Genomic DNA, 57671 nt, shown 5'->3' with positions numbered 1-57671 from the left:
TTTGTTGTGAGGAGATAAAAGTATGGAGAGTAAACAAAGTAGAAATGAGTACTTAAGACGCATTTATAAGGTACAAGATTATATAGAATCAAACATAAATGATTCAATTTCAATTGAAGAGCTAGCGGATGTAGCAGGATTTTCAAAGTTTCATTTTCATCGGATTTTTAAGGGGATCGTAGACGAGCCATTATCACGGTATGTAAACCGATTGAAGTTAGAAAGGGCAACGAATCTACTTACATATCGCACAGATATGACGATTACGGATATCGCTTACCATTTTGGTTTTACAGATTCAGCAGTTTTCTCCCGCACATTTAAAAATTATTACGGAGTAAGTCCGTCTCAATATCGAAACCACAATAGCAAGAATTGCAAAGACGTAAGCGGAACTTCTCAATACAATGAGTGTAAGAAGGTTCGAGGAAATGTTGAAATTGTATCAGCAGACGATATAAACGTCGCATACATAAGGCATATCGGTACATATGAAGAGTTAACGATTGCTTTTCCAAAAATGATAGAGAAACTATTTTATTACGCATCGAAGCAAAACTACCATGTATTCGAGGATACGAAAGTATTAACCATTTATCATGATCATCATGAATTTACAGAAGACAATCATTTAAGAACGAGTCTTTGTATAACAATTCCGAATGAATCCGCAGTAGAAACGAGTGACATTGGAATAATGGTAATACCTTCAGGCAAGTATGCGATAGGCCATTTTGAAATATTCCAAAACGAATATAAAGGAGCATGGGATTTCTTATACGGCGAGTGGCTACCAAATAGCGGATATAAACCGAGAAATTCGTATCCTTTTGAAATGTATAAAAATGACCCAAAGCAGCACCCGGAAAATAAACATATAGTTGATATATATGTACCTATCGAACCTTTTTAATCATTGATTAAGGGGGAAGAACAATGCAAACTGCTGAAAAGTTAGATCAGATTATAAAAGAAGAATATGAAAATATGAATGGTATGTTAGTAGTACAAAAAGGTGATGTTATTTTTGAAAAATATTATAATGGTCACGGTCCAGATGATGCATTTCATATAGCGTCAGTCACAAAAACGATTATTTCTGCGTTAATTGGACTATGTGTAGATAAAGGCTATATAAAAAGCGTTGATCAAAGAGTAATAGAATTTTTTCCGGAATATAACGTTAATTCATCTGAAATAACAGTACGACATCTTCTTATGATGAAAGCTCCACATCCTTTCGTAGACTGGCAGGAACCGTTAGAAGAACTATGTACACAAGAGGATTGGATACAGTATACACTTAATAGAATGGGGAATGGCGGAGAAATCGGATCTTTTAAATACTCATCTGCAGGAGCTCATATACTATCAGCGATTATAACGAACGTAACAGGAAAAAGTGCGCGTGAATTTGCGAATGAGTACTTATTTCAACCACTCGGCATGAGAAAAATCCCAAACTACAATATGAAAGCATTTGGATTCGATGACTTATTCGGAAAAGATGTAAAAGGATGGGTTCATGATCCAAATGGTATTTCGACAGGCGGCTGGGGACTAACGTTAACAGTTAAAGATATGGCTAAGTTTGGACAGATGTTTTTGAATGAAGGTATTCATAATGGAAAACAAATACTATCAAAATCATGGATAAAAGAATCGACAGAAATGAACCAAAATCAATATGGTTACTTATGGTGGTTACGAGAAGAGGCTGGAATCTTTTCATACTGTGCAATGGGCGATGGTGGGAATTTGATTTGTTGTATTCCGAAGAAGGATTTGGTTGTAGTAATTGCTTCTGAAGTTATGCCGAATGTACGGGATAGATGGGAATTGATTGTGAAATATATTCGTCCTTATACAGGATCAAATAAATAACGGAAGCAAAAAGATGGTGTGAATGGGAGTTTCATACCATCTTTTTCTTTTATGACGGAAAGTTCAGAGCAATGTAAGGGTTGTGTGGAAAATGTAAAAATTAGGATTTTTTAATATGAGATTATTTTTTTTATGTATAATGAGGACAAGGCCTGAAAATACTTAAATATTTAAGTGAATATTTTAAACAAGGGAGATTGAGTTTATATGAAAAACTTACTTCAAAAAACTCTAGCTACTACAGGGCTAACTGCTTGTTTATTAGGTATGGTTTCTTCCGTTTCATTTGCTTCGATTAGTTGGGATTCTTATGGGAAATGGGAAGGGAGCGGAGGAAAGGCTACCGGACACGCCTACACTGCGCAAACAAATGAACCTCACTTTTACAAGATGACTGTAAGGGCTAGCTTTGATGATGGGTCTTCTAAAGAGGTAGAAAAGAATAATGCTAAAATTACAGATCGTGTGAACGTTAAAGTTTCATCCAGAGGGCCAATTACCACTGGTTATTCGGGTCATGAATGGGTAATGAAAGGGGATAGTGCCTACACCTCTAAGGAAATGGTAATTAGATAACAATCAACAAAAACCGTGAAAAAGGATAAATACCTTTTTCGCGGTTTTTAAAATGAGGAGGATATATGAATTTAGTATTAAAAGAAATAGTGGTAAACAAAGCAATATTCATTATGTTATTTATTGCGTTTGTATTGACAATATGGCCGATACTTATAGCAATGTCGACGAAAGATTATTATGATGAGAAATTTTATGATAGAAAAAATGGTTATTTTAATTATTACTATTCCGTTCAACTTACTAATATAGGGGAATTAAATTTCAAACAATTCCAGACGTTAGTAGAGACTGATTTTAAAAATGCTAGTGTTATTACAAATGATATTCGTATTACTATTCCGGGTATCGGCCGAGCAACAATGAATGGTCTCCTTAATAAAAATTGGTCTCCACCTTTGCTAAAAGGTTCTCAGATGGAACAAAATGAAGAAAATAGTGTAATAGTCGGGAAGAAGATTTATAAGGATACGGAAACAATAAAACTATTTAATAAGGAATATACAGTTAAAGGTGTAGCTGGAGCAAATACTGGATATGAGTATAATATTAAAATTTACGTCGCTTTATATGATATGCCAGATGAAGTGAAAAAAATGATCCAAAATGAAAATACATTCCAAATGATCGTTCGTTCTAACGAAAACCCTATAAAGGAAATAAACACTTTCATACAGCATATAAACCAGAACAATAAAGATATAAATGCCAAAGTGATAAGTGAAAAAGAGAATTTTGAGAAAGAAAAAAACTCAAGTAAAGCTGTGAAAGAGTTATTAAGTTTTCCATTTAGGCTTTTTTGTATAGCTTTAATTACCAGTATAATAGTAAGTTATTATTGGATTTATACGAAGAAAAAAAGTCTTTCGCTAAGGAAATCTTTGGGAGCAAGTAATGTAAATCTTTTTATTTTTATATTTAGTCAATTATTTTTATGTGCAATCATCGCATCAGCCTGTGCGATATGCATACAATGGATTTTTAGCACTTTGAGTGAAAGTATTATAGAGTCTACAAGCTATAGCATTAGTTTACAGCCTACTCATATTGTAATGTGTGTATTTCTTTCACTTAATATAGCTTTTATCCTCTCTGTTATACCATTTGTATATGTGCTTAAAAGTGAACCTGCTAAAGCATTAAAGGAGTAAAAATGATGAGAATAAAAAGTGCGTTCATAGCATTAAAAAAGAGATTTCTATTTTCGGTACTTCTTCTAATACAGATTACATTTGGATTAGCAACTATAACGAGTTCAATTAATGTATTTTATAATTTACACCATCTAAACGATAAATCCAGCTCAGCATTAAATGTGGATAAAACATATTTAGTTACTTTTGAAAGGACGACAGATAGGTTACAAAGCAATCAATTTAATAAAGAGCAAATTCAAGCGGTTTATAATACAATTCATCAAAATAAAGACGTGATTTCGTATGGTACATACGAGGAGAGTTTAATTGAAATAGAATCAAGTAATAGACCACTTCAAAACAATATGATTGCTGATTTGAAACATAAAACGTTTCACGATGAAAGACCTACTGTTCAAACAATTGTTGTAGATGAAAATTACTATAAATTATTAGGTTTACATTTAAAACCTAAGGAGGGTTTCTTGCATGAAGATTTTCCAAAAAATAGTGAAGAAAAAACAAAAGTATTAATGGGTTCTTACTTTAAGAAATATTTTCAAGTTGGGGATACAATTAATAATCAATATACAATTATAGGCTTTTTACCAGAGAATAAATTTATCGTAGATAATAATACAACGAACGTTTATTTGAAGTTGGATTACGCAATGATAATGCCTATGTCATCTAATAGATATGAAAATTATGAAGGAATGTTTTTAAGACTGCATCAAAGTACAGTTTTACATTTACGAAAAGATGCAGATGTAAAGAAACTAGAAGAATCAATTCAACTTAAAGGAAACGGTGGAACGTTTCATTTGAAAAATTTAGGTGATGAAATAAATATAGATGTTACTCTTAACAGCTATTCTGAATTACCTCAACTTATAGTAGGAATCTTATTCATTCTATTCTCGATCGTCGGAATGGCGGTAACAACCATCGTTTCTATCTTAATGAGAAAGAGGGAATTTGGTATAAAAATAGTTTTTGGCGAAAGTAAATTTGGAATGTTTATTCAAATTGTTTTAGAAAACATTATTGTAGCAATAGTGGGCTTAGGAATGTCAATAGCTTACTTTTCATGGAGGTATGGGAAGCTGCTGCAAATGTCAAAGGATTTTAAAGCAGTATCGGCATTAGACTTTAAATTGGACATGCCTATATTATTTTTAGTATTTCTTTTCTTATTATTGATCATCATTGTCTCGAATGTAATTGTCTTCTTATTTATTAGAAAACTCGAACCGAAAACATTAATAGGTGGGATGGAATAATGGGTTTAATTGAACTAATAGATATTAAAAAGGTGTATAGTAACAAGAATCACAATACGTTCGCCTTAAACGGTATAAACTTAACAATAAATAAGGGCGAAATTATAGCAATAATGGGGCGATCAGGCTCAGGGAAAAGTACACTATTAAATGTTATAGGGTTAATTGATATGCCAAATGAGGGTGAATATACGTTAAATGGAAAACCATTAAATGAAATTAGAGCGAATAAAGTTCATAAAACAAGAAATGAAATGATTGGATTTATTTTTCAATATTTTGCATTGTTAAAAGAACATACTGTACTGGATAATGTAGCACTACCACTCACGTATAGAAAGCTAAGGAAACGAGAAAGAGAAAATAAGGCGAAGTTCTATTTAGAAAAAGTAGGTTTAAAAGAACATATGCATAAAACACCGGACGAGTTATCAGGTGGACAACAGCAGCGCGTCGCAATTGCTAGAGCGTTAGTAGGCGAACCAGAATTAATATTGGCTGATGAACCGACTGGAAATTTAGATAGAAAAACAGGAGAAGAAATTATGAGCTTGCTATTACAACTGAATGAAGAAGGACGAACAATTATTATTGTAACGCATGATATGGAAGTAGCGAATAAGTGTAATAGAATTATTGAGTTAGTTGATGGGGAAATTGTGCAGAGTTAGTAATTCAACAAATATACAGTAAAATAATTATATCTAATTTAAGAATCCGTATTGATTAATTTTTCAAAATGGATTCTTGTTTATTTGTAGAATTAAAGTAAAATAACAAATTCCCCGTAACTTTCCAGCACAAAAAATCGTTTAACAAAAGAAAGGATTTTTAATCACAAATGGGGGAGAACCATGAAGATTTTAATACTAGGTGGTACACGATTTTTGGGAAGAGCTGTTGTAAAAGAGGCTTTGAACAGAAGGCATGAAGTTACATTATTTAACCGCGGAACAAACAAAGAAGTTTTTCCTGAAGTGGAGCAGCTTATCGGTGACAGAAGTGATGATGTATCAAGTTTAGAAAATCGAAAATGGGATGTTGTCGTGGATACGTGTGGGTTTTCTCCGCATCACATTAGAAATGTTGGAGAAGTACTGAAAGATAATATTGAACACTATATATTCATCTCTAGCCTTTCCGTATATAAAGATTGGATTCCGCATGACATAAAAGAAGACTATATATTACAACCTGAACCAATGGAAGAGCAAATAAAGGCTGTAGAGAATGGTGAAATATCTCCTTATGAGCATTATGGTGCACTGAAAGTATTATGCGAAAAAGAAGCAGATAAATATTGGCCAGGGCGTGTTTTACACGTAAGAGCAGGACTTCTTTCAGGAATGTTTGATTATACAGATCGACTAACATACTGGATTCAGCGTGTAGCAAAAGGAGGTAAAGTGTTAGTACCAGGCAGAAAAAATCGTCCAGTGCAATTCGTTGATATAAAAGATGTCGCGAGCTTTGGACTCAACATGGCAGAAAATAATAAAGCAGGTACATTCAATGTTACAGGTCCAAATTATGAATTGACGATGGAAGAGCTATTAAATACGTGCAAAAAGGTTACGAATAGTGATGCCGCATTCGTTTGGATAGATGAATCGTTTATGAATGAACATAAAGTGCAGCCTTGGACAGAGATGCCACTATGGCTTCCTGAAACTTTTTTATTAGAAGGTGAGACAAAGCCTTGGAAAGGTGGTTTTTATATTAGTATTGAGAGAGCTGTTAAAGAAGGACTTACTTTTAGGAAATTAGAACATACAGTTACAGATGTGTATGAGTGGATGAAGAGTGTGGACGAATGGGAATTAAAAGCAGGTATTTCAATTGAAAGAGAAAAGGAGCTGTTAGATAAGTGGAATGAAACAAAGAGAGTGTAAATAAGGATTCTATGAAAACAGGACTCTGTCTATTGGTTAAACAGAGTCCTAATATTTCTCTCGGTTCTTCCCCATACATTTCCCATAACCTAGGAAACATCTTTTTCAAACCTTTTTCGTCATCTTCATTCCAGTCAAACTCGATATCTATATCGTCGAATTTTTCATTAGATAAGACAGGATAAAGTGTAAAGTAACTATATCCCTGTAATGATAAAAAATCAGAAGATTCAAAAACTATTGAATGAAATAGAAAAATTTAGTAATCTTATTTGTACAGCACATACATAATAGTTTTATAGCGATTTTCAAATAAAGTATAGGGGGCAATCGGTATGGATCTAACATTTAAAGTTGAAGAAACATGTTTTAATTATCGGGTCGGAGCAATTTGTAAACATGATAATAAAATACTCATTCTGCAAGGTGACGGTGAAGATTTTTGGTACGTACCAGGCGGAAGAGTGAAAATGCTAGAAAATAGTGAAGATGCGTTACAACGAGAATTTGCAGAAGAACTAGCTGTTCCTATTAAAGGGAAGAGATTAATATGGTCAGTAGAAAATTTCTTTACACTTTCTGAGAGGAAGTTTCATGAGATTAGTTTTTATTATGAAGTAGAGCTACAGGAGTTACCTGCAAATGGAGCGGATCAATATATTTTGGAAGAAGAGGGTGGAACATATCTATTTAAGTGGGTGCCGGTAGAAGAGTTACATGCATATAACTTACAGCCAGCATTTATAAAAGAGAAAATAAAGGATATCGCAGTTCATACAGAACATATCGTTTTACAAAAGTAAACGTATTCGGAGGAGAAAACGGTGAAGGGGACTAAAAAAGAGGTACATATAAATGACAAGGTAATTCGTTACACACATATCGAAAAAGGTTCTAGTACGGTTTGCTTTATGTTCTCAGGTTCAGGATACAATTACGATAAACCGTTATTTTATTATGCGACGATGCTTATGCTCGAAAATAAAATAGATGTAGTACATATTCATTATTCTTATGACGAACAAGTAATGAATAAACCAATCGAAGAAGTAACGAAAATAATGATGGATGATATTAATCCTGTAATGAAAAAAGTATTAAAAGGTGAGCAATACAATCATACAATGTTTTTAGGGAAGTCACTCGGAACGATTCCGATTGCAAATGATTTAATGAAGAGGGAAGAGTTTTTACAGTCAAAAATGATACTACTTACACCTTTACTAACTTTTGATTCCATTTTTGATTCGATCCTACATAGTCATCATGAAGGGCTATTAGTAATTGGAGATAAAGATCACCAATATAATGCAGATCAAATCGATCAGTTACATAAAACGAATTTACAAATTGAAGTTGTCAAAAACGCAAATCATTCTGTAAATGTTGGGGGATTGGAAACAGAGAATTCAATTGAAGCGATAGCAAAAATAATAGGAAAACTTAAAGAAGTTGTTAGGACAAACTAACCTATCAATACATGCAAAAAGAGGTGCAAATTGCACCTCTTTTTTTACTTAATAAGCCCTCAACACATGAAGCAAATAATCCTTACGATTCAGAGGATTATAATCAACACGTTTTCGAGTAGGAAAGGGAGCCTTTAGTTTTGTATAACCAGATGGCTTCGTTGTAAATATACCTTCTCCTTCTGTAAATGAATGAAGCATTCGCTTAAAATTCTCTGTCTTCGTGACAGGTAATGACCCAGTTAACTGGTAAGAATCATTAATGAATATAGGCTCTGCAAAAGTGGCTGGAATAGCAGCAAGCTTATACATCGCGGTACTAATTGCATGTTCTGGTACAGTCAATTCAAATTCGTTAACTGGTTCATATACAAATGTGTCAGCTTGCTTTAAAGCATCCATTAAAACGAGTGGTGTTAAATTTCTAAAGTCACTTGCTATTGTAACAGGACTAGCATAACCAGTATGGGTTAACGTGACGATAACGTCCGTAACCTCCCATCCGTATAAACCTTGTTTTAACGTTTGAAATACAGTATCTTCAATTGCTTTATGAAATGCTAAAGGCAATGATCCAAGTTCAACACCTAACTTATATGTTATGCCAGAGTTAAGCTCACCACGTTCGATTTTAAAACCAATTGTTGCGTAAAATGGATTCGCTTTTTCACCCATTACTTCAACACTATTCCCTACGCCAAGTGGTTTCTCAATACATACAACTCGCGTATTTGAGAAAGTAACCTGCAAATTATATTTCTCATAAAGTGTTGTTTCAATTACTTCTTTTTGTACTTCACCGAAAAGGCGAATATATAGTTCATTATGAATATCGTCTTTCCACACTTTAATGAGCGGATCTTCTTCACATAGATCCATAAGTGCAGCGTATAGATCATGAATTCGTTCTTTTGGTACTGCTTCAATAGCAGCTTCCATTTGTGGTTCGGCAAAGTGAATGTCTTTTATATAATCCGTTCGTTCACCGATAATATCACCAATTTTAATATCACTCAGTCCCCACACTTTGCAAAATTCTCCGCTAGAAACGGTAGAAACTTGAACAGCATTTCCGTTATGAAACATGCATATTTTCTTAATCTTTTCTTTATGTGCCAGAGCTTCCCCGCGCTGTATATCAACATATTTTCTAACGTGTAAACGACCAGAAAAAACTCTTACATATGCAATCTTTTCCCCAGAAGGTTCACGTTCAATTTTAAACACAACACCGGATAATGTTTCATTTTCTGCCGACTTTTTAGCTGGAAATAAGGCTGAAATATTTTCGAGCAGTTCAGTTACACCCATACCTGTCATGGCTGAACCGAAAAAGATCGGGTACACATTTGCTTGCGCTATTTGTTTAATGAGTTCCTCTCTTAATAGTGTGCCCGGTACGATTTCATTATTTACATATGACTCAAGTAATGATTCATTATATGGTGCTAACAGTTCCATACAGTCGTCATATGATTTGTATTTAATAATTCGTGCTTCCTTTGTTCCTTCGTTTTCTACAGAGTAGAAAGGGAATGCTTCATTTGAAAGAACCTCTTTTATTTGTTTCATAACTTTTTCAGTATTTGCGCCATTACGATCAATTTTATTTACGAATAATATTGTTGGTATGTTTAGTTTCTGCAATGTCCGCATTAAAATTTTTGTTTGTGCTTGCACACCTTCAACAGCAGAAATAACTAAAATTGCACCGTCTAAAACGCGGAATGATCGCTCTACTTCAGCGATAAAATCAGTGTGTCCAGGTGTATCAATGACATTTACTTTTACATCATCAATAAAGAAAGATACAACAGATGCTTTAATCGTAATTCCGCGTTGTCTCTCTAATTCCATTGAGTCAGTTTGCGTACTTCCACTATCAACTCTGCCAATTTCTTTAATTACATTCGTTTCATAAAGAATACGCTCAGTCAAACTCGTCTTGCCAGCGTCTACGTGCGCGACAATCCCTATATTTATTGTTGTCATATGTGAATATCCTCATTTCATTTTCCATTTTTATCTCCTCATTTCTATTTGTGTATTGCCGCATTACAATCACTCTCCAGTCATTTAAATTAGTACTATTATAGTGCAATTAACATTTTTTGTAACGCGACAAAGCGTCTTAATTTGGAAAAATATAAATGAAAACAAAATGCTTGCATTCTAAATCGATATAGATTATATTAATTGACATATCAACTATTGATACATCAAACATTTTTATTTTGCATGTAAAGGAGGGGTATTTTGACAAGTTCATGCTCGAAAGAAGCGATTATTTTATATAAATTACACTTTCTAAATAAAGAAGTAAGTTCAAAATTCGAAGGGTGTACGGGTATGAGCCAGTCTCGATTAGAGCTTATACTTCAGTTATATGAAGTAGGTGAAATTAGTCAAAAAGCACTTCAGCAAGAAGTGAATATTGATAATGCCGCAATTACAAGGCATTTAAAACAGCTAGAAGCAAATGGAATGATTACAAGACGTAAAAATCCAGATGATAACAGAATTACGTTAGTTTCTCTAACTGAAGAGGGACGAAATAAAATTCAAGTGTATCAGGAGGAAAAAGAACGTTTTGCAGCATCTGCATTTAAAGGATTAAGTGAAGAACAGCGCGATAATCTTTTAGCAATGTTAGACCGCATTCAAGAAAATATAAAAGAACTTTAAAAAAGGGAGAATTCAACTATGACTAACTCAGTACAAACAAATGATTTTAACGAAATTTTAACAGGACGCCGTTCAATTCGTAAGTACGATCCTTCAGTGAAAATTAGTAAAGAAGAAATGACAGAAATTCTTACAACAGCAACACTTGCACCATCATCTGTGAACATGCAACCATGGAGATTTTTAGTGATTGAAAGTGACGAAGCGAAAGCAACACTTGCGCCACTTGCGAAATTCAATCAATCTCAAGTAGAAACATCTTCAGCAATGATCGCTGTGTTTGGTGACTTAAACAACTTTGATAACGCAGAAGAAATTTACGGTACAGCAGTAGAGCGCGGTTTAATGCCAGCAGAAGTAAAAGAAGATCAAATGAAAAAACTTTCAGGTTACTTCTCAATGGTTACACCAGAAGTAATGAAAGATACTGTACTAATTGACGGTGGTCTTGTAGCGATGCAATTTATGTTAGCAGCTCGTGCTCATGGTTATGACACTTGTCCAATTGGCGGATTTGAAAAAGACCAAATCGCAGAAGCTTTCGGATTAGATAAAGAACGTCACGTACCAGTAATGTTAATTTCTATCGGAAAAGCTGCTGACAGTGGTTACCAATCAGTACGCCTTCCAATTGAAAAAGTTGCTGAGTGGAAGTAATTTTATAAATACAGAAATAAGTGAGATATGAGAGGGGAAACACCATGATTATTATTCACGCAATATTTCAAGTAGATCCAGCAAAACAACAATCATTTTTAGAAGAAATTCAGCCACTACTTCATGGCTCAAGAGAAGAAAGTGGAAATGTATCTTATGACTTATATAAAGATACAGAAAAAGAAAATGTATATACGATGGTAGAAGTATGGAAAGATGAAGAGGCAGTTGCGAGTCATAATACGAGTGAACACTTCACATCTTTCGTTAGCAAAGCACGACAATTTTTAACTGCGCCACTTGATATAAAAGTTTATAGTGGTGAACTAGTAAAATAATTAGTAGAAAAAAATGACTTTAGCGTATGGCTGAGGTCATCTTTTTTATTTTGATAGGAATATATTTACTTCTAACGTAATGTGTTATAATTCGGGAATAATATTTCTTGATTTTCTGAATTATTATAGGTGGGAGATAAATATATGAGTACATTAAAGAAAATTATTAACAATATTTCGAAGGTTATTATAGGAAAAGATGAATCGATTGAACTTGCAGCCATAGCTCTCATAGCAAGGAGGCATATGTTATTAGAAGATGTACCTGGGACGGGAAAAGGTGACATTAATATAAGTGAATGAAATTAACTGTAAATTAATTTTATTTACTTATATTTAATTACGTGGTAATGTATACTTACTTTTTTTATATCTTAACCAATGGAAAAAAGGTTGCCTTAGTAGAGTATTTCTCGTTAAATTCTTCATGAGATTATATTTGTTTCATTAATATAGAATGAATAAGAGATGTAATAGGGTTTAACCAATAACGAGTAGCATGTAAATAAAAAATTATAATTTATTTTTAAATTTTTGTAAGGGTGTGAAAATAGAATGAAACCGGTATTGAAAAACATACTTCTTTCCTATGTTTTTTCTGCAGTAGGGATGTGTTGGTTTCTGTTTCTGTTAGTTAGAGGAGGCGGAGATTGGTTATTGTCTTGGTTAGGTGTATTAATGGCATTTTTATCTTTATACACGATAATAGATTTATATTGTAAGTATACATACGATAAAAAATTAAGTAAATTGTTTATTAAAGCAACAGTTACTACCTTTAGTTTTGCGGTATTGGGAATCATCTTTGGTATTGTACACGAGCTATTACAGCCATGGAGTCTCAGTTTAATGGTTTGGTATTGGTTGTTAGTGTTACTTTTATTTTCAACGACTATAATATTATTAGTTTTTGTAGTATTTGTTAATCGTAAAAATTATAATATTCCTGGTAGATATAGAATACTTATATTGATTAATCTATTTCTTACGCTAGGACCAGTACTGTGGCCACTACTTCTTACTATTATAGGAAATGGTATGAACGCTAGTGCAGGATGGTAAAAGTGAATGAAGATTAGTAGTTTAAAGAAGTGAATGGAATAATAAGTTAATATAGGGTTTAAAGTATGTAAGAGAACGTGTTTTCATAAAATGAAGACACGTTCTTTTTTATTTTCTTACAGAACTTTTTCTCATCTGGTCGCCAAATTTTGAAAGTAAGTATTTCGTAAGGAATGGATAAGAAAAAAGAGAGTTTTATCATTTAGGATGAAAGTATAGCTTAAATCAATACGATATAAATAGAGGAGAGAAAGCCTTATGAAAAAATGTTATTCAATTAAGTTAGCGAGTTTAGCAGTTTTATTAGCGGGTACTACTTTATTCACACCAGGTTTTACTGTAAAAGCAGAGTCTACTCAAAATATTTCTAATTCGTCAGAAGCACATGACCAAAAGAATCGGAATGGTTGGAAACGAGTCATGCAGGAAACAATCCAAGTTGGAGCGCCAGGGGTATTAGCTAAGACATCTAATAACGGAAAAATTAGTAGTTATACTGCTGGTGTCGCGGATTTAAATAGTAAGAAACCAATGAAATCGGAATATCGCTTTCGGATTGGGAGTGTGACGAAGACTTTTACCGCTACGACTGTTCTTCAATTAGTAGGAGAAAATCGCGTGCAACTTGACGACCCAATTGAAAAGTGGCTACCGGGTCTCATTCAAGGAAATGGGTATGATGGCAATCAAATTACGATACGTCAACTTTTGAATCATACGAGTGGTATAGCTGAATACTTAAAGTCAAAAGACGCTGATATTATGAATTCGAAAAAAACGTATACAGCAGAAGAAATAGTGAAAATAGGACTTTCTCTACCTCCAGATTTTTCACCAGGTAAGGGATGGCTGTATTCAAACACAGGATACGTAATATTGGGAATGCTTATTGAAAAAATAACTGGAAATAGTTATGCGGAAGAAATTGAAAAGCGAATTATTGAACCTTTGGATCTGTCAAATACGTTTTTACCAGGGAATTCACCCGTAATTCCAGGTAAGAATCATGCTCGTGGATATATGAAAATTGATGAAAAAAGTGAGCTGAAAGATATGACGTATTATAATCCGAGTTTAGCTAATTCAGCTGGAGATATGATTTCTAATGCGGACGATCTAAATAAATTCTTTTCATTTTTACTTGGTGGTAAGTTACTGAAAGAACGTGAGCTAAAAGAAATGCTTACTACAGTTCCTATAGAAGGAAAAGGTGTTGGTGATGGATATGGCCTTGGGATCTATGAGACTAAACTTCCAAATGGTATTTCCGTTTGGGGTCACGGAGGATCAATTCCTGGGTTTATGACTTTTGCTGGTGGAGTAATTGGAGGCAAGCATACATTTGCTGTCAATGTTAACTCTTTAGGTCCGGTTGATATTCTTACACAGTTTAATAAAATGATGCAAATTGAATTTAAGAAATAAATGAAAAGAATGTGAATGGGATCCTGCTTTAAAGGACAGTATTAGCATTCATAGTATGACATCAAGTGTAATTCAATCGTATAGTTTAGTATAAAAAAGGATGTCAGTTACACGACATCCTTTTTTATTGAGGACCAAAGAGGTATACTTTAAATTTTGAAAATTGTTATTTTTGCAATTATTACATATAATAAAGGGTATAGGGGTTGTACAAGAGAGTTATGAATGGAGAATACTTTAGTTTGTTAATTGTTTTTATTTTAATAAATAAAAGTAAATTGATTTGGAGTGAAATTCATTGGGAGAAAATCAGTTTAGATGGAGTAACAAGCAATTAAGAGAACATGTTGAAGTAATAGATGGCAAAAGAAATCCGCACATTTTATGTAAGAACGCAACTTATTTAAATTCCTATATGCGCGAGTGGGTGCAAGCAAATATTTGGATCTATGATGACCGGATTGTTTATGTAGGAGAAAAGCTGCCAGCGCAACTGCATGAATGTGAAGTCATTGATTGTAATGGAAAGTACGTAGTTCCAAGTTACATAGAACCGCATGCACATCCATATCAATTATATAATCCTGAAACGTTAGCGAATTATGCGATGCAGTTTGGGACAACGACTTTTATTAATGATAATTTAACTTTATTTTTCACATTACAACGTGAAGAAGCATTTCGTTTATTAGATGAATTTGAAAAGATTCCAGCAAGTATGTATTGGTGGTGTCGTTTTGATGGGCAAACTGAATTGCAAAAAGGGGAATCTTTATTTAATCGTGAAGAAATAATAGAGTGGCTTAAGCATAAAGCAGTTCTTCAAGGTGGCGAGCTAACAGCGTGGCCAAAGTTATTACATGGCGATGATGAAATGTTATATTGGGTGCAGGAAACGAAACGATTACATAAAAAAGTGGAAGGACATTTTCCAGGAGCATCTGAAACGACTTTAGCGAAATTAAAATTGTTAGGTACAGATTGTGATCATGAAGCGATGACAGGGCAGGAAGCTTTCATTCGTCTTATGCAAGGTTACACGGTTTCACTAAGAAATTCTTCAATCCGTCCAGATTTAGAAGTGTTACTAAAAGAATTGCTAGAACTAGGAGTAAAGCAGTTTGATAGATTCATTCTTACTACAGACGGCTCACATCCTTCGTTTTATGAAAATGGAATGACGAACGTAATGATAGCTACCGCGATAAAACAAGGAGTGCCAATAATAGATGCTTATCATATGGCAAGCTATAATATCGCTCGTTATTATAATATGGAACATCTACATGGTTCAATTGCGACAGGTAGAATAGCTAATATTAATATTTTGGAAAGTAAAGAAAACCCGGTTCCAATAAGTGTAATTGCAAAAGGAAAATGGGTGAAGCGTGACGGAATAAACAAAAGTGAATCAGTACAAATAGACTGGAGTAAATTTAAAGTAACTTCATTATTATTAAACTGGTCCATAGAAAAAGAGGATATGATTTTTTCTCATAAAATGGGTATACATTTATTGAATAACGTTATAACTAAACCATACACGAGTGAAATGGATTTAAACCGTGATGAACTTTCTCTAAATCATGATGAGTGTTTCCTTATGATGATTGCTCGTGATGGTACGTGGCGAGTGAATACAGTTGTAAAAGGCTTTGCAAATAAATTAGGAGGCCTTGCTAGCTCTTATTCTGGTACCGGTGACATCATTCTTATTGGGAAGAATAAAGAAGATATGCTTACAGCTTTTCATAGAGTGAAAGAGATTGGTGGGGGAATGGTAATAGCTGAAAAGAATGAAGTATTACACGAAATCGCATTACCATTGCTCGGGATTATGTCTAAGTTAAAAATGAATGAATTAATACAGGAAGAGAAACGGTTGGTGAAATTATTGCAAGAGCGTGGCTACGCGTATGATGATCCGGCATTTACCATTTTATTCTTTTCCGCGACGCACTTGCCTTTTATAAGAGTAACGCCTATAGGAATATATGATGTGAAAAATAGTAAGGTAGTGGCTTCACCGGTGAATTTAATAAAGCAATGTTAATATGAAAGGCCCTATAAAAGTCCCATTTATAGGGCCTTTCACATTGTTAGCATAAGAATATTGTGAGCCTCAAATAATATAGTATCTAAATTACTTGAGGTGAAACGTAAGTATGAAAAAAATATTGTATATTTTAAGTGTATTTATATTATGTGTATCTATTCAACAAGTTGTACATTCTCAAACAGATGCACCAGAGCTATCTTCTGATTGTCTTGAAAAAAGGAAAATTCGAGATGAGAAGTATGTGAAAAATATTATGAGGGACATTCAATCTACGTTTGATTTAAATATTGATGAACACAGTTTTTGGGAAGTGAGCCAAAGAGACCTGGATGCTGCACATTTAATGTATGGCGGAAGAGAAAATGATTCTTATTATAATTCGCTAACTAAAATTTATAATAGTGGTGGATTTAGAGAGCAGCCTAGTTTATTTGTGGCAGTGCAAGAAGCATTTTTACTTTATAAAGAAAAAGATAATATCAATGTAATGAAACACTTAAATCTAGATATTGAAAAAGGGGAATGGATCGTTATAGAAACGAAAAAGAAGAAAGGGAAAAAAGTGAAATTCAAGCCGTTACAATGTGAAAAAGATTATTTGAAAAAGAGAAATGAGTAACATAATCTAAAATGAAATAACGGAAATTTTGAAGGGGTAAAATTCCGTTAAGAATTGTAAATGAGGCGGTAGAAATTACTAGTAATTTCGCCATAAAAAAACGTCATTTTAATGTTTAAAATGACGTTTTTTTATATCATTAAATCTTTTGCATCGCACTCTCAATTCTCTTCACTAAATCAGCAGACACTTTATGGAAATACCCTAAAACGACCTTACTAATATCATCGGATATAACTTTCAAATCACTAGCTAAGTTTTTAGCAAGATGTTCTTTTTCAATCGGTTTTAACTTCGCATAAAATTCACTAGGCTGCGTAAAGTCATCCTGTTTCGTAATAGAAGTTCTTTCAAGTTTACCTTCAACGTATCTTCCGTCACCGCTCGTTATTTGATTAGCAGGTGTCCAATTTTGTTGTTGGTTAATGGTCAATTTGCGAAATTCGGAACCAATTCTTCTTCTTTGAGAATCACTATAAATGTTAGCGCGTCCTTGCAGCATTTTATCATCTGATAGTTCTGCACCGTCTAGTAAATTAGAAGGAGAGAAGGCGACTTTTTCTACTTCTTCCATATAATTTCCAGGGTTTTTGTTTAATACCATTTTGCCTACTGGTATAAGAGGGTATGACTTTTCATCCCATACTTTTGTATCATCTAAAGGGTCATAAGAAAGATGTGATTCATCTTTCGGATCCATGAGCTGGACATATAACCCGTATTCCACTGGTTTACCATTTGCAATTGCATCATATAAATCTTTCCCGCTATAATCAGGGTTTTCAGCAGCCAGTTTATTCGCTTCCTCATTAGTAATGAATTGTACACCTTCAAATGGGTACCAATGATACTTTACATACTTGCGGTAACCTTCTTCATTTCTCCAAACATATGTATTAACACTATGTCCTGGGATGTGGCGCAGACTTTTGGCTGTACCAGCATCAGAGTATAAATGGACAACGAAATGAATGGATTCAGGTGCGCTAGCGACAAAGCTCCAGAATTTATTAGGGTCTATTAAGTTATTTATAGGTGAAGGTAACAACGCTTGAATCGTTTCAGGGAAACGCATCGGATCACGAACAGAAAAGACAGGAATGTGATTACATAAAAGATCGAAAATGCCTTCCTTTGTATAAAACTTTGTAGAAAAACCGCGCACATTTCTAGAAGTGTCAGGTGTTCCTTTCGTACTAACAGCTAATGAAAATCGAACCATAACAGGAACTTTCTCATTAGAATGTTGTAGAAAACTTAACTTTGTATGTTCAGACATTGGATAGATTGTTTGAAAATAACCGAACGCACCAAATCCTTTTACATGAACAGGTCTTTCTAAAATTTTTTCGTGAATAAATTCTTGTAACGTCTCGTGAAGTACACTATCTTGCTCTAGAACTGGTCCACGTGAACCAACTGTTTGTGAGTGAAGTGTAGCTTGTTCATTACGTTCTCCATTTTCATTAAAGCCTTTCCCTAGTATAGATTGCCCCTGTTTATCATAGTTTTCATCCATCGATATAGCCTCCAAATCTTTTTTGTCCATTGTTACTAAATATGATTTCATAGCCTTGATTATGTATGACACGCAAAGTCCAAAATGGTAACAGACCGCTAGATGAAAAAAATGCACATGTAGTGGACCTGTTGAAATAGAAGAAATTATGGAAAAATGAATATCGGGAAGAAAATTACTATTAAAATATTAATCTTAAAAATGAATTTATACATGAATTTATAGAGAATGAACATAAATAAACAAGGAAAATAACTAGGAGGAATTTAAAATGTCGGATTGGTTTCAATTAGATAAAGAATATATGATGCCTACATACTGTCGTACGAAGGTTGCGATAGAAAGAGGAGAAGGGTGCAAGCTTTATGATGTGGATGGTAAAGAGTATGTAGACTTATTTTCTGGTGTCGGAGTGAACGTATTAGGATATAATCACCCGAAAATTGTGCAAACGACAATGGAACAAGTTACAAAATCATTGCATCTTCCATTTCATTTTTTAAACCCAGTTGCGATTGAGTATGCAAAGAAATTAGTAGATTGCTCTTTAAAAAATGGAAAAGTCTTTTTTACAAACTCTGGTACGGAAGCGACAGAAACGACGTTGAAATTAATTGATAAATATAGAGCTAATACGGGTGTAGAACGTGAAGGAATCGTAGTGTTGAAAAATAGTTTCCACGGACGTACGTTAGGAGCACTTCATTTTACGAGACAAGAAAGTGTATATCAAAATTTCCCTAAAACATCTATACCAGCATATGAAGTAGAGCGTGAGAATATAGAGCAATTAGAAGAAACAATCGTTAAAGAAAATCCAATTGCGATTATGCTAGAGCCTGTATTAGGAAGCGGGGGGATATACCCTTTATCAAGTGAATATTTACATGGTGTTCAAAACTTATGTGATAAATATAATGTCATTCTTATCGTTGATGAAGTTCAAAGTGGTATGGGGAGAACTGGTAAACTATTCGCTTATCAAAATTTCAATATTACTCCGGATATTATTCAAATTGGTAAGGGGGCAGGAGGCGGGATACCGCTTGGCGGAATTATTGTAGGTGAAAAGTTATGTGATGTATTTGCACCAGGAGATCACGGCACAACGTTTGCTCATTCTTCAATGGGAACGGCTTTAGGATTAACGGTTTTAAATACATTGATTGACGATGGTTTAATGCAAGAAGCGTATGAAATGTCACACTATCTAAATGATAAATTGCAAGAAATTCAGAAAGAAAATTCTTATTATATTGGTGAAGTACGTCATGCTGGTATGATGTTTGGAATTAGTTTGAATGATACGAATGAAAATGTGAAGAAATTACAGGTAAAGCTAATGGAGAAAGGGATGTTAGTTGACGTTACACAAGGGAACATCATCCGTTTACTTCCGCCATATATAATTACAAAAGAAGAAATCGATACATTTGTTAATGAGTTTATCTCTTGTATGCATAGTTTAGCAGCTACAAGTGTTTAAAAACTTTAATGAAAAATCACCTTATTTTTAATGCAAATAGGAAGAAAATAGTGGTAAAAAAATAAATTTACGTAAAAAAATAAAAAGCTGAAAAAGGTACTCATATAGCGCCTTCTTCAGCTTTTTATAATGCTAAAATTACTTAACTTAAAGAGCATCTCATTGGACAAATAATTAATTATGTGAAACAATAATAACAGATAAGGAGACATTAATTTTCCTTAAGTGCTTCGAATTAATTTATTCAATAAGAGAAGGTGTGCTTAAAGAAGTTAAATTAAACAAGGAGCTGTTTTATTATATGCAACAAAATAATGATTTAAATTTTGAACCTCAAGACGTTAATATTGTCAACTCTAAACAAGCCAGGAAAGCAGTAATTGCTACTGGTATAGGGAATGCAATGGAGTGGTTTGACTTCGGATTATACGCGTATTTAGCGGTTATTTTAAGTCAATTATTCTTCTCAGGTGTTGATAATAGTGGATTGCAACTTGTACTTACATTCGGTACATTTGCAGCAGCCTTTCTCGTTCGACCAATCGGAGGTGTATTCTTTGGTAGAATAGGAGATAAGTACGGCCGAAAAATCGTGTTAAGTACTACTATTATTTTAATGGCACTTTCTACATTATTCATCGCATTACTACCAACCTATGAACAAATTGGTGTATGGGCACCAATACTACTTTTAGTTGCCCGAATGATTCAAGGCTTCTCTACAGGCGGCGAATATTCAGGAGCAATGGTTTATATCGCAGAATCTTCTCCAGATAAAAAGCGTGGTATACTCGGTAGTGGTCTTGAAATTGGCACACTCTCAGGTTACATTGCTGCATCGGTAATTGTTACCATTTTGACGTTATTGTTAACAGATGAACAAATGCTCAGCTGGGGCTGGCGTATTCCTTTCTTAATAGCTGCACCAATTGGTTTGGTCGGTTTATATTTACGCCGTCATTTAGATGAATCTCCCATCTTTGAAGAGATGGAAAAAGCACAAGAGGAATCTGAAGACAACGAACAATTTTCGTTTATGGATATATTAAAATATCACAAAAAAGACTTCTTATTAAGCACAGTTATTGTCGCCTTCTTTAACATTACAAATTATATGATTCTTTCGTATATTCCTTCTTATCTAACTCAAGTACTTAAAGTCAAAGAAACAACTGGCTTATTAATTATTTCTATTACGATGGCACTTATGATTCCACTGGCACTTTATTTCGGTAAATTAAGTGATAAAATTGGTAATAAACGTGTCGTGCAAATTGGTTTACTTGGTTTAGCAGTATTTGCAATTCCAGCATTTTTACTAATAGGTAATGGACATATTGCAGCTATATTTGCAGGTATTTTCATTTTAGGATTCTTCCTAAGTGTATATGAAGGAACGCTACCTTCATTATTACCATCACTCTTTTTCACCGATGTACGTTATCGAGCACTTTCGATCTCATTTAATATTTCTGTATCGATATTCGGTGGAACAACACCGCTCGTATGTTCATACTTAGTTCATGCAACCGGTAACCCGCTTGCACCGGCATTTTATTTAGCAGGTGTAAGTATTATTGGATTAGTCGTATTTAGTGTATTATTCGTTACAACTTCAGGACGTGCACTTAAAGGTTCATATCCTACAGTTGAAACGAAAAAGGAAGCACATCTAATCGCTAAAGAAGACCCTGAAGAAACACTTTGGTGGCATGAAGAGTCGTTAGAAATTGAAGCAGGGAAAAACGCTTCAATTTAAAAAGTAATGTAGAAGTATAAAAAGACTCCTATGAAAATAGGAGTCTTTTTTGTTATGTTATTTCTTCCTTTTCTTCAAACTCTTCTGATACAAGTAAAGTTTATGAATCTCTTCCTTAAATTCCTGAAGTAGCATCATATCCTCACTATTTGAATAACGTACTGTATTATAAGCATTTACAATAATATGACTCTCAATATTTACATCTTCTTCACTATTTATTCTTTCTAACCATGCTTCAACAGTTTCTCCTCGTTTTCTATTTAAAGGAGGAGTTAATTTACTCTCCAGCTTAAAAATTTCTTTTCGAATTTCGTTATGTGGTGGTTTGTTTCGTTTAAATTGTTTTAAACTCATTCCTTCTTTGTCAGTGATGATAGTAGATTCGAAGGCAGGCATATTTGGCAAACTTAAATATTTTCGTTTTTTTATTATTTTCCAAACGACGTAAATAGCAATGGTTGTACATACTATTATTGTAATGCTATTTATGAGAGTTGGATCAAAAGAACGCTGTCCAAAGTCATCCTTAATTTGAGGATCCTTTAAATTCCCTTTATTCGACCAAAAATCGTCAGTTTCTTTTGATTCAGCTGCCGAAAATAACGGATTAATGGCGTATCCAAATCCTAAAGCAACTACTTGTACGGCATAAGAAAAAAGAAGCCGAATGTATGGGAAAATAGGAATGAGGAAAGCACTAATTATTCCAATCGTAATAAGAGAAGCGAAACGTAATAACTGCTGATTACGATTAGCCCCAGTTAACCAAAATGTAATCATTATGTGTAAGACTAACAGTAACAGTTTCCACAAAGGTGGAAAGGGCGCATAAAATATAGCTGAAACACCAAACCAAACAATACCGCTTAATGATTTTTGAACTGGATATCCTGGTCCGACTACATATACGATAAAGAAGAAAAGTGGTAACATTATTGTGCCAAATAGAGAGAAAGAGAGAAAGAGAGAACAACCGATTATTTGAGTAATTAACAGTATGACAAAACCTGTTGTTTTTTTCTTCATTAGTTTATGGATAAGAAATACTCCCATATAGCCTGTTGCTAAAAATATAGCAATACCGATGAGTTCATCTCTTTCCGTTAATAACGAAAGGAGGAGCAGCAGAATAAAGTCATTAATGTGATAAAGCCAAGTTTTCAAGCTTTTCCACCATCCCTTCGTTATTAATGAGAAACGTAGGCTGAGAGAGAAGAGGGAGTTCATTTCTCTGTAAACCAATGTATATCATTGTAGACGATCGTTCTCTTTTTCTCGTTACATAATGAAGAAATCCTTGTTTCGGAAGTAACGTACTATCATCTGAAATACGCGCTAATTCCTCTAAAGATATCCCGTAATGGGTTTGCCCTTCGTTTAATGGTAAGTGCAGAGGTCCACCTTCAACTAATACACTAATAAATAGTTCAAACGGTATTTGATGCTTCGTTGCGTATTGACAAATGTATGTTGCAAATGAAATAAGGTCTTCTATATTATCTTTCCAACCAAATCCGCGATCAGCAGCTAATGAAAGACAAATCGTCCAACTATAATTTTTTACAGGCTCATATTGCTTCGCCTGTAATGATTGCATTTTAGCAGATGCTTTCCAATGAATAGAACGGAAAGACTCACGTTCATATCGTTTAACTCCAATAATAGATGTTTCATCATTGTAAAAAGAAAAATTCGTTCGATAAGATCCGTTTAAAAGTTGCTGTAGTTCTTGTAGGCCTGCTACTTCTTTAGGAGAAGGGTACACAATAATTTCAATCCTTAATTTATCAAAAATGGGCAAATGCACAGTTAAAAGATGAAAAGGATCTTTCAAGACACATTCGAACTGTTCAATTTGAAACACACCACGTTTCGTTGCAGTTAATGTTAAATCCCACTTTTGCGCCGAATGAGCAGGTTGTGAAAACGGGAAAGAGAATAGTGTTTTTGATATTTGTTCAATTCCTTGATCATTTTGTGGTAGTAGTGACGGATTTAAATGAAAATAACAAACACCGTTAACGAGTGGTATATTTGCTCCATTTTTTAAATGAATAAAAAACTGCCCAGATTCATTAGGAAAAAGCCGAGTAGTTTGTTTCCCATTTACGACTTCAAATGTTTTCTCTATGTAAGCGACATATTTATAAATGAAAATCGCAAATAAATAATAGAAGAAAAAGAGAAACATAATGATTCGTTGTGGCATAAAAAATGTAAATAGTATAGCGCCTGGGACAGTTAGTTGAATAATATGAAGTTGGAAAAATAAAGGTACAGTTACAACACGCTGTCCATTCATGTTTGTTCAATCTCCACCGGTACGTCAACTTCTTTTAAAATCCTTTGCATAATTTCATTTTTTGTCGTACGTAATGCACCTTCCATTGATAAGACGATACGGTGATTCCAAACAGAAGGAACTAAAAATTGTATATCTTCAGGCGTGCAATATTCTCTGTCGCGTAAAAAGGCTAGTGCTTGAACTGCGCGTACTAAAGCTAATGTGGCACGCGGGCTTACACCATTGGCGATGTAATCATGATTTCTTGTAGCGTGAGCAAGTTTAATAATGTAATGTTCTAACGGTTCTGATACGAAAATTTCTTTTACTCGTTTCTGTGCTTCTAAAATATCATCTAAAGAAATAACAGATGTGATACTTTCTAGTGGTACATCGCTACGAAAACGTCGCATCATTTGTAGTTCATCCTCTGGAGACGGATAACCAATTGAAATCGTCATTAAAAAACGATCAAGCTGTGCATCTGGTAGAGGGAACGTTCCTTGTGATTCAATTGGATTTTGCGTTGCAATAACAAAGAACGGTTTCGGAAGAGGAGTAGATTGCTTTTCAAGCGTTACTTGTCGTTCTTCCATCGATTCTAATAAACTAGACTGTGTTCTAGGCATAGCGCGGTTAATTTCATCCGCAAGCAAAATGTTGGTCATGACTGGTCCAAGTCTTAACTCGAATTCGCTCGTTTTCGGATTGAAATATTCAATACCTGTTACATCACTCGGAAGTACATCCGGTGTAAATTGGACGCGAGAAAAATTACCACCTATACTTTTAGAAAGTGTTTTCGCAAGTAACGTTTTCCCCGTACCAGGCACATCCTCAAGCAGTACATGTCCATCAGCAAGCAATGAAACGAGTAATAAATCTATAACATTTTCTTTACCTACAAAAACCGATCCTATGTTTTCTTTCAATTTATTTATCATATGTATCATTCCTTTCAAAATATAAGCGGATATTTCTATATTTTAACAAATTATTCAGAAAATTGATATGATTTTTTAATTTAAAGAAATAGATATTAAGTTATTAAATTACCTTGCATATTTTGGAATATGATTATATAATATCGATATACGATGTATCGTTAGTCGATATATCAGGTAACGATGTATCGGAGGTGGTTATAATGAATGCGAAAGCGAAAAAATATATTCCGTTAACAGAGGCGACATATTACATATTGTTATCACTAGTGAAACCAATGCATGGTTACGGAATTATGCAAATGGTAGAAGAGATGACAAATGGAGAAGTAAAGCTCGGTCCAGGTACTTTATATGGGAATACGACAAAGTTACTAAAAGAGAAGTTAATAGTTGAAGTGGCCTCTACAGATAGAAAGAAGTGCTATGAGTTAACGCTACTTGGTAAAGAAGTATTAGAGCTAGAGTATAACAGGTTGCAGAGATCTGTAAGGAATGGGAATAGTATTTTAGGGGAGTGAATGGAAGATGGAGACTAAAAGGGTATTTAAGTTTTTTACGGCATGGAATTTAGAAAAAGAAGAAGCTTTTTTACGAAAGATGCATCAGCAAGGTTGGGCATTACAAAAATATAATTTAATGTATACGTTTAAGAAAACTGAGCCAAAAGATGTAATATACAAAGCTGATTTTAGATTAGTTTATAGAGATTCGAAAGAACAACAACAAGAGTATTTTGAAATATATGAAATGTCAGGTTGGGAACGTGTAACAAGTTTCACAAGATGGAATTATTTTTGTAAAGAAGTAGAAGAAGTAAATGAATTGCCTGATATTTACTCAGAAAAGGAGACGAGGATACAAAAACTAAATGAGTTATTAGTATTCTTTGTTATTATGTTAGCAGCTATATTACCATCAATGTACAATCTATTTATAAGCCCGATGGAATCAAGAGTGCCAATGTGGGCGAAAGCTATGACGGGTCTTACAGGTTGTATGTGGATATACTTCTTTATAAGACTCACTTGGAAAATTAAGAAATTAAAAAGTGAAATATTATAATAAAAAGTAGAGTTAAAAAGAAGTTGATGTTGTAGGGAAATACCGGGATTAACTTCTTTTGTTTCTATATAATTGTATTTTTGTTCACTCTTTTTTATATAATAAAAATCTATATAAAGGCACAGAATTAACAGTTACGAAGAACCACAAATAACCCAAAAATAATAAATGAAGAAAAAATGATTCATATCGAAGATCAAAAAAAATAAAAGATGACTAAAGAGGTGTGGGGTGTAACTTATAATAAGGAAGAAAAACATTTTTTGATTAACATATTAAATCGAAAAACCCCCTACAGAAAATTGGTAGGGGGTAATAAAAATGTTTAAGAAAAAGACTGATTTTGAGCAGGTTTAATAAATTGTTCTGGATTTTCAACGAGTCCGCATACAGCGCATTGGACTCTGTATGTTGGTCCTTGATAAGCCATATGAAAAGCATTCATATTTTCATTTGTGTATTCCTCTTCTACTTGACCAGTTTGTGGATTTAACTTGACTGGTTTTACTTGTTGCTCAAGAATATTAAAGCGAGTACGGTTCGTTTTACAGCTTGGACATAGCATTGGTTCCATATGTATACACCTCCATTTGTAGCATTTCTTAAACTCATTAATTTTATGCAAGCAAAAAAACTTTCTCAATATAAATGGGTATTTAAAGTATTCAAAATTCAGAAAAAATAAAATATAATAAAAGTACGAACTGGTTATGTCCAAACCAAATCTCCTGTTTTATGCCAATAAGCTGGGGGGCCGAGAAATCGGCCTCATTTTTTTTTGCTCGTTGCTATAAGGAACAAGGTTTTTATGAGACATTTGTCGAAATTTTAGGGATGGATATAAAGGAGGATGTAAAATGAATTTAAAAATGAAGTACATCATTTTATATGTAGAAAAGTTTGAAGAATGTTTAAGATTTTATAAAGATATTTTACAGTTACCTATAAAAGCAGAGCATGGTACATATATTGAGTTTAATACTGGTTCTACAATTTTAGCGATGAACACGAGGCAAGATGTGAAAGAATTAACAGGACTACCACTTACAGAAGGCGAGTTACAATCTTCTCATTTTGAATTGGGATTCGTTGTTGATCATGTACAAGAAACAATCGAACAATTTAGAGAGCAAGGAATTAAGATCTTAGTTGAACCAATTGTGAAACCGTGGGGACAAACAATTGCATACATTGCCGATCCAGATGGGAATTATATTGAAATTTGCAGTTCATTAGAATAGAAGGAGAAAAAGAGATGGGGTTTCCGAAACTAGAAACAGAACGTTTACAATTAAGAGAACTTACACTACTCGATGCAGAAACTATGTTCCGTTATTTTTCAAAAGAATCTGTTATACGTTATTTCGGGATGGATTCTTTCGAAAATATTGAGCAAGCAAAAACGACTATTCAAACGTTTAAAAATCGTTATGAAGAGGGAACAGTATTTCGCTGGGGAATTGAGAAGAAGGGTACGGGCCAATTAATCGGAACGTGCGGATTTCATTTAATAAACAAGCATCATAAGCGAGCTGAAATTGGTTATGAATTAGACGATACATATTGGGGACAAGGGTATGCAACGGAAGCGTTACAGGCGATTTTAGGTTACGGATTTGAAACGTTACAACTTATAAGAATTGCAGCTGTTGTATATGTAGAAAATAAAGCTTCTCAAAAATTATTAAGTAAAGCAGGGTTTCAAGAAGAAGGATTACTTCGAAAACATATGATTCAAAATGGAGTTGCTCATGATACAATTTTATACTCGTTATTAAAAGAAGAGTGGAAGAAGTAATGAATACAAACGAGCTTATAAATATTATGAAGAAGCATAAAGAAAATAGATTCATTTTAGGTATAGATGGTTTAAGTCGATCGGGAAAGACAACATTTGTAACAAACTTAAAGGAAAATATGAAACAAGAAAGCATCCCGTTTCATATTTTTCATATTGATGATCATATAGTAGAGCGTAATAAACGATATCATACTGGCTATGAAGAATGGTATGAGTATTATTATTTGCAATGGGATATTGAGTCGCTTCGGCAGAAGTTTTTTCAGAAGTTACAAAATGAAACAAAACTGAAATTACCGTTCTATAATAATGAGACAGATTCAAGTGAGATGAAAAAAGTACAGATACCCATAGTAGGTGTAATTGTAATTGAAGGTGTTTTTCTACAGCGAAAAGAGTGGAGAGATTTCTTTCATTATATGGTGTATTTAGATTGTCCAAGAGAGACACGTTTTCTTCGGGAGAGTCCGGAAACGCAGAAGAACCTTTCAAAGTTTGAGAATAGGTATTGGAAAGCAGAGGGTTTTTACTTAGAAACGGAATTGCCGAAGGATCGGGCGGATTTAGTCATACAATGATTGGAAAATAGAAGGAGAACAGAATGAATATTTTATGGGATTTTGATGGGACGTTATTTGATACGTATCCAGTTTATACAAAAATTCTTTCTCAAGTTTTAGGGAAGGAAATAAGTGAAGAGGAAATCTATACAAAGTTAAAGGTTTCATTTTCTCACGTAATTGATTATTATAAAATATCTAAAAAACAATTAAATGAAATTGATGTATTAGAGAGTCGTATTATGATAGAAGATATAAAACCATTTGAAAAAGTGGAAGAGGTATTAAAGTTTGCCGATAAAAATGTCATTATGACTCATAAAGATAGAGCGGGGGTATTATCTATATTAAATCATTACGGCTGGAACAAATACTTCGTAGACATGGTTACAATTGACGATGGTTTCCCCCGAAAACCGAACGCTTTATCTTATGATCATTTGCATAAAAAGCACAATATTGATTTAGCTATTGGTGATAGAGAATTAGATTTATTACCTGCAAAAGAATTAGGTATTTCAACATGTATGTTTCAAGGGAACTGTGATGTAGCGAATTATTCTTTATCGCATTACTCGGAATTTTTTAACGTAGTGATTGATAGAGAGGTTATTTTATAAATAATTCAAATAAAACCTTTACTTTTTGCTTGAAAGTAGAGGTTATTTTCTATGCTTTATAAAAACTATAGAAAATTAATACTTTCTAGTAATTAGGAGGAGATTGGTATAACGATTTGAATTATATAGTTATAGATAAATCTATAGATGAAAAGATTTCAATAAAGCGAGTGATCACATGAGTATTTTCATTTTAGAAGATGATGTCATACAAGCACAGCAAATGAAGCGGCTAGTTGAAGAGATTTGTGAGGAGTATATGTTGCCTTTTGATTTTATAGAGGTAACTAGTAAAAGTGAAAACATTATTACGAACATTCCTAAGGCGAAGTATATCCCAATCTATTTTTTAGATATAGAGATAAAAAGAGAAGAGCGTAAAGGGTTACAAGTGGCACAAGAGATACGAAAGTATGATACGCAAGGAATTATTGTGTTTGTAACGACGCATTCTGAATTTGCACCTATTTCATATCAATATATGGTATCAGCTTTAACATTTATTGATAAAGGGTTGCCATACGAGGAGAGGCGTAACGTTTTTGAACAATGTTTACTACAGTATGAAGCGCGTAATAAGCGAATTATTCCGTCCGATGACTTTATCGTTGAAAATAGTAATGCGACTGTGCGAGTTCCGTTCCTTGTAGTTGAATATGTTATGACCGATGAACCACACCGTTTAGCATTAGTGACGTTAGATCGGATCGTTTATTTTTACGGAACTTTAAAGGAGATTGAAATAATAGATGAACGTTTATTTCGTTGTCATCAATCATATATCGTAAATACGAAGCAAATGTCTTCTTATGATGCGAAGCAAAAAATGATAGTTTTAAAAAGCGGGAAACGTATTCCAGTATCACGGCGTTTAGTGAGTAAAGTACATAACATGTTAAAGGGTGAGATGTAATGTATATTTATGATATATTTGCAATACTGCTTACTAGTATAAGCCATACGTTTTTATACATTCAATTAATCCGGTACAATAGATTGTCATATAGAATGTTAATAGCTTTAAGTGCAGTATTGATTATTTTACTGGCTATTGTCGTAACAGTAACGAGATATCCAGAATTGAATAGTACGATTGTGTTGTTTTTAATAAGTTTAGGATTAATGCAAAATGAATTGAAATTTAAGCATAATGTATATTTTGCACTAGTGAGTATGGTAATTATTACGTTAGTGAAAATGTTGCTACTTGATTTAGGAATGAAAATCTTTATGTTAACAGCTTTTAATTTATATTTATGGACAGGTAGCGTTATTCATCTTATCGTATCGACACTTACTTTTATCGGTATTTTAGTAGCTCGTAAAAGAATCCAAAACATTGCTCAATATATAGTAGGTAGTCCGCTATACTATGTAACTTATATATTATTAATTGCCGGATTTATTATTGAACTAATTTTAACTCAGCCTTCTACTGCGTTTTTAGCACAATTAAATCAACAATACAGTGAAGTAAGTTATATTTCAGCTATTATTGTATTTTTATTATTACTAATCATTGTACTAATAAGCTCACACTTATCGAAAGAAAAGTTACGAGAAGAGCATGAAAAACGTTTAGATAAAGAGTTATTAGATTATGTGGAGAAATTAGAGGATATGCATGATGAGCTTGCTAGTTTCCGTCATGATTATATGAATGTATTACTATCGTTAGAAGAGGGAATACGTACAAAAAATGTGAAAGAAATTGAGCAAGTGTATTATGACGTTGTAGCTCCTACGTTAAAAACAATAAATGATCATGAACTTGATATTGCGAAATTATCTCGTATACATATTCCTGAAGTGAGAAGTGTATTAAGGGCGAAAGTTGGCACTGCCCAGCAACAACAAATAAAAGTACTGCTCGATATACCAGAGAACATTGAAAGTGTTTCAATGACGATCATTTCATTTATTCGCATCATTTCAGTTTTAGTAGACAATGCAATTGAAGAAGCAGTACATAGTGAGGAAAAGATTTTGTAAATCGCATTTTTTGAAATGGATTCACGACAATATTTTATCGTGCGTAATAGTTCAAAGAGTGAAGCGATTAATTTGCAAAAAATTTATGAGAAAAACCATTCAAGTAAAGAAGGAGCTCGAGGATACGGGCTATTCTCGTTAAAACGGATTATAAATAAAACAAATAACGCGACGTTAGAAACAACTTATGTAAGTCCTTATTTCACGCAAACATTCATACTAAAAGAGATGAAATGACCATCTATGATGAAAATGAAACCGAATAGGAAATAACTACATACTTCCTTCACTTATTTTTATACACTTCAAGTAAGAGGTGAAGCGAGATGAATGGTCTTATTTTTACAACAATGATTAGTTTTGGTTTACCGCTTGTAGCACTATTATATGCTGTTTGGAAGAAACGCTCTATTCCTTATATGTTAGGTGTATTGGCTTTTGTTGTATCACAAATATTGATCCGCATACCAATACTGAATTATGTAAATGGAACTAGCACAGATTTTCAAATGTTTTCAGTAATGCAGCCTGTATTATTTGTAATTTTGCTTAGTTTATCAGCTGGAATTTTTGAAGAGATAGCTCGTTTTATTGCAATGCGTTATTTTATGAAGCAACGAGATTGGCAGTCTGGTTTTTTATTTGGAGCAGGGCATGGTGGTATTGAGGCAGTGTTGATAGTTGGTATCCCGGTAATATCTCTATTATTGTCACAAACAGTCATTCAAAATGGTGACAGTTACTATTTCGGCGGTATTGAGCGCATCTTCGCGATGATATTGCATATTGGACTTTCCTTCATTGTATTACAAGCTGTCGTCCAAAAGAAATTCCGTTATGTTGTATATGCAATTCTCATCCATGGGACCGCAAATGCATTAGCTGGCATTATATCGCTATATGTACCAGGGAAAAACGGGATCATTATGTCAGAAGTTTCAATAGCAATTTGTACTTTAGTCGTTTTTAGCTATAGTTTTATTTTAAAAAGAAAGGGTGTATGAAAATGAGAAGAATGTTACTTATTATTATAAGTGCTATCGCGGCGTTCGCACTTGCAGCATGTACCGGTAATAAAGTAGATCAAAGTACATCAAAAAACTTTATTCCGAAGGCGGAAGAAATTGTATCATTATTAAATGAAGCAAAGTATAAAGAAGTACATGAAAAATTTGATAGTAAAATGAAATCAGCTTTATCAGAAGAGCAAATGAAAGAACTTACTCCTATAATTGAAAAAGCTGGTACATTCGAAAAAATTGAGAAAAAATCGATTGAAGAAAAAGATGGTTTATATACTGTTATTCTTGTAGCAAAGTATAGTAAAGAACAACGTACCTTTATCGTAACTTATAACGATAAAGAAGAAATAGCTGGGTTAGTAATTAGGTAGAAATGTAATGGCAGATAAGGTGGTTGTGTCCACTTTATCTGTTTTTTGTTTTAACCAAATTATGGTTATTCATGCTAATATAAACACATAGCTATAGAGAAGGGGTGGGTTAGTATGAAAACTGAAATAGTTCCTAAAGAAGTACAGCATAATAAGCTATATATCTTTACTCATCGGTATTTTATGTTTTCTGTTCGTTTTTGTAACTCCGACAAGGATAGCGAATGCAGGTAATATAGTGGGAGATTATATTACAGTTGCCCTCACTGTTGCAGGTATCATACTTTCTGTCATTACGATGACGAAAAAAACAGAGAAGAAGGGAATTGCTATTCTTTCATTAATACTGTCCTTATCCTTCTTTATATTTTGGATTATCGCGATTATTTTAGTTTTGACTGGTCGAGTTAGTTTTGCGCCATAATACCGAATAAAAAGAGTCCTTCATACGAGAAGGACTCTTTTTATTCACTTTCTTCTGATTGATATTCTAAAATATCCCCTGGTTGGCATTCTAACGCTTTACAAATAGCATCTAAAGTTGTAATTCTAATTGCTTTTGCTTTTCCATTTTTTAATATAGAAAGGTTAGCCATTGTAATTCCAACCTTCTCCGAAAGTTCAGTTACACTCATTTTTCGTTTCGCTAACATTACATCAACATTAATTATTATTGCCATGTTATTCACCTCAGACCGTTAAATCATTTTCTGATTTTATATCTATCGCATCTTTTAAAAGTCTTTGGAGAACGGCAGCAAAGACTGCGATTACCATTGAAGCAAAGATTAGGAGCATGCCTATTATAATAATACCTGGTGCGTCATCTTTCTCCGCTATGAGATAGAAGAGTGGCATACCTATTACATATAATACACTAATTGTAACAGCGCATTGTTTAATCTTCTTTAAAGCTCTAACAGATAATTTCGAGAAGGCGTTACCTTTGTCAATGTAGCTTACAAGTTTAAAGGCTTGATATAGAGCAAAATAAAAAGGTATCACCGTTGCATATAGATTAATTAAAATAAGATATTTTATATATGCAATATCCGGGTACAATTCCGCTGCATAATTCCCGATATTAGGAATTAAAAATATACACAAAGCAAAAACAGGAATACCGATAAGGATAATTGCTGTCTTTAAAAAGAGTGTTGATCCTTGTTTCATATAAAGCACCTCATTTTTAAATTATCATTTTAATTTAACATAAATTTTATCGTTTAACAATAAATTCTTATTTATTTCAATCGGATTTTTATTGAGAAACAAATTTTAGTGAAGAGAATGATAAGACGTTTTTATAAAAAAGGTGTGGTCTCTAGTTATTTGAACATAAAAAGCTATGATATGTACCGTTCGTTGCTTTACTAATAAAAGAAAGTGAAGGTAATGATTGTTAGCTTCATGAAAATTGGGGACTAATAAAACATATATAAATGAATGTAAAACATACGGAGGAACAACAATGTCGAATTTGGGTTTACTGATGAAGAAGTTACTGTTAGTAGGAACAATCACACTAAGTATGTTATGTACTGAAAGCATGATGAATTATTATTCGGTGGAAGCTAAGGTGAAACAAGTAGAACGGCAACCGAAAAATGTAATCATAATGGTTATGGACGGAACGAGTTCTTCAGCAACGACATTAGCTCGCTTGTATAAAGGGAAACCACTTGCATTAGATGAAATGGTAACAGGAGGAGTTCGTACCTATTCGGCGGAATCGGCTATAACAGACTCAGCCCCAGCAGCTACAGCTTTAGCGACGGGGAATAAATCGAATTCAGGATATGTAGGTATATTACCTTCTATTGTAAGTTCACCTGGCTTAAAATCAATAAAAGAAGAGGACAAGTTACGTCCAGTTGCCAATGTTCTAGAAGGTGCTAAACGCACTGGTCGCGCAACTGGAATAGTTGCTACAGCTGAAATTCAGCATGCTACTCCCGCTGGATTTTCTGCTCACCATATTAACCGTAAGCGTTTTGACGTAATTGCGGAGCAGCAAGTGTATCAAAATATAGATGTCGTATTAGGTGGGGGAAAAGAGGCACTGCTACCTATAAAAAGAAAAGATGGTGAAGATTTAGTAAAGGTGATTCAAGACAAAGGATACGACTTTGTTGAAACGAAAGATGCATTATTGAACTCTAAATCTAAGAAAATTTGGGGCTCTTTCTCACATAATGCTCTTGCGTTTGATATGGATCGTGAAGCAACAAATCCGGAGCAACCAACACTTTCTCAAATGACGGAAAAAGCAATTCAAACACTATCAAAAGAAAAAGATGGTTTCTTTTTATTTGTAGAGGGAAGTAAGCCAGACTGGGCAGCTCATGTGAACGATCCAATAGGGATGATTAGTGATGTATTAGCATTTGATAACGCAGTTGCAGAAGCATTGGAATTTGCAAAAAAAGACGGTAATACGATGTTAATAGCTGTAACTGATCATGGTAACAGCGGTATTTCTATTGGGAATGCGAATACGACAAAAGGCTATAATATTACGCCAGTCTCTGCATACATTGGTCCATTAAAAAAGTCGAAAATGACACTTGAAGGTGCTACAAATAAACTAAAATCTGATTTATCAAATGTAGAAGATGTAGCTAAATTATACGGTTTGGACGATTTAACTTATGATGAAAAAGAAAGAGTAAAAGCAGCAAAAAAGAAATCGGATATGGGTCCAATACTTACTACATTATTAGCCAATCGTGCGAACATTGGCTTCACAACAGGAGGGCATACAGGTGAGGATGTGTTTTTATATTCTTACGGTCCTCAAAAGCCATACGGTTTGATTCAAAACACAGACGTTGCGAAGACGATGGCGAAAGCAATGGACTTTAACTTAGAAGAAGTAACAAACAAATTATTTGTAGAGAGTGAATTTGCCTTTAAACGAAAAGGTGCAACAGTAACAATAGATAATACTGATGCAGAAAACCCGGTGCTCATAGTAAAACGTAATAATGTAAAAGCTCAATTCTTTGTAAATAAAAATATAATTCGTATTAAGAATAAAGAATATGAATTAAGTAGTGTCATTGTAGAAAGCAATGGCAAGTTCTATATACCAGAAGAAGCAATCCATTTATTCATAAAATATTCTCATTAAAAAAAGCCAATTCCTTAGCTAGTACTTAGGAATTGGCTTTTTTTTAATGAGATTTTACTCGAAAAAAAGAGGAAAGAGAATCATAACTTCTAGAGTAGACTTCCTGTAAATATACCTATTGTATGTTTTTCACCCTCCAAAAATATTTCTCAACATTTTAGTCTTCTAAAAAGATTGAATATTCGTATTATAACGAATATTATGTTGCTATCGGCAAAAAAAACGATAATTCGCAGACACTGGGGAGGAAATGCATTGAAAAAGAATAAGAAGTTAAAACCATTATCAGTTTTAGCAACAGCAGCAGTACTAAGTAGTAGTTTTGCTTTTGGAAGTCATGCAGCGTATGCTGATACGCCACCATCTCTACCAATTGATGAGCATTTAATACCTGAAGAGCGTTTGGCAGAAGCGCTGAAACAACGAGGAGTAATTGATCAATCTGCATCACAAGCTGAGACATCAAAGGCTGTCGAAAATTATGTTGAGAAAAAGAAAGGGGAAAACCCTGGGAAAGAAATCTTGACAGGAGATAGTCTTACGCAAGAAGCTTCTGATTTTATGAAAAAAGTAAAAGATACAAAAATGAAGGAAAATGAACAGGCGCAGCAACCTGAAGTAGGACCAGTGGCTGGACAAGATGCAGGTTTGAATTCTAGAAAACTAAATGGAAAAGTACCTACTACACCAGCGAAGCAAGAAGAGTACAATGGAGCTGTTCGAAAAGATAAAGTGCTTGTTTTACTCGTAGAATTTAGCGATTTTAAGCATAATAATATTGATCAAGAACCGGGTTACATGTATTCTAAGGACTTTAATCGTGAACATTATCAAAAAATGTTATTTGGTGATGAGCAATTTACGTTATTTGATGGATCGAAGATTAACACTTTTAAACAATATTATGAGGAGCAATCTGGCGGAAGCTACACAGTTGATGGCACTGTAACCGAATGGCTTACTGTTCCAGGAAAAGCTTCAGATTATGGTGCGGATGCGGGAACTGGTCATGATAATAAAGGTCCTTTAGGGCCACGCGATTTTGTGAAAGAAGCATTAAAAGCAGCTGTAGCAAAAGGCATTAATTTAGCTGATTATGATCAATTTGATCAATACGATCAAGATGGTGATGGAAATAAAAACGAGCCAGATGGAATTATTGACCACCTAATGGTTGTACATGCGGGCGTAGGTCAAGAAGCTGGCGGTGGTAAATTGAAAGATGATGCGATTTGGTCTCATCGTTCAAAACTAGGATCAAAACCATATGCGATAGATGGTACGAAATCTTCTGTTTCAAATTGGGGCGGAAAGATGGCGGCATATGATTATACAATCGAGCCTGAAGACGGAGCAGTTGGTGTGTTTGCACATGAGTATGGTCATGATTTAGGCTTACCAGATGAATATGATACAAAGTATTCAGGGCAAGGTGAACCTGTTGAATCATGGTCCCTTATGAGCGGCGGTAGCTGGGCTGGAAAAATTGCGGGAACAGAGCCAACAAGTTTCTCGCCACAAAATAAAGAGTTTTTCCAAAAGAATATGAAGGGTAACTGGGCGAATATCGTTGAGGTAGATTATGATAAACTGCGCACAGGAATCGGTACTGCAACATTTTTAGATCAAAGTGTTACAAAATCAAAACGACCAGGAATCGTTCGTGTTAACTTGCCAGACAAAGATATAAAAAACATCGAATCAGCATTTGGTAAGAAGTTTTATTACAGCACAAAAGGAAATGACATTCATACAACACTAGAGACACCAGTATTTGACTTAACGACTGCAACGGATGCTAAGTTTGATTATAAGGCATTTTATGAATTGGAAGCGAAGTATGATTTCCTTGACGTAAATGCGATTGCAGAAGATGGAACGAAGACACGTATTGATAGAATGGGCGAAAAAGATGTAAAAGGCGGCGTAGATACAACAGATGGTAAGTGGGTTGATAAATCATACGATTTAAGCCAATTTAAAGGGAAGAAAGTAAAACTGCAATTTGAGTATGTAACAGATATTGCAGTAGCTTATAAAGGATTTGCGTTAGACAATGCAGCATTAACTGTAGATGGAAAAGTTGTTTTCTCTGATGACGCAGAAGGCCAGCCAGCAATGACGTTAAAAGGATTTACTGTGTCTAACGGATTTGAACAGAAAAAACATAACTACTATATCGAGTGGCGAAATTACGCTGGGTCTGACACGGCGCTACAACATGCACGTGGTCCAGTATTTAATACAGGAATGGTTGTATGGTATGCGGATCAAAGCTTTACAGATAACTGGGTAGGCGTTCATCCAGGCGAAGGATTCCTTGGGGTAGTTGATTCTCATCCAGAGGCAATCGTAGGAACATTAAATGGACAACCAACTGTGAAGAGCAGTACGCGTTATCAAATTGCCGATGCGGCATTCTCATTTGATCAAACGCCAGCATGGAAAGTAAATTCGCCAACCCGCGGTATCTTTGATTATAAAGGATTGCCAGGCGTTGCGAAATTTGATGATTCTAAGCAATACATCAACAGTGTTATTCCAGATGCCGGGCGTAAGTTGCCGAAGCTTGGATTGAAGTTTGAAGTAGTAGGTCAAGCTGAAGACAAGTCTGCAGGTGCAGTTTGGATCCATCGCTAAAATAAAATGAAAAGGAGCTGCCATAAGTCGGTGAAACCTGACTTATGGCAGCTCTTTTCTTCTTGTGAGAAAAAACTGTTACATAAATACAAATCGAAAAAATTACCATTTAAAAAAATGAAAAGATGTGCAGAAGTGAAAAAGTCCTCTGCTTTTTTATATATTTATTGGAAAAAATAGATGTTTCTTTTATAATTGAAATGCTCCATCAGTCCGATTATATAAGCTTTTTTGACCGTAAGTAATTTGTAAGTAATGAGTAAGAAAAAAGAGATTTTTATATTATATAATATTTATTACAGCTACTTTTAACACCTGATACTAATAGTATGCTATAATATGAATTAGCAACATAAAGGAAAGGAATTAGACCAATGACATTAGAAAATACTAAAAATTTAAAAAAACAAGTTGCTCCTTATGAAAAATCAACGATTAAAAAAAGTGTGTGGCAACTTATTAACACAATCGTGCCATTCATTATTTTATGGTACCTTGCTTATAAAAGTTTGTCCGTTTCTTATTGGTTATCGTTAGTTCCATCTCTGTTAGCCGCCGGTTTTATGACACGGATTTTCATTATTTTTCATGATTGTACCCATTATTCATTCTTTAAAAGTCGTCGTGCGAATAGAATAGTAGGGACATGTATGGGTGTGTTAACTTTATTCCCGTTTGATCAATGGGGGCATGAGCATTCTATTCATCACGCTACAAGTGGTAATTTGGATAAGAGAGGTACAGGAGATATTTGGACGCTTACAGTGGATGAATATTTAGCTGCGCCATTTAGACTTCGTTTAGCATATCGCTTATATCGCAATCCATTCGTTATGTTTGGATTAGGTCCGATTTATGTTTTCTTACTTAAAAATAGATTTAACCGAAAAGGTGCTAGACAGAAAGAACGTATGAATACTTATTTGACGAATATTATAATCGTTGCTTTAATAGCTATACTTTGCTGGGCAATTGGGTGGCAATCGTTTCTGTTAGTGCATGGCACTATATTCTTAATAGCAGGTTCAGTAGGAATTTGGCTGTTTTACGTACAGCACACATTCGAGGATTCTTATTTTGAAGAGGATAAAGATTGGGAATATGTGAAAGCGGCAGTGGAAGGAAGTTCATTTTATAAACTTCCAAAAATCTTGCAATTTCTAACTGGTAATATTGGATTCCATCATGTTCACCATTTAAGTCCAAGAGTACCTAACTATAAACTAGAAGAGGCACACAATAATACGCTTCCGTTAAAAAATGTACCAACGATTACACTTGCTACAAGCTTACGATCACTTCGTTTTCGTCTTTGGGATGAGAAAAGTAACAATTTTGTTACCTTTAAAGAATTCAAAAAAATAATTAAAAACAATGTTTCTGTTCGAGTGAAATCTGAACTATAATTTCATCGTATATAAAAAACTCTCCTTAATCATTTTCGATTTAAGGGGAGTTTTTGTTTAAATAAAAGATGTCTGATAAGAAGAAAACTTAAATAATTTAAAATGTAATCGAAGAGGGTTAGGAAATGCTCGTACTTAGGCAAAAATATAAGGTAACCGTAAATATATTATGTTAACAATTTGGGGAGTTATGAATTATTTTATATTATTATGACTGTTCATACATCCGCCGATAATTAATAGCAAAGGGGGATAGTAGAAAATACTTATAGAATAATATTTGAAAAAAAGGCAAAAAGCTATTCTTTCGTAAGAATAGCTTTTTTGTAAATGTCCTTAGTTTGATGAGCATGGGATAGAATCTGAAACATAAGAATTCACAAAGATAAGAAGCTTTTATTTACTACCTGGAATTAAAGTAGCTGTTAATTTAATAGTAAAAGATTAAAAGCTATTATTTCTCCCAAAGCTCAATTAGACGACCTTCAGGATCTTTAATCCAAATAAACTTTCCGAATTCACTAATTTCTTCTTTCTTTTCAAGCGGTACGCCAATATGTTCAAGATGCTGAATAGTCTCATTCATATTATGTACTTGGAAATTTAACATCACTTGCTGTTCTGTTGGAAAATAATTATCATCTTCGGTAAAGAAAGAAAGAATAGTTTCATTTCCTAATTGCGGTTTAATCACAGTCCCATTCCAATTGTCTATTTCAATTTTCAACACTTCGCTGTACCATTTTTTTATAACATCAATATTTTTAGTTCTCCAAAATATTCCCCCGAAACCTTTTATCATCGTAGATAACCCCTGTCTATTTTTGAATTTTTTGGCTTTATATATTCAATATATCAAAACAGTGATAGTAAGGAAAATTATTAACTTATAAACAGTAAGAAATCAAAATTGCTAGTAGTATGGACTGTTGAAATGATACAGACATCATTCTTCGCATAACTTGAAATCAAAGAAAAAGAGTATAGAAATACTGACTTGTCTTCCAAAAGTAAAGGGAAATGAAGGAACGAAAGAAAAAGTGAAAATGATAAAAGATAAAAGACCGCATATGAATTGAAAGCCATGTGCGGTCTTTTATATATAAGTATAGTATTACATAGTCTCACTAATTTTAGTTTCACTATGAGTATTAGCAGAAATTCTTTTCTTAACTTTAAAGTGATAGTAGGTGTAGCAAAAGATGATAAATGGTACAGTGCAATAGATTCCAAGTCGTTGTTCAGGGATAAAGATAAGACTGATTAATATAATGCCATACAATCCAAATCCAAGAATTGGTACGAGAGGATAAAGTGGAGTTTTGAATTTTAAGTCTTGTAATTTTCCACCTTCGGCTAAATAATGTTTACGGAAAAAGAATTGAGAAACACAAATTGACATCCAAACAATTATAGTTATGACGCCAGAAATGGAAATTAACCATAAGTAAACTATTTTGGCAGCTACAACGCTCGTCAAAAGAGAAAAAGCAGAAATAGCGATCGTCATAATTAAAGCGTTTAAAGGGATTCCTCGTGATGAGAATTTCTTTAGAAAGGCAGGAGCCACTTCATTTTACAAGCTTACGTTCACTTCGCTTCCGTCTTTGGGATGAGAAAATTAACAATTTTGTTAGCTTTAAAGAAGTCAAAAATATAATTAAAAATAATGTTTCTGTTCGGGTGAAATCTGAACTATAATTTTATCGTTTATAAAAGACTCTCCTTAATTCTTTTTATTTAAGGAGAGTTTTTATTTAAATAATAGTTTTTATGAGGGGAGTTCAAATCCTAATTGGAGTTTAATCACATCCATAGTTTAATTTTCAGGTAATTAAAAAAGAAAAGTCAATATTTTTTTGATTAAGCTTTCAAATTATTGTCGTTAGTATATTTTTATTTTTAGAAAATTGAATAAACAGATTGATTTCATTTTAAATTTTTGTTAAATTGATAGGTAATTGAGCGTACTAATATATTACAAGTCAAGTTGAGGTGAGTTATGGTACAGTCCATTGATAGAGCGATAAGTATTATAAAGTTGTTAAATTCTACAAATGAAAAAGAGTATTGGGCTATTTCTGATATTGCGGACAGAACACATCTCCCCGTTAGTACAGTACATAGATTACTTAACTCTTTAATCGAGCATGGGTTAGTTACGCAAATTTCAGAAACGAAACAGTACAAAATTGGGCCAATGTGGATGGAAATAGGATTACGTCAACTGGAGAAGGTAGACTACAGATCGGTTGCAAGAGAAGTGATGAAGCGGTTAGCCTCTGAAGTGGAAGAAAGTGTTTATTTGAACATTCCAAATGGCACACATTCTATTATCATGGAAAGAATGGATAGCCCTTTAAAAATTCGAGTTATTGATAACTTAGGGGAACAAATTCCACTTTCAATTGGTGCCGCAAATAAAACGATGCTTGCCAATATGAAAACGAATGAAATGGAACATATTGTAGAACATTTACTTTCTTCATTACCAGAACAAAAGCACATTCTTTTAGATCAAATAAAGCAAATAAAAACTGAAGGATATGCGGTAAGTTATGGTGAAAAAACAGAAGGGACAGCTTCAGTAGCTGCACCTATTATCGGATTTAATCATAAAGTAGTAGGAGCATTAAGTGTTGGGTTAATTAGTCATCTCATAAATGATGATCGACTATCTTTTCTTATTAGTAAGGTAAAACAAGCAGCTCATGAAATATCAATAAAAATCGGCAGTACATCAGAACTATAATTTTGATAACTGTCGTCATTTTTTATTCATATACTGGAATTCATTTTCATAATGCGGAAAAATAGGAGGGGGTTACATGTCAAAGTGGCAATCAAAAGAACAATTGATTCAATTATTAAGCAGTCTTGTTGAAATTCCTAGTATTACAGGTACAGAAGCCGAAGTGATATTGCCAGACTTTGTTGTGGAGCAATTATCTGATTTACAGTACTTCAAAGAAAACCCACATCATTTGCAAAAAAATCCGACGGGGGACGGACGATTTTTTGTTACAGCCCTAGTAAAGAAAAGCGATAGTACGAAAAATACAGTAATTCTAGTTAGTCACTTTGATGTTGTAGATGTACAAGATTACGGAGTGTGGAAAGAAAATGCATTCAATCCTAAAAAGTTAACGTCTATGTTTTATTCTCATAAAGATGAACTACCAGATCAAGTACGTGAAGATATAGAACAAGGGGATTGGCTATTTGGTAGAGGAACAATGGACATGAAATGCGGCCTCGCATTACAAATGGCAATGATTGAGCAAGCTTGTGTAGGAAGATTTGACGGAAATGTTCTTTTATTAGCTGTTCCAGATGAAGAAGTGAACTCGGTGGGGATGAGGGCTGCTGTTCCAAGATTATTAGAGTTAGCAAGAGAACACGATTTAGATTATAAAACGGTATTAAATTCAGAGCCTATGTTTTCACGACATCCTGGTGACCGAAATAAGTATATTTATACTGGTTCTATTGGTAAAGTGTTACCTGGATTTCTTTGCTATGGCAAAGAAACTCATGTAGGTGAACCATTTGCAGGTTTAAATGGGAGTTATATGGCTGCTTTATTAACGGCTGAATTAGAATTGAATACGGACCTTTGTGATGTTGTAGAAGGAGAAGCGAGTCCTCCGCCAACTAACTTACTTCAACGGGACTTAAAGGAGGATTATTCTGTACAAATTCCGCATCGTGCCGTCACATTGTTCAATTTGTTTTTACTAGAAAAAACGATGACAGATGTCATTTCATTGTTACGTCAAAAAGTAACGAAAGTAGCAGAGAAAATAGAAGAATCATATGAAAAGCAAGCATATCGTTTTTCTAAATATAATCCGTTTATACCGCCTAATATGAAAGTAAATGTTTTAACGTATGAAGAGCTTATCGCTTATGCAATTGAACAACATGGGCAAGAGAAAATAGATGATATTCAATCTAGTATAATAAAAAATAGAGAAGATCAAGATGATCGTGCGGTAACAATTGATTTAGTAGATAAACTAGCTATTTTATGTAAAGAAAAGGCTCCGATGATTGTACTTTTCTTTGCTCCGCCATATTATCCAGCTGTAAGTTCACGCAACAACTTGTTAATTAAAGAAGTAGTTGCAGAAATGGAAAAGTATGCTCACTACAATCATAACATTACATTTAAAAACCAAAACTATTTTGGAGGAATTTCAGATTTGAGCTATGTGGGCTTACAGAATCCACTAGATTCAATGAGTTCACTTGTAGACAATATGCCATTATGGGATAAAGGTTACTCGATTCCGCTTCAGGAATTGGAAGAGTTTGACGTTCCAGTATTAAATATGGGACCGGTAGGAAAAGATGCACATCAATGGACAGAACGTTTAGATGTAAATTACGCATTTGAAACGCTATTAGATATGTTACCGAAATGCATTGAAAAATTATTAGTTTCTAATAAAATTACACAATCATAGTAGGGAATAAGGAAGGGGTAAAACTAAAATTTCAAAAGAAGATATAAATAAAATTATTGTAGTATAATCAAAAGAACGGACAAACTCAAGCATCTATGAGTTTGTCCATTTATTATTTAGTGAAAACCGGAGAGTATGTAATCCACTATTTTCTAGTTGAACTCATGTGAATTTATAGCTAACGTAATCTCTTTTATCGTTTTACTTTTTCGTTTGACCAGATAGTTCAACAGACTTTTGTGTACAGCGCTGCATTGCTGAAATAATTGCAGTTCGTAATCCTTTTTCCTCTAATGTTGCTACAGCTTCTATCGTTGTTCCGCCAGGAGAACACACCATATCTTTCAATTCACCTGGATGTATGCCTGTTTCTAGTACCATTTTTGCAGAGCCCAATACAGCTTGAGCTGCGAATTTATATGCTTGATTTCTAGGCATACCATCTAGTACAGCAGCATCTGCCATCGCCTCTATAATCATATATACGTATGCTGGCGACGAACCACTTACAGATGTTACAACGTCCATTAATTTTTCGCTTACGATCTCTGTTTGACCAAAGCTATTGAAAATGTTTAGCACATCTTCTAAATCTTTTTCTGTCACCACTTCATTAGGGCATAGCGCAGACATACCTTCTCCAACAAGAGCAGGGGTGTTAGGCATTACTCTTACAACCTTTAATTTTTTAGCAAAAGCTTCTTCAGTACTTTTAATGTTTTTCCCGGCAGCGATCGTTACGACGATAACATCATTTTTGATTACTTCTTTTATTTCGTTAATGATTGATGCGTATAGGTCTGGTTTAATTGATAAAATTAAAATATCAGCATTTTTAGCTACTTCATTGTTGTCAGTAGTTGTAGTTAGCCCATATTTTTCACTAGCATTTTTTAAATTCGTATTGTTTAAATCCGAACAAATAATATTATTTGCAGACACTATCTTTTTGTTTAGCATCCCACCAATCATAGCCATTCCCATATTTCCGCAACCGATGAATCCAATTTGTTTATCCATAATAACTCAATCTTGCTCCTTTTATAATAAATTATATTCTTTTGAAATTGTTATCTTAAAATAACAATGACATCTCCATGCAATATAAAGAAACATTCTAAGAGAATATATTCCTTTTTGCAACACTAAAAGATAAAAAACAATTATATTCGACATTCTGTAAATATATACAATATAATTTAAGGTATTATGTTTATGAATATGAGTTAAACTTATATCGATTTATATTTTCATTCAGTAGATCAATAATTTCATGCAAGTAACTTGCCGCTCTATTTATTTTTAAAAATACTTCTTGACACCAAATCAAACTATATCGCATAATATAAAAAATTAAACCGAAAATCGTTGAAGGGAAATAGTACATATGTCTTCTTGCGAAAGAGAGTGGAATTCACCGGCTGAAAGATTCCTCGTATAGAATATATCGAACCTATCCCTGAGTCTTAAATGAAAGTTTAGGCGTTCGCCTGCGTTATAGGCGCCAAGTGGATATCTATGTATATCAATTAAGGTGGTACCGCGGAACAATGACCGTTTCGTCCTTTTTATTTTATTAAGGGCGAAGCGGTCATTTTTATTTTGCTCTTAAATAGGCTAGGCGCAGCATTGAAAAGAATAGAATCGCTGCAAGCTGTATAAATAGAAGTGTAATTTATAAAAAACTTTGATTTTAGACTTGGGGGATAAAAAAGTGAAAAAACAACGAATTGTTGTAAAGATTGGGAGTAGTTCCTTGGCAGATAGTCACGGAGGCATTTCTAAAGAACAACTTTCAGATCACGTTGCCGCATTGGCTCGATTGAAAGATGAAGGGCATGAAGTTTTGTTAATTACATCTGGGGCTGTCGCTGCAGGTTTTTCGGCTCTAGGATATCCTAGCAGACCTGTGACAATTAAAGGAAAACAGGCTGCTGCAGCTGTCGGACAAAGTTTGTTAATGCAGGCGTACACGGAGGAATTTCGTAAATATGGTATCGTTACTGCGCAATTATTGCTGACGAGAAGTGATTTTTCTAGAAAAGAACAATATAGTAATGCTTACGCTACTTTAGGAGAGTTACTAAACCGTTCCGCTCTTCCAATCATAAATGAAAATGATTCCATCTCTTTAGAAGAGCTAACGTTCGGTGATAATGATATGCTGTCAGCTTTAGTTAGCGGACTTGTTTCGGCGGATTCGCTTATGATTTTTACGGATGTGAACGGTCTATATGACAAAAATCCTCAGAAAAATGAGGATGCGAAAAAATATTATTTCCTTCCTGAAGTTACGGAAGAAATCGCTTCTCTTGCAGGAGATGCTGGTTCAAAACTTGGGACTGGCGGTATGAAATCAAAAATTGATGCTGCGAAGACAGCACTTTCTCTCGGCGTAAGTGTATTTATCGGAACTGGACGTGGACAAGAGAAATTTGTAGATGTTTTGAAGGGAAAAGGTGATGGAACGTATATCGGTAATGCTCCTCAAAAAGAAATGAAGATGAACAAGCAATGGATCGCCTTGCATTCACTTGTTAGCGGACAAATTGAAATAGACGCCGGAGCAGCTACTGCTATCATTCAACATGGTAAGAGTCTTCTTCCTGCTGGCGTTACGAATGTGTCAGGATTTTTCAAAGTTGGCGATGTCGTAGAAGTAATGACGCAACAAGGGCGTGTCATCGGAAAAGGGCAATGCACATATAGTGCTGAGGAACTAAGAGATGTAAAAGGTATGCAAAGCCAAGATATTCAAGCAAGAGGCGATAGGCATAATTATGAAGTCATTCATAGAGATTATTGGGTTTCACTTTAAGAATAGTGATGTTAAAAAGGGGGAAAAAAGATGAATGAAGTGTTGGAAAAGGGAAAAAAAGCGAAAGAAATTGCTAGAGAACTTGTACTAAAATCTACAAGTCAAAAAAATGAAGCACTTGCTGCTATTGCGGATCAGTTAATAGTAGAAACAGCTTATATTTTAGAGGAAAACAAACGGGATATTGAAGAAGGTAAGGCGAAAGGATTTTCCGATTCTCTCCTTGATCGTCTTATGCTGAATGAGCAGCGTATTATTGATATGGCAGAGGGAATTAAGCAGTTAATTGAATTACGTGATCCTGTTGGAGAATGTGTAAGTAAATGGGAGCGACCAAATGGATTATCTATTCAGGAGATGCGTGTACCACTTGGTGTTGTTGGGATGATTTACGAGGCAAGGCCAAATGTAACGGTAGATGCTGCTACAATTTGTTTAAAAACAGGAAACGCAGTTATATTACGTGGTAGTTCTTCTGCTATCAATTCTAACAAAGCCATCGTTGCCGTTATTCACCGAGCGCTCAAACAAACAAATTTGCCTCCAGAAAGTGTACAACTTATAGAAGATACAACGCGGGATAGCGCAAAGCAGTTGTTTACAATGAATGATTACCTAGACGTTCTTATTCCAAGAGGCGGCAAACAATTAATTGATACGGTAGTGAGAGAAGCATCTGTTCCAGTACTTGAAACGGGTGCAGGAAATTGTCATATTTTGATTGATGAAACAGCGGATAAACAAATGGCAATTGATATTATTATAAATGCAAAAACGCAGCGTCCATCTGTATGTAATGCCATTGAAACGATTGTACTTCATGAGAAGTGGGCGCAGCAATTTGGTAGCGAGTTGTTTTCATCTTTGAAGGAAAAAGGCGTGGAGTTACGTGGAGATCAGAATGCACTGGCAATTGATTCTTCAACTGTACTTGCTTCAGAAGAAGACTGGGGTACAGAATTTTTATCACTCACGCTGGCAGTGAAAGTAGTTTCTTCTATAGAAGAAGCGATTCATCATATAAATACGTATGGATCTATGCATTCCGAAGCGATTATTACAGAGGACGAGGAAAACGTCAATAAGTTCTTCACATCTGTTGATGCGGCGGCACTGTATCATAATGCATCCACTCGTTTTACTGATGGATCTGAATTCGGATTTGGAGCAGAGATTGGTATAAGTACACAAAAGCTACATGTAAGGGGACCAATGGGACTTCCTGTATTAACTTCTACAAAATATGTGATTCGTGGAAATGGTCAGATTCGAAAATAAAAATAAAAGACACTCAATTAGCTTGGGTGTCTTTTATTTTAAAGATTATTTACCATACAAAAAGCCCAACGAGCATAGCGCTTAATAAGGAAACTGCCATCCCGCTAACAAGAAGCTTCCAAACATTTTTACCGATTATGGATGATTTTTCTCCGCCAAATAATGAATTGTAAGTTCCGTAGATCATACCTACTGTACTAAAGTTAGCAAAAGAAGCTAGAAATGTAGTTGCAACCGCAATCGTATGTGGCTGTAACGACTTTAGGTTCGATTTTAAATCCATCATTGCAACAAATTCATTCGTCGTTATTTTGATCCCCATTAATTCAGCTACATACATAGCATCCTTGCCAGATAAACCGAGTAAAAAAGCAAAAGGACTAAAGATAATGGAGAAGATTTTTTCAATTGTTAAACCTGTTACAAAAAAGCCCAAAATCCCATTTAAACATGCAGTTAATGCTACATAACCAATTACCATAGCTAAAATAACGATAACCATATTCATTCCAACTAACATACTGTTTGAAATAGTAGAAAAGAAATCCTTTTTTTCATCTTTTGCAGGTGTATATACGACATCTTCTTCTTTTGAAACTTCCACAGGATTTAATACATTGGCTAAAATTAATGCGTTAATACAGTTTAAAGGGATTGCGCTGAAAATATATGTTGCCGGAACCATTGATAAATAAGCGCCAAGAATGGATCCGCTAACGCTACTCATACTCATAATTCCAAAAGTTAATAAACGATTTTCTTTTAAAACGGATAATTGATCACGAACAACCGCAAGTGCTTCAGTGTTTCCTAAAAACATCATTTGAATCGAAAAGAAGCTTTCTAACTTTGGTAAACGAGAAATCTTTGAAATAACTGCACCTACTTTATCAATAATCCAAGTTAAGATTCCGAAGTACGAAAGAATATCAAAGAACGTGATAACAAAAATGATAGGAAGTAATGCACTAAAGAAGAAATCAACGGTTTGATTTTCCATAGCTGAAGGAAAGGCAAACCGAATACCTTCATTCGCGCATGCTAGTAGCCAACTGAAAAATGACGCGATTTTATTAATGATAATACTGCCGAGCTTCGTGCCTAACATAAACCACGTAATAAAGAGCTCCAATATGATTAGAATAACGATTGGTCTCCATTTTATTTGTTTTTTATTAGGCGAACAGAGGAAAACGAATAAGATTACAATGAAAATCCCTAACATATTCAATATGAAATGCATGTCAACAACTCCTTGAAAGTTATTATTTGTATATAAAAAAGCTCCTATTCTTCTTAATTTAGAATGAATGTATTTTAACTTAAATTTTGTTAATTCTAAAAATATAGAAGGTGAAATTCGATAAAAGTAGAATTTGATATATAGCAAACAAGGAGGGGATAAAAATGGAGGTCTATCACATAACGAGTAGAAAGAGGGAAACTTATAACGTTCAAGTAAAATATTCGATACTTTTCGAATGCGGGCTTGGCATTGCGGCAATTACTCATAAAAGGTTAATCGATACTCTTGAAAAGAGTCAAAATGAATGGGAAGAAATTAAGGAATCATTAACAGAAGAAATGAGAGAGCACTTACAGTTTGTAGAAGAACATAATACGTGGAAAGCGTTGCTTCAGTTGTTGTATAAGGGAGAGTTTCAGGACTTATCACAGTTTCATGCTAAAATCGATTTGCTTTCAGAAGTAGATTTGAAGTATATATGTTTACCGTTTTTAGGTGAGAAGTATGAAGGGCAAAGACATTTAGCAGCAAGTGGGGACGTAACTGCAATACATGAACTAGAGGAACTGACACAAGATCATCCGTTTTTCTCTACGTATATTCGTTTTATATGTGATGTTCATGTACAAGTGCTGAAATCTCATTTAATCGCTGTTATGACAGGTTGGTATGAGAGTGTTATTCAGAAAGAGGAAGAGCAAATACTATCTATATTAAAACGAGATTATGAAGCGAAAAATGAAATGAATAAAAAGATGAAATCAGAAGAGTTTGTCGAGTGGGCGACTGGCGGTGTGAACTATATGCCAGAACCAAGTGTTCATAATGTACTTCTTATCCCGCAAATGACGTACAGACCGTGGAATATTGAGGCGGATATTGAAGATACGAAAGTATTTCATTACCCAGTCGCAAACGAAAGCATCCATCCTGAAGATCTATATGAACCGAATTATTTTTTAGTTCAAAAGCATAAAGTTCTTGGAGATGAGGCGAGATTACGCATTGTAAAAATGTTGTTTGAAAAAGAACGAACATTGCAGGAAATTACAGAAAGACTGCAACTCGGTAAATCGACTGTACATCACCATTTGAAATTGTTACGTGCAGCGAAGTTAGTTGATATACATGAGGGGAAATATGTATTGAGAAAGAAAGCAGTACAGTCGTTAGCGAAAGAATTAGACGCGTTTTTAAATAGATAATATGCAACTAGAATGCACATAGAGGGAGGAATCTAGTAGAAAAGTTGGTGTATGAAATTGAAAGATGTATTGAAAAACCGTTCGTTCTTTTATATGTGGATTGGCAGTGCAATTTCAGAGTTAGGCGGGGCTTTCGGAACGTTATGTAATTCGATTCTTGTTTATGAATTAACAGGGTCAAAAACAGCATTAAGTAGTATGTGGTTACTATACTTTATCCCGTCACTCATACTACAACTAATAAGTGGCCCATTTATTGATAAATGGAGCCGGAAGTGGATTATGATATTTTCGCAATGGGTGCGAGCTTCGATCTTCTTACTGCCGTTAGTCATGTTACTTACTAGTAGTATAGAAGTTTGGCACGTATATGCCGTCCAAATAATAATTGGACTTATTACGCCGCTGTATACACCTGCAAGTCAAGCAATTACATCGAGCATTGTATGTAAAGAACAGCTTCAAGACGCAAATGCGTCTATTGATGGAATGGCTCGTCTGATGATGTTTCTTGGGCCGGTATTAGGCGGAGTAATCATTCATTTGATTGGAACAGAACTTACATTATCTTGCGTATGTATTTGTCTATTTGTTAGTGGTGCATTATTACTTAATATAAAAGAGAGGAGAACAACACAACCCATTCGGAAAACGTGGTTAGAACAGTTTCTGCACGGTTTTACATATTTTTTCACAAAACCAGTTATCGTTTGGCTAGGTATTTTTCTTACTTTCGTGCAATTTGGGGTTGGGGTAACGTTGGTTACAAATCTTCCTTATATAAAAGATGAGCTGTCAGCGGGATATGCGGAGTTTGGTTATTTTATGGCTGGTTTCCCGTTTGGCTATGTAGTTGGATCTATACTAGTCGGAAAAGTAACGTGTAAAAGCCGGCGTATACTTATGCTTGGTGGATTGTTTATAGGAGGACTTACATACATTTCTCTAGGGTTCAATCATAGTATAGTAATTGCGGTGTTCATTGAAGTAGTTGCAGGTATTTGTATTTCATTTTTCAATGTTCATAACACAACAATTTGCCAACAAACAGTACCAAACAATATGATAGGACAAATATTTTCAGTGCGTTTATTTTTCATACGATCTTCTATGCCGTTAGGTGTGCTATTAGGAGGCATATTAAGTGAAATGTGGGGAATAAGAGCACTATACTTTATTATCGGTGCGATTATATGTGTTACTTCTTTAATAGGATTATTCCTTCCTTATTTCAAATTTTTAGATGAAGCTGTTGAAGAGAAAACAGCTTAATTCAAACAATTAAAACTTTTTAATTGAAAATAATTATCATAATCAACTATAATAGAAGAATACTAGTATTCGTAATAAGAAGAGGGAGTGGATTATATGTTTATTGAAACGAAAACATTTACAGTAAAAGAAGGTACATCAAATATAGTTGTAGAACGTTTCACTGGAGAAGGTATTATTGAAAAATTTCAAGGGTTCATCGACTTAAGTGTTCTTGTGAAAAAAGTAAGACGCGGCGATGAAGAAGTTGTCGTTATGATTCGCTGGGAATCTGAAGAAGCATGGAAAAACTGGGAAACAAGTGAAGAACATTTAGCAGGACATAGAGCGAGCCGTGGCAAACCAAAACCAGATCATATCATTAACGTTGATCACGCAGTTTATTATGTAAAATCATCGAAAGCGGCTTATCAACAGTCGTAATATATATAAAAGTAGAGGATATTTGTTTAGTAATAAACAAATATCCTCTTTTTTTGATGTATAGTAAAATATGGATGTGATATATGATTTATTGTTTCGTTATAAATGGAGGTAAATGAAGTGAAGAATATGTTACTAATGACAGCTTTAGCGACAACGTTATTATCAGCGTGTAGTAATAATAATGTGAAAGAAGAAGTATCTAAGAATGAGGAAGAAAAACGTGAAAGCAGTGCAAAAATAGTAGAGCAGAAGGAGTATATTATTCTTGATAAGAATTATAATGAAATATTTCTAAAAGATGATAGTTCAAATAAAGAAGATAGTGTGAAAGTAAGTTTAAATGATTTAAACCCAACAAAATGGAAGGCGCCTAAAAGAAACGGTATCCTAGATATAGGTGATCATATCTCTTTGAAAAAAGAAGAGGGTAAATATACACCAACATTAGTAAAAGATCTTGTTGGTGAAATAAAATATGATGGTACAATTAAATATAAAATTTTAGAAGCGACTGATAAATCAGTAAAGTGGTTACCACTAAATAAAGAGAACAATGGAGGATATGTTCCGCCAGAGATGGTAAAAGTAGTGAATGCTTCGAAAATAAAAGCTAGAGATATTGTTACGATTCAAGATCAAACAAAAAGTAGTGAAGACGCAATTGTATATGAACTGACAATCGTTGAATAAGTATGTAGGAGATTATAAGAAAAGTACAATATATTTAGGGGAGGAATAACTCCATAATAATATGTTTGGAGGTTACAAATGTTAGAAACACAAACATCTATTAAACATGAACAACATAAAAAATTAGTGCAAACAATAGTAGCTGAAATCTTATCAATAGATAAGGTAACTGGATGTATGCTTATCGGATCTGTCGCAAGAGGCGATGCATATCCTGATTCGGATTTAGATTTCTATATTCTTTTAGAAGAAGGACAAAAGAAAAAATTTCATTCTGAAACGAGAGAAGGTATTTTAGTTGAATATAAGTATGCAGATGTTAATCAAATACTAGTAAACTTAAAAAACAACCCGATGGAACTATACACATTTTTAGAAGGGGAAATTTTGTTTGATAGAAGCAATGAGTTGAAAAAGTTAAAGGAAATAGCTGCATATGAATTTGAAAACTATCGTGTTTCTAGTGACAAAGTGAAAGGTATTTCTCATTGGTTGCGTAGTTCGCTCATTAAAATTCAGTCTGCTATGAAAGCACATGATGAGTTAAAAGCTTCATACATTGTTCATACGTCAACTTGGACATTGTTAGAAGGGATATGGGCTATTAATAACAAACCTACACCGCCAGCGGGATCTGTTTTAAGGTATATTCAAGTGTTGCCTAATAAACCAATTCAATTGGAGACATTACTTCATAAATTATTTTTAGGGGATACGACAGAGCGTATCTCTTCAGCAATTTTCTTGATTGATTGGGTTTTACACAATTTGAAAAATAAATAATGTGGCTATTTTATATAGGTAAAATAGTATTTCACGTCGAACGGTTTATGGAATTGCAGTCTTAAAAAACGTTCTAGACTATAGAAAAAAGTATTAGACTATGAAGCATAGTCTTAGACGGAACGCTTGAATATCTTTCCTTACATATTTAAATGTTATGAAAATGAGTCTATATACCCTCTGCTTAAAAGGAGATGAGCGAATGAAGTTGAATCACTTGAATCTATGTGTTGATGATTTATTAGAAGCGAGACATTTCTTTGAAACATTTTTTGATTTTCAATTTTTAGAGCAAAAGGGAAAGGCGCTAGTAGTAATGAGTGATGAGAGTGGATTTATACTTGTGTTAAGCGATCCAAAAGCATTTAAGGGGAATAAGGAAGTGATGTATCCCGAAGCTTTTCAAATTGGTTTTTTAGTCGATACTTCAAGTGAAGTTGATCAAGCATATAATCGATTAGTAGCTGGAGGCATTGAAATAGAAAAGGCACCGTATTCTATGAGAGGTAGTAGTTATGGTTTTTATTTTTCAATGTTTAATGGATTGTTAATTGAAGTGTCCTGCCTTGACTATAAAGACGGTAAGAAAGTTCAATAGCGATTAACAAGAGTAATTGTTTGAAGATGTCAATCAAGCCCCTTATCCAGTTTGGAAAGGGGCTTGATTATTTTAAGGGACATAAAAGTAAAAATAAACGGATTTTAGTCAGCGAAATGACGATACATTTTTAAATGTAAATATTAAGTGTAAATCTAAAATCATTCATAAATCAAATATTGTAGACTTAAAATGAAGTTTCATTACAAGGTCTATTTAGCAGCGGAATTGCTTATGTATAAAATAACAATTTTGTATGCTGATGCAAGAAAATTTAGAGAATGAAGCAGGTTTTCCATATGGTAAAGTACGAAACTATTATAAGTAGTGCAGTGATATGAATAGGAGGTTACGGCTATGACAGCTGTTTTTAAAGATATGGCGTTCCAGCTGAAAACAGAACGACTCGATCTGAATATGTGGGAGGAATCCGATGCAGTCTGGCTTAGAAAATTAATTGGTGAACGTGGTGTGGATATGCCAACTGTTGAATCTGTTCGTAGCGCCCTTATTGAAATGCGCAAGAAAGCAACTGAAAATGGTATTTCTCTTCTTACTATACGTAGGCGAGAAGAAGGGGATTTTATCGGATACTGTGGCTTAATCATCGGTCGTTCCACGCTTGAAGAGCCGGAAATTGCATACGAATTGTTCCAAAGTGCTCATCGTAATGGTTATGCGACAGAGGCAGCATCAGCAGTGCTAGAGGCTGCGATTGCTACGGGGCGCCAAAGACTTTGGTCAACTGTAGGCGCTTGGAATACGGCGTCTTTCCGGGTATTAGAAAAGATAGGGTTTCATCGGCATCACAGTACGTGGGGGGAGCGCGGTGAGATTGTTTGGAACGTACGCGATTTGTAGAAATCTGACCAAATCAGGAACAAAAAAATGTAAAAGAAAGCCTCTATGTTAGGTTACTTAGTAATCTAACATAGAGGCTTTTTCTTATAGTAAGTATTGATTTTGTATATATTTAAGTGTAATAGTCTGTCGTTTATTTTAATTTTTTACATCTTCGTATAATTGGAGTGCCTCTTTCACATTCAATCCATTCTTCACGATACCATGAATTGCTTGAATCATCGCAGCAGGATGTTCAGATTGCCAAATATTTCGGCCCATGTCTACTCCGATTGCACCTTCTTGCAGTGCATTGTACGTAATGTTTAATGCGTCTTCAATTGAGTCTAATTTTGGTCCGCCAGCGATGACGACTGGGGCAGGGCAAGTGCTTGTAATTTTTTCGAATCCTTCGCAGTAATACGTTTTAATAATGTCAGCTCCCATTTCAACGCATACGCGGGAAGCAAGTGCTAGAAAGCGAGCTTCACGTTTTTGTAGTTCTTTTGCAACAGCGGTAATGCCGAGTACTGGCAGACCGTAATCGTGAGCTTCTGAAACTACATTTGCGAGATTTGAAACTGTTTGTGTTTCATAGTCGGATCCGACGAAAACTGAAACGCCGACGCCAATTGCATTTTGTTTTACTGCTTCTTTTACAGGTGTAACAATTGTTTCATTCGCTAAATCTTTACCGACGACAGTAGCTCCACCTGAAACACGCATAACCATCGGTGTGCTGCAGTTTTCAGGAATACAAGAGCTAAGTACACCACGCGTCAAAAAGAGGGAATCTGTATAAGGAAGTAAGTTTTTAACCGTTTCCAGCGGTTGTTCTAGGCCGTGAATTGGTCCTAAAAAGTAGCCGTGATCTATCGCTAACATAACCGCTCTGCCATCAGGTAAGATTGTGTTTAATCGATTTTTAAATCCCCAAGTCATTTGAAATCACTCCTTCGTTAATGTTGGATTTTCCGTTTGTACCGTATCTTTATTTGGTAAATGTGGTGACTTTATAAAAACTGCTTTAAAAGGTTTATCAGAATGGTTAATAAGATAGTGAGATTCATGAGGACGAACTTGCAATACATCGCCTTGTTTAATCGGAACTCTTTCGTTATTCACATAGAAATCAATTTCACCTTCTAATGCATAAAAGACTTCCTCGCACGTCGTATGAAAGTGATTTTGAAACTCCTGCCCAGGCTGAATGACAACAAGGCCAAGATCAATATTCGGACCTTGTATTAAATATTTCGGCCCGTTATCACCGAAGCGATAGGAGAAATCATTTTCATTCACTTTTAACATACATTTCACTCCTTTATGTAATGTAATCTGTTACAGTGCACCAGGCGCAATCCACATATGTGAGGTGAGCCCTATATCAGCTAAAGCAAGCTGACTGTCATATACAGTTTTCCATGTTTCATAGAACTCTTTATATAGTTCGTGATTTTCAGTAATTGGTTCGAATATGTGCTCCCACTGTACAAACTGTTCGGCAGTTTCTGCCATAGATGAATATATGCAAGCACCAACTCCGGCAGCAATCGCAGTTCCTAAAGCAGCTGCTTCTTTTACAACTGGTACTTTTACTGGGATACCGAGTACGTCTGATAGAATTTGTGGCCATAGTTTTCCTTTAGCGGCACCGCCAGCAAACACGACTTCAGAAGGGAATGTCCCTGTGAGATTTTCTATTAATTTTAAGTTACCAAGTGTAACGAAGGCAGCATTTTCCTCAATAGCACGGAACAGTTCTTTTTTGCCGCATTTGTCAGCGTCTAAACTTAAATTTAAAAAAGAAGGTGCGGCATGACGCCAAGAAATATAGTTCATAACGTTTGAAAAAGTAGGGATAATGCCATGTGAACCGACAGGTACGTCTTTCGCTTGTTCTTCTAATAATTCATAAGCATCTACACCAAGTTTGTCAGCAAGTTTCTTTTCCTCTTGGCAAAAAGCGTCTCGAAACCATCGCATAACAAGGCCTGGGAAAAAGGCAATCGTTTCATATTGCCATAGGTTAGGTGCGACGTGACAATTTACCCGAATCGCAGCATATGGATCCGTTATTGGTTCTGTAACATTCACTTCTTGCTGCCAAAAACTGCCTCCGCATACTAACGTTTGATAAGGTTTCACGACTCCTGTTCCAAGTGATGCCATTTGTGCATCTCCGCCCCCGGCGACGACAGGAATTCCTTCACGTAATCCAGTTAATGCTGCACACTCTTTTGTGACGGTGCCAATTACTGTACCAGCTTCATTTACTGTTGGTGAAAATGGTAAAGCTAGACCGCATTCTTTAGCGACATCGTTATCCCACACTCTATTTTGTAAGTTAAAAATA

Annotated in this window: 55 protein-coding genes, 6 pseudogenes and 1 other annotated feature (1 of these 62 cut by a window edge); of the genes and pseudogenes, 45 read left to right on the top strand and 16 right to left on the bottom strand. The window is 34.4% G+C overall.

The features are described 5' to 3' along the window. Nucleotides 1-22 precede the first annotated feature (22 nt). The 7 genes from NHG49_RS15560 to NHG49_RS15530 all read left to right on the top strand — a co-directional run bounded on the left by NHG49_RS15560 (nucleotide 23) and on the right by NHG49_RS15530 (nucleotide 6771). Nucleotides 23-913, top strand: a complete 891-nt coding sequence (locus tag NHG49_RS15560; RefSeq protein WP_088048316.1) for an AraC family transcriptional regulator — start codon at nucleotides 23-25, stop codon at nucleotides 911-913. A 23-nt stretch (nucleotides 914-936) separates the two neighbouring features. Next, nucleotides 937-1884: a serine hydrolase domain-containing protein gene (locus tag NHG49_RS15555; RefSeq protein WP_258126225.1), complete on the top strand. Its 948-nt coding sequence runs from the start codon at nucleotides 937-939 to the stop codon at nucleotides 1882-1884. A gap of 207 nt (nucleotides 1885-2091) precedes the next feature. Then, on the top strand, nucleotides 2092-2460 hold the full coding sequence (locus NHG49_RS15550) for a hypothetical protein (RefSeq protein ID WP_088048318.1): 369 nt from the start codon (nucleotides 2092-2094) through the stop codon (nucleotides 2458-2460). A 65-nt stretch (nucleotides 2461-2525) separates the two neighbouring features. Then, a complete protein-coding gene (locus NHG49_RS15545) occupies nucleotides 2526-3611 on the top strand; it encodes an FtsX-like permease family protein (RefSeq protein ID WP_098103117.1) in 1086 nt (361 codons plus the stop codon). A 2-nt stretch (nucleotides 3612-3613) separates the two neighbouring features. After that, complete coding sequence (locus NHG49_RS15540; RefSeq protein ID WP_258126224.1) at nucleotides 3614-4879, top strand: ABC transporter permease; 1266 nt, start codon at nucleotides 3614-3616, stop codon at nucleotides 4877-4879. Beyond that, a complete protein-coding gene (locus NHG49_RS15535; RefSeq protein WP_000522857.1) occupies nucleotides 4879-5550 on the top strand; it encodes an ABC transporter ATP-binding protein in 672 nt (223 codons plus the stop codon). The genes NHG49_RS15540 and NHG49_RS15535 overlap by 1 nt, the downstream gene beginning before the upstream one ends. A gap of 183 nt (nucleotides 5551-5733) precedes the next feature. Further along, entirely contained in the window at nucleotides 5734-6771 is a 1038-nt protein-coding gene (locus tag NHG49_RS15530) for an SDR family oxidoreductase (RefSeq protein WP_064475665.1), read from the top strand. Between the two features lie 55 nt (nucleotides 6772-6826). On the opposite strand, the pseudogene NHG49_RS31925 reads toward NHG49_RS15530, so the two are convergent. After that, nucleotides 6827-6970: pseudogene (locus NHG49_RS31925) on the bottom strand (DUF4240 domain-containing protein); the annotation flags it as partial. A gap of 136 nt (nucleotides 6971-7106) precedes the next feature. Here NHG49_RS31925 and NHG49_RS15525 point away from each other — a divergent pair. Further along, the gene (locus tag NHG49_RS15525; protein ID WP_088046655.1) at nucleotides 7107-7574 is read left to right on the top strand and encodes an NUDIX hydrolase; all 468 of its coding nucleotides are present in this window, start codon (nucleotides 7107-7109) and stop codon (nucleotides 7572-7574) included. Between the two features lie 21 nt (nucleotides 7575-7595). After that, nucleotides 7596-8240: an alpha/beta hydrolase gene (locus tag NHG49_RS15520; RefSeq protein ID WP_088046656.1), complete on the top strand. Its 645-nt coding sequence runs from the start codon at nucleotides 7596-7598 to the stop codon at nucleotides 8238-8240. 48 nt (nucleotides 8241-8288) lie between these two features. Here the strand turns inward: NHG49_RS15520 and NHG49_RS15515 are convergent, their stop codons facing one another. After that, nucleotides 8289-10232, bottom strand: a complete 1944-nt coding sequence (locus NHG49_RS15515) for an elongation factor G (RefSeq protein WP_258126222.1) — start codon at nucleotides 10230-10232, stop codon at nucleotides 8289-8291. 264 nt (nucleotides 10233-10496) lie between these two features. Here NHG49_RS15515 and NHG49_RS15510 point away from each other — a divergent pair, with 264 nt between their 5' ends. The 8 genes and pseudogenes from NHG49_RS15510 (at nucleotide 10497) to NHG49_RS15475 (ending at nucleotide 17085) form a co-directional block, all read left to right on the top strand. Next, nucleotides 10497-10925, top strand: a complete 429-nt coding sequence (locus NHG49_RS15510) for a MarR family winged helix-turn-helix transcriptional regulator (protein WP_064475661.1) — start codon at nucleotides 10497-10499, stop codon at nucleotides 10923-10925. An 18-nt stretch (nucleotides 10926-10943) separates the two neighbouring features. Next, nucleotides 10944-11582 (top strand): nitroreductase family protein, encoded by a 639-nt coding sequence (locus NHG49_RS15505; protein ID WP_088046658.1) that lies wholly within the window; start codon nucleotides 10944-10946, stop codon nucleotides 11580-11582. 44 nt (nucleotides 11583-11626) lie between these two features. Then, nucleotides 11627-11920 carry a putative quinol monooxygenase gene (locus NHG49_RS15500; RefSeq protein WP_064475659.1) on the top strand — a complete coding sequence of 98 codons (294 nt, stop codon included), beginning with the start codon at nucleotides 11627-11629 and terminating at the stop codon, nucleotides 11918-11920. Nucleotides 11921-12064: 144 nt separating this feature from the next. Further along, nucleotides 12065-12199: pseudogene (locus tag NHG49_RS15495) on the top strand (AAA family ATPase); the annotation flags it as partial. 276 nt (nucleotides 12200-12475) lie between these two features. Further along, nucleotides 12476-12982, top strand: a complete 507-nt coding sequence (locus tag NHG49_RS15490; RefSeq protein ID WP_064475658.1) for a DUF3902 family protein — start codon at nucleotides 12476-12478, stop codon at nucleotides 12980-12982. Nucleotides 12983-13240: 258 nt separating this feature from the next. Further along, the gene (locus tag NHG49_RS15485; RefSeq protein WP_064475657.1) at nucleotides 13241-14407 is read left to right on the top strand and encodes a serine hydrolase domain-containing protein; all 1167 of its coding nucleotides are present in this window, start codon (nucleotides 13241-13243) and stop codon (nucleotides 14405-14407) included. A gap of 298 nt (nucleotides 14408-14705) precedes the next feature. After that, complete coding sequence (locus NHG49_RS15480) at nucleotides 14706-16460, top strand: adenine deaminase C-terminal domain-containing protein (protein ID WP_064475656.1); 1755 nt, start codon at nucleotides 14706-14708, stop codon at nucleotides 16458-16460. Between the two features lie 112 nt (nucleotides 16461-16572). After that, nucleotides 16573-17085 carry a hypothetical protein gene (locus NHG49_RS15475; protein WP_064475655.1) on the top strand — a complete coding sequence of 171 codons (513 nt, stop codon included), beginning with the start codon at nucleotides 16573-16575 and terminating at the stop codon, nucleotides 17083-17085. A gap of 139 nt (nucleotides 17086-17224) precedes the next feature. Here the strand turns inward: NHG49_RS15475 and NHG49_RS15470 are convergent, their stop codons facing one another. Continuing rightward, complete coding sequence (locus tag NHG49_RS15470; protein ID WP_064475654.1) at nucleotides 17225-18604, bottom strand: catalase; 1380 nt, start codon at nucleotides 18602-18604, stop codon at nucleotides 17225-17227. A gap of 271 nt (nucleotides 18605-18875) precedes the next feature. On the opposite strand from NHG49_RS15470, the gene NHG49_RS15465 reads away from it, so the two are divergent. Together NHG49_RS15465 and NHG49_RS15460 are read left to right on the top strand one after the other, a co-directional pair. Then, nucleotides 18876-20090 (top strand): aspartate aminotransferase family protein, encoded by a 1215-nt coding sequence (locus tag NHG49_RS15465; RefSeq protein ID WP_064475653.1) that lies wholly within the window; start codon nucleotides 18876-18878, stop codon nucleotides 20088-20090. A gap of 301 nt (nucleotides 20091-20391) precedes the next feature. Next, the gene (locus tag NHG49_RS15460; protein ID WP_064475652.1) at nucleotides 20392-21849 is read left to right on the top strand and encodes an MFS transporter; all 1458 of its coding nucleotides are present in this window, start codon (nucleotides 20392-20394) and stop codon (nucleotides 21847-21849) included. A gap of 57 nt (nucleotides 21850-21906) precedes the next feature. Here NHG49_RS15460 and NHG49_RS15455 read toward each other — a convergent pair whose 3' ends face one another. From NHG49_RS15455 to NHG49_RS15445, 3 genes are read right to left on the bottom strand one after another with little or no spacing between them, the layout of a single operon-like run. After that, nucleotides 21907-23016 carry a DUF4018 domain-containing protein gene (locus NHG49_RS15455; protein ID WP_064475651.1) on the bottom strand — a complete coding sequence of 370 codons (1110 nt, stop codon included), beginning with the start codon at nucleotides 23014-23016 and terminating at the stop codon, nucleotides 21907-21909. After that, on the bottom strand, nucleotides 22991-24154 hold the full coding sequence (locus tag NHG49_RS15450) for a DUF58 domain-containing protein (RefSeq protein ID WP_258126220.1): 1164 nt from the start codon (nucleotides 24152-24154) through the stop codon (nucleotides 22991-22993). Before NHG49_RS15450 ends, NHG49_RS15455 begins: the two co-directional genes overlap by 26 nt. Beyond that, a complete protein-coding gene (locus NHG49_RS15445; protein ID WP_064475649.1) occupies nucleotides 24151-25080 on the bottom strand; it encodes an AAA family ATPase in 930 nt (309 codons plus the stop codon). The genes NHG49_RS15450 and NHG49_RS15445 overlap by 4 nt, the downstream gene beginning before the upstream one ends. Before the next feature lie 203 nt (nucleotides 25081-25283). Here NHG49_RS15445 and NHG49_RS15440 point away from each other — a divergent pair, with 203 nt between their 5' ends. Next, a complete protein-coding gene (locus NHG49_RS15440; protein ID WP_000991836.1) occupies nucleotides 25284-25601 on the top strand; it encodes a PadR family transcriptional regulator in 318 nt (105 codons plus the stop codon). Between the two features lie 7 nt (nucleotides 25602-25608). Beyond that, entirely contained in the window at nucleotides 25609-26145 is a 537-nt protein-coding gene (locus NHG49_RS15435) for a DUF2812 domain-containing protein (RefSeq protein WP_000448680.1), read from the top strand. Nucleotides 26146-26470: 325 nt separating this feature from the next. Here NHG49_RS15435 and NHG49_RS15430 read toward each other — a convergent pair whose 3' ends face one another. Continuing rightward, entirely contained in the window at nucleotides 26471-26719 is a 249-nt protein-coding gene (locus NHG49_RS15430) for a hypothetical protein (RefSeq protein WP_000433607.1), read from the bottom strand. Between the two features lie 283 nt (nucleotides 26720-27002). Between NHG49_RS15430 and NHG49_RS15425 the strand changes: the two genes are divergently transcribed. The 9 genes and pseudogenes from NHG49_RS15425 (at nucleotide 27003) to NHG49_RS15385 (ending at nucleotide 32935) form a co-directional block, all read left to right on the top strand. Then, entirely contained in the window at nucleotides 27003-27386 is a 384-nt protein-coding gene (locus NHG49_RS15425; RefSeq protein WP_001049855.1) for a VOC family protein, read from the top strand. A gap of 14 nt (nucleotides 27387-27400) precedes the next feature. Continuing rightward, nucleotides 27401-27943, top strand: a complete 543-nt coding sequence (locus NHG49_RS15420; RefSeq protein WP_088046664.1) for a GNAT family N-acetyltransferase — start codon at nucleotides 27401-27403, stop codon at nucleotides 27941-27943. Beyond that, nucleotides 27943-28524 (top strand): kinase, encoded by a 582-nt coding sequence (locus NHG49_RS15415; RefSeq protein ID WP_064475647.1) that lies wholly within the window; start codon nucleotides 27943-27945, stop codon nucleotides 28522-28524. The genes NHG49_RS15420 and NHG49_RS15415 overlap by 1 nt, the downstream gene beginning before the upstream one ends. A gap of 23 nt (nucleotides 28525-28547) precedes the next feature. Continuing rightward, entirely contained in the window at nucleotides 28548-29126 is a 579-nt protein-coding gene (locus NHG49_RS15410) for an HAD-IA family hydrolase (RefSeq protein ID WP_064475646.1), read from the top strand. A 178-nt stretch (nucleotides 29127-29304) separates the two neighbouring features. Beyond that, on the top strand, nucleotides 29305-30039 hold the full coding sequence (locus NHG49_RS15405; protein ID WP_258126219.1) for a response regulator transcription factor: 735 nt from the start codon (nucleotides 29305-29307) through the stop codon (nucleotides 30037-30039). Then, a pseudogene (locus NHG49_RS15400) lies at nucleotides 30039-31355 on the top strand (GHKL domain-containing protein). The gene NHG49_RS15405 and the pseudogene NHG49_RS15400 overlap by 1 nt, the downstream one beginning before the upstream one ends. 89 nt (nucleotides 31356-31444) lie before the next feature. Next, nucleotides 31445-32122 (top strand): YhfC family glutamic-type intramembrane protease, encoded by a 678-nt coding sequence (locus NHG49_RS15395; protein ID WP_064475643.1) that lies wholly within the window; start codon nucleotides 31445-31447, stop codon nucleotides 32120-32122. A 2-nt stretch (nucleotides 32123-32124) separates the two neighbouring features. Continuing rightward, on the top strand, nucleotides 32125-32511 hold the full coding sequence (locus NHG49_RS15390; RefSeq protein ID WP_048547653.1) for a DUF3887 domain-containing protein: 387 nt from the start codon (nucleotides 32125-32127) through the stop codon (nucleotides 32509-32511). Nucleotides 32512-32625: 114 nt separating this feature from the next. After that, nucleotides 32626-32935: pseudogene (locus NHG49_RS15385) on the top strand (hypothetical protein). Between the two features lie 40 nt (nucleotides 32936-32975). On the opposite strand, the gene NHG49_RS15380 reads toward NHG49_RS15385, so the two are convergent. Both NHG49_RS15380 and NHG49_RS15375 read right to left on the bottom strand, forming a co-directional pair. Then, the gene (locus tag NHG49_RS15380; RefSeq protein ID WP_258126218.1) at nucleotides 32976-33191 is read right to left on the bottom strand and encodes a helix-turn-helix domain-containing protein; all 216 of its coding nucleotides are present in this window, start codon (nucleotides 33189-33191) and stop codon (nucleotides 32976-32978) included. Between the two features lie 10 nt (nucleotides 33192-33201). Then, entirely contained in the window at nucleotides 33202-33684 is a 483-nt protein-coding gene (locus NHG49_RS15375) for a DUF2975 domain-containing protein (protein ID WP_064475641.1), read from the bottom strand. Nucleotides 33685-33982: 298 nt separating this feature from the next. On the opposite strand from NHG49_RS15375, the gene NHG49_RS15370 reads away from it, so the two are divergent. The 3 genes from NHG49_RS15370 to desA all read left to right on the top strand — a co-directional run bounded on the left by NHG49_RS15370 (nucleotide 33983) and on the right by desA (nucleotide 39690). Further along, complete coding sequence (locus tag NHG49_RS15370) at nucleotides 33983-35644, top strand: alkaline phosphatase (RefSeq protein ID WP_064475640.1); 1662 nt, start codon at nucleotides 33983-33985, stop codon at nucleotides 35642-35644. Between the two features lie 255 nt (nucleotides 35645-35899). After that, on the top strand, nucleotides 35900-38284 hold the full coding sequence (locus NHG49_RS15365; RefSeq protein ID WP_081257275.1) for an immune inhibitor A domain-containing protein: 2385 nt from the start codon (nucleotides 35900-35902) through the stop codon (nucleotides 38282-38284). A 374-nt stretch (nucleotides 38285-38658) separates the two neighbouring features. Beyond that, on the top strand, nucleotides 38659-39690 hold the full coding sequence (gene desA / locus NHG49_RS15360) for a Delta(5) desaturase DesA (protein WP_064475638.1): 1032 nt from the start codon (nucleotides 38659-38661) through the stop codon (nucleotides 39688-39690). 454 nt (nucleotides 39691-40144) lie between these two features. On the opposite strand, the gene NHG49_RS15355 is transcribed toward desA, so the two are convergent. Next, nucleotides 40145-40492, bottom strand: a complete 348-nt coding sequence (locus tag NHG49_RS15355) for a VOC family protein (protein ID WP_064475637.1) — start codon at nucleotides 40490-40492, stop codon at nucleotides 40145-40147. A gap of 312 nt (nucleotides 40493-40804) precedes the next feature. Further along, nucleotides 40805-41266: pseudogene (locus NHG49_RS15350) on the bottom strand (amino acid permease); the annotation flags it as partial. A gap of 2 nt (nucleotides 41267-41268) precedes the next feature. Between NHG49_RS15350 and NHG49_RS15345 the strand changes: the two are divergent. The 3 genes and pseudogenes from NHG49_RS15345 to NHG49_RS15335 form a co-directional block, all read left to right on the top strand. Next, a pseudogene (locus NHG49_RS15345) lies at nucleotides 41269-41391 on the top strand (fatty acid desaturase); the annotation flags it as partial. A 301-nt stretch (nucleotides 41392-41692) separates the two neighbouring features. After that, nucleotides 41693-42442 carry an IclR family transcriptional regulator gene (locus tag NHG49_RS15340; protein WP_258126216.1) on the top strand — a complete coding sequence of 250 codons (750 nt, stop codon included), beginning with the start codon at nucleotides 41693-41695 and terminating at the stop codon, nucleotides 42440-42442. Between the two features lie 76 nt (nucleotides 42443-42518). Beyond that, a complete protein-coding gene (locus NHG49_RS15335) occupies nucleotides 42519-44159 on the top strand; it encodes a M20/M25/M40 family metallo-hydrolase (protein WP_098102492.1) in 1641 nt (546 codons plus the stop codon). Between the two features lie 201 nt (nucleotides 44160-44360). Here NHG49_RS15335 and proC read toward each other — a convergent pair whose 3' ends face one another. Beyond that, a complete protein-coding gene (proC, locus tag NHG49_RS15330) occupies nucleotides 44361-45179 on the bottom strand; it encodes a pyrroline-5-carboxylate reductase (protein ID WP_064475634.1) in 819 nt (272 codons plus the stop codon). 339 nt (nucleotides 45180-45518) lie between these two features. Then, nucleotides 45519-45729 (top strand) — a binding site (T-box leader). Nucleotides 45730-45873: 144 nt separating this feature from the next. On the opposite strand from proC, the gene proB reads away from it, so the two are divergent. Together proB and NHG49_RS15320 are read left to right on the top strand one after the other, a co-directional pair. Next, the gene (gene proB / locus NHG49_RS15325; protein ID WP_064475633.1) at nucleotides 45874-46977 is read left to right on the top strand and encodes a glutamate 5-kinase; all 1104 of its coding nucleotides are present in this window, start codon (nucleotides 45874-45876) and stop codon (nucleotides 46975-46977) included. 30 nt (nucleotides 46978-47007) lie between these two features. Beyond that, nucleotides 47008-48255, top strand: coding sequence for a glutamate-5-semialdehyde dehydrogenase (locus tag NHG49_RS15320; protein ID WP_258126215.1), 1248 nt, complete (start codon nucleotides 47008-47010; stop codon nucleotides 48253-48255). Between the two features lie 49 nt (nucleotides 48256-48304). Here the strand turns inward: NHG49_RS15320 and NHG49_RS15315 are convergent, their stop codons facing one another. Beyond that, entirely contained in the window at nucleotides 48305-49498 is a 1194-nt protein-coding gene (locus NHG49_RS15315; protein WP_064475631.1) for a NupC/NupG family nucleoside CNT transporter, read from the bottom strand. A 164-nt stretch (nucleotides 49499-49662) separates the two neighbouring features. On the opposite strand from NHG49_RS15315, the gene NHG49_RS15310 reads away from it, so the two are divergent. From NHG49_RS15310 to NHG49_RS15280, 7 genes are all read left to right on the top strand, one after another. Beyond that, nucleotides 49663-50706, top strand: a complete 1044-nt coding sequence (locus NHG49_RS15310) for an ArsR/SmtB family transcription factor (RefSeq protein ID WP_258126213.1) — start codon at nucleotides 49663-49665, stop codon at nucleotides 50704-50706. Between the two features lie 51 nt (nucleotides 50707-50757). Next, a complete protein-coding gene (locus NHG49_RS15305; protein ID WP_258126212.1) occupies nucleotides 50758-51978 on the top strand; it encodes an MFS transporter in 1221 nt (406 codons plus the stop codon). A 96-nt stretch (nucleotides 51979-52074) separates the two neighbouring features. Continuing rightward, the gene (gene hmoA, locus NHG49_RS15300) at nucleotides 52075-52401 is read left to right on the top strand and encodes a heme-degrading monooxygenase HmoA (RefSeq protein ID WP_064475628.1); all 327 of its coding nucleotides are present in this window, start codon (nucleotides 52075-52077) and stop codon (nucleotides 52399-52401) included. A 105-nt stretch (nucleotides 52402-52506) separates the two neighbouring features. Then, on the top strand, nucleotides 52507-53094 hold the full coding sequence (locus NHG49_RS15295) for a hypothetical protein (RefSeq protein WP_258126211.1): 588 nt from the start codon (nucleotides 52507-52509) through the stop codon (nucleotides 53092-53094). A gap of 78 nt (nucleotides 53095-53172) precedes the next feature. Then, the gene (locus NHG49_RS15290; protein WP_098102486.1) at nucleotides 53173-53877 is read left to right on the top strand and encodes a nucleotidyltransferase domain-containing protein; all 705 of its coding nucleotides are present in this window, start codon (nucleotides 53173-53175) and stop codon (nucleotides 53875-53877) included. Between the two features lie 202 nt (nucleotides 53878-54079). Then, on the top strand, nucleotides 54080-54475 hold the full coding sequence (locus tag NHG49_RS15285; protein WP_258126209.1) for a VOC family protein: 396 nt from the start codon (nucleotides 54080-54082) through the stop codon (nucleotides 54473-54475). Nucleotides 54476-54832: 357 nt separating this feature from the next. Next, on the top strand, nucleotides 54833-55336 hold the full coding sequence (locus tag NHG49_RS15280; protein WP_064475624.1) for a GNAT family N-acetyltransferase: 504 nt from the start codon (nucleotides 54833-54835) through the stop codon (nucleotides 55334-55336). A 138-nt stretch (nucleotides 55337-55474) separates the two neighbouring features. Here the strand turns inward: NHG49_RS15280 and lsrF are convergent, their stop codons facing one another. The 3 genes in view from lsrF to lsrK are tightly spaced (at most 30 nt apart) and all read right to left on the bottom strand, a layout consistent with a single transcriptional unit that may run on beyond the window. Continuing rightward, complete coding sequence (lsrF, locus tag NHG49_RS15275) at nucleotides 55475-56257, bottom strand: 3-hydroxy-5-phosphonooxypentane-2,4-dione thiolase (protein WP_000219778.1); 783 nt, start codon at nucleotides 56255-56257, stop codon at nucleotides 55475-55477. 6 nt (nucleotides 56258-56263) lie between these two features. Further along, on the bottom strand, nucleotides 56264-56626 hold the full coding sequence (locus NHG49_RS15270) for a cupin domain-containing protein (protein ID WP_064475623.1): 363 nt from the start codon (nucleotides 56624-56626) through the stop codon (nucleotides 56264-56266). Between the two features lie 30 nt (nucleotides 56627-56656). Next, nucleotides 56657-57671 carry the 3' portion of an autoinducer-2 kinase gene (gene lsrK, locus NHG49_RS15265; protein ID WP_258126206.1) on the bottom strand. Its footprint extends 548 nt past the window's final position, so only the last 1015 of its 1563 coding nucleotides appear in the window; its start codon lies off the right edge, out of view; its stop codon occupies nucleotides 56657-56659.

The organism is Bacillus sp. IBL03825, from assembly GCF_024712505.1.
Classification (GTDB): Bacteria; Bacillota; Bacilli; order Bacillales; family Bacillaceae_G; genus Bacillus_A; species Bacillus_A wiedmannii.
The sequence above is the reverse complement of the archived record's forward strand: the minus strand, read 5'-3'. Positions and strand labels throughout refer to the sequence as shown.

What these genes read in the sequence shown, in the direction of transcription:
- NHG49_RS15560 (WP_088048316.1), top strand. Translation starts at nt 23, where the DNA reads ATGGAGAGTAAACAAAGTAGAAATGAGTACTTAAGACGCATTTATAAG.
- NHG49_RS15555 (WP_258126225.1), top strand. Translation starts at nt 937, where the DNA reads ATGCAAACTGCTGAAAAGTTAGATCAGATTATAAAAGAAGAATATGAA.
- NHG49_RS15550 (WP_088048318.1), top strand. Translation starts at nt 2,092, where the DNA reads ATGAAAAACTTACTTCAAAAAACTCTAGCTACTACAGGGCTAACTGCT.
- NHG49_RS15545 (WP_098103117.1), top strand. Translation starts at nt 2,526, where the DNA reads ATGAATTTAGTATTAAAAGAAATAGTGGTAAACAAAGCAATATTCATT.
- NHG49_RS15540 (WP_258126224.1), top strand. Translation starts at nt 3,614, where the DNA reads ATGATGAGAATAAAAAGTGCGTTCATAGCATTAAAAAAGAGATTTCTA.
- NHG49_RS15535 (WP_000522857.1), top strand. Translation starts at nt 4,879, where the DNA reads ATGGGTTTAATTGAACTAATAGATATTAAAAAGGTGTATAGTAACAAG.
- NHG49_RS15530 (WP_064475665.1), top strand. Translation starts at nt 5,734, where the DNA reads ATGAAGATTTTAATACTAGGTGGTACACGATTTTTGGGAAGAGCTGTT.
- NHG49_RS15525 (WP_088046655.1), top strand. Translation starts at nt 7,107, where the DNA reads ATGGATCTAACATTTAAAGTTGAAGAAACATGTTTTAATTATCGGGTC.
- NHG49_RS15515 (WP_258126222.1), bottom strand. Translation starts at nt 10,232, where the DNA reads ATGACAACAATAAATATAGGGATTGTCGCGCACGTAGACGCTGGCAAG.
- NHG49_RS15505 (WP_088046658.1), top strand. Translation starts at nt 10,944, where the DNA reads ATGACTAACTCAGTACAAACAAATGATTTTAACGAAATTTTAACAGGA.
- NHG49_RS15500 (WP_064475659.1), top strand. Translation starts at nt 11,627, where the DNA reads ATGATTATTATTCACGCAATATTTCAAGTAGATCCAGCAAAACAACAA.
- NHG49_RS15490 (WP_064475658.1), top strand. Translation starts at nt 12,476, where the DNA reads ATGAAACCGGTATTGAAAAACATACTTCTTTCCTATGTTTTTTCTGCA.
- NHG49_RS15485 (WP_064475657.1), top strand. Translation starts at nt 13,241, where the DNA reads ATGAAAAAATGTTATTCAATTAAGTTAGCGAGTTTAGCAGTTTTATTA.
- NHG49_RS15475 (WP_064475655.1), top strand. Translation starts at nt 16,573, where the DNA reads ATGAAAAAAATATTGTATATTTTAAGTGTATTTATATTATGTGTATCT.
- NHG49_RS15470 (WP_064475654.1), bottom strand. Translation starts at nt 18,604, where the DNA reads ATGGATGAAAACTATGATAAACAGGGGCAATCTATACTAGGGAAAGGC.
- NHG49_RS15465 (WP_064475653.1), top strand. Translation starts at nt 18,876, where the DNA reads ATGTCGGATTGGTTTCAATTAGATAAAGAATATATGATGCCTACATAC.
- NHG49_RS15460 (WP_064475652.1), top strand. Translation starts at nt 20,392, where the DNA reads ATGCAACAAAATAATGATTTAAATTTTGAACCTCAAGACGTTAATATT.
- NHG49_RS15450 (WP_258126220.1), bottom strand. Translation starts at nt 24,154, where the DNA reads ATGAATGGACAGCGTGTTGTAACTGTACCTTTATTTTTCCAACTTCAT.
- NHG49_RS15445 (WP_064475649.1), bottom strand. Translation starts at nt 25,080, where the DNA reads ATGATAAATAAATTGAAAGAAAACATAGGATCGGTTTTTGTAGGTAAA.
- NHG49_RS15440 (WP_000991836.1), top strand. Translation starts at nt 25,284, where the DNA reads ATGAATGCGAAAGCGAAAAAATATATTCCGTTAACAGAGGCGACATAT.
- NHG49_RS15435 (WP_000448680.1), top strand. Translation starts at nt 25,609, where the DNA reads ATGGAGACTAAAAGGGTATTTAAGTTTTTTACGGCATGGAATTTAGAA.
- NHG49_RS15430 (WP_000433607.1), bottom strand. Translation starts at nt 26,719, where the DNA reads ATGGAACCAATGCTATGTCCAAGCTGTAAAACGAACCGTACTCGCTTT.
- NHG49_RS15425 (WP_001049855.1), top strand. Translation starts at nt 27,003, where the DNA reads ATGAATTTAAAAATGAAGTACATCATTTTATATGTAGAAAAGTTTGAA.
- NHG49_RS15420 (WP_088046664.1), top strand. Translation starts at nt 27,401, where the DNA reads ATGGGGTTTCCGAAACTAGAAACAGAACGTTTACAATTAAGAGAACTT.
- NHG49_RS15415 (WP_064475647.1), top strand. Translation starts at nt 27,943, where the DNA reads ATGAATACAAACGAGCTTATAAATATTATGAAGAAGCATAAAGAAAAT.
- NHG49_RS15410 (WP_064475646.1), top strand. Translation starts at nt 28,548, where the DNA reads ATGAATATTTTATGGGATTTTGATGGGACGTTATTTGATACGTATCCA.
- NHG49_RS15405 (WP_258126219.1), top strand. Translation starts at nt 29,305, where the DNA reads ATGAGTATTTTCATTTTAGAAGATGATGTCATACAAGCACAGCAAATG.
- NHG49_RS15395 (WP_064475643.1), top strand. Translation starts at nt 31,445, where the DNA reads ATGAATGGTCTTATTTTTACAACAATGATTAGTTTTGGTTTACCGCTT.
- NHG49_RS15390 (WP_048547653.1), top strand. Translation starts at nt 32,125, where the DNA reads ATGAGAAGAATGTTACTTATTATTATAAGTGCTATCGCGGCGTTCGCA.
- NHG49_RS15380 (WP_258126218.1), bottom strand. Translation starts at nt 33,191, where the DNA reads ATGGCAATAATAATTAATGTTGATGTAATGTTAGCGAAACGAAAAATG.
- NHG49_RS15375 (WP_064475641.1), bottom strand. Translation starts at nt 33,684, where the DNA reads ATGAAACAAGGATCAACACTCTTTTTAAAGACAGCAATTATCCTTATC.
- NHG49_RS15370 (WP_064475640.1), top strand. Translation starts at nt 33,983, where the DNA reads ATGTCGAATTTGGGTTTACTGATGAAGAAGTTACTGTTAGTAGGAACA.
- desA (WP_064475638.1), top strand. Translation starts at nt 38,659, where the DNA reads ATGACATTAGAAAATACTAAAAATTTAAAAAAACAAGTTGCTCCTTAT.
- NHG49_RS15355 (WP_064475637.1), bottom strand. Translation starts at nt 40,492, where the DNA reads ATGATAAAAGGTTTCGGGGGAATATTTTGGAGAACTAAAAATATTGAT.
- NHG49_RS15340 (WP_258126216.1), top strand. Translation starts at nt 41,693, where the DNA reads ATGGTACAGTCCATTGATAGAGCGATAAGTATTATAAAGTTGTTAAAT.
- NHG49_RS15335 (WP_098102492.1), top strand. Translation starts at nt 42,519, where the DNA reads ATGTCAAAGTGGCAATCAAAAGAACAATTGATTCAATTATTAAGCAGT.
- proC (WP_064475634.1), bottom strand. Translation starts at nt 45,179, where the DNA reads ATGGATAAACAAATTGGATTCATCGGTTGCGGAAATATGGGAATGGCT.
- NHG49_RS15320 (WP_258126215.1), top strand. Translation starts at nt 47,008, where the DNA reads ATGAATGAAGTGTTGGAAAAGGGAAAAAAAGCGAAAGAAATTGCTAGA.
- NHG49_RS15315 (WP_064475631.1), bottom strand. Translation starts at nt 49,498, where the DNA reads ATGCATTTCATATTGAATATGTTAGGGATTTTCATTGTAATCTTATTC.
- NHG49_RS15310 (WP_258126213.1), top strand. Translation starts at nt 49,663, where the DNA reads ATGGAGGTCTATCACATAACGAGTAGAAAGAGGGAAACTTATAACGTT.
- NHG49_RS15305 (WP_258126212.1), top strand. Translation starts at nt 50,758, where the DNA reads ATGAAATTGAAAGATGTATTGAAAAACCGTTCGTTCTTTTATATGTGG.
- hmoA (WP_064475628.1), top strand. Translation starts at nt 52,075, where the DNA reads ATGTTTATTGAAACGAAAACATTTACAGTAAAAGAAGGTACATCAAAT.
- NHG49_RS15295 (WP_258126211.1), top strand. Translation starts at nt 52,507, where the DNA reads ATGGAGGTAAATGAAGTGAAGAATATGTTACTAATGACAGCTTTAGCG.
- NHG49_RS15290 (WP_098102486.1), top strand. Translation starts at nt 53,173, where the DNA reads ATGTTAGAAACACAAACATCTATTAAACATGAACAACATAAAAAATTA.
- NHG49_RS15285 (WP_258126209.1), top strand. Translation starts at nt 54,080, where the DNA reads ATGAAGTTGAATCACTTGAATCTATGTGTTGATGATTTATTAGAAGCG.
- NHG49_RS15280 (WP_064475624.1), top strand. Translation starts at nt 54,833, where the DNA reads ATGACAGCTGTTTTTAAAGATATGGCGTTCCAGCTGAAAACAGAACGA.
- lsrF (WP_000219778.1), bottom strand. Translation starts at nt 56,257, where the DNA reads ATGACTTGGGGATTTAAAAATCGATTAAACACAATCTTACCTGATGGC.
- NHG49_RS15270 (WP_064475623.1), bottom strand. Translation starts at nt 56,626, where the DNA reads ATGTTAAAAGTGAATGAAAATGATTTCTCCTATCGCTTCGGTGATAAC.